This window comes from Stutzerimonas stutzeri (assembly GCF_019090095.1).
GTDB lineage: Bacteria > Pseudomonadota > Gammaproteobacteria > Pseudomonadales > Pseudomonadaceae > Stutzerimonas > Stutzerimonas stutzeri_AN.
Map to the genome: position 1 here is coordinate 1 of NZ_JAGQFP010000002.1, position 57,209 is coordinate 57,209.

Consider the following 57,209-nt stretch of genomic DNA (forward strand, 5'->3'; position numbering starts at 1 on the left):
GTTGCGGTCGCAAGCAGAGCTTGCTCCTACATGTCGAGGGTGACTTCAGCCCGCTCGCTGAGCCGCCACCTGTAGGAGCACGCTCTGCGTGCGACAGGGCCCTAAGGAAGGGCGTGGCATTTGGTCCTGCCGATGCAGGGTCTTTTCAGGAGCCCTCTGACCGCGATCGGGGATTGTGCGTGGTTGCGGTCGCAAGCAGAGCTTGCTCCTACATGTCGAGGGTGACTTCAGCCCGCTCGCTGAGCCGCCACCTGTAGGAGCACGCTCTGCGTGCGACAGGGCCCTAAGGAAGGGCGTGGCATTTGGTCCGGGCGATCAGCCCAGCAATTCGACGAACGCCTCGGCCGGTACGGGGCGGCTGATCAGGTAGCCCTGCATCTCGTCGCAGCCGTGCGCCTTGAGGAAATCCGCCTGCGCCTGGGTCTCGACGCCTTCGGCCACGACCTTGAGCTCCAGGCTGTGGACCATGGCGATGATCGCGCGGACGATGGCCGAGTCTTCGCCGACCTGATCCAGCTCCGAAATGAACGAGCGATCGATCTTCACGTAGTCCACCGGGAAGCGCTTGAGGTAGCTCAGCGAGGAATAGCCGGTACCGAAATCATCGATGGCCAGCTTCACGCCGAACACGCGCAGCTGCCGGCTGATGTCGATCGCGTTGTCGATGTCATCCAGCAACTGGCTTTCGGTGAGTTCCAGTTCGAGCCGGTCGGCCGGCAGGCCGGTTTCATCCAGTACTTGCCTCACGAGGCTGACGAAGTTGCCCTGGCGCAGCTGCTTGACCGACAGGTTGACCGACACGCGGATTTCCGCCAGCCCGTCGAGCTGCCACTGACGCGCCTGGCGACAGGCCTGGCGCAGCACGAACTCGCCCAATGGGATGATCAGCCCGGTTTCCTCGGCCAACGGGATGAAGAACCCCGGGGCGATCAGCCCTTTCTGCGGATGACGCCAGCGTACCAGCGCCTCGGCTGCATCGAGACGGTCCTCCGCCACGTTCAGCCGCGGCTGGTAGAAGACCTCCAGCTGGCCTTCGTCCAGTGCGCGACGCAGCTGGTTTTCCAGCTTGAGGTTTTCCAGGCTCGACGCCTGCAAGCGCTCGGTAAAGAACTGCAGCGTGTTACCGCCCAGGTGCTTGGCGTGCTGCATGGCCATGTTCGCCTGCAGCAGCAGCGAACCCGCGTCCCGTGAGTTGTCCGGCATCAGGCTGGCGCCGATGGAGGCGCTGACCACCAAATCCTGATCGCCGATATGCATCGGCTTGCTGATGCGCGAGAGCAGTCGGCTGGCGATGTGCGCCAGGCTTGCAAGGCTGCCGTACCCGTCGAGTACCGCGACGAATTCGTCGCCGGACAGGCGTGCAATGGTGTCGGCATCCGAGAGCGTATGCGACAGACGCCGGGACACCTCGTGCAGCAGCTGGTCCGCGGCCTCGTGCCCCAGGCTTTCGTTGAGAACCTTGAAGCGATCCAGATCGATATAGAGCACCGCGAGCCCGCGGTTGCTGCTGCGACAGCGCTCGCAGGCACTGTGCAGGCGCTCCTTGAGCAGGGTCCGATTGGCCAGCCCGGTGAGCTCATCGAAATAGGTGAGGTAGCGCAGCCGCTCCTCGACCTGTCGCCTGACGCTGAGGTCGGAGATGAAGGCGACCACATTGCTGATGTTGCCGTGGGCATCGCGTACCACTTGCATCTGCGCCCATTGCGGGTAGACCTCGCCGTTCTTGCGGGTCTCGATCAGCTCGCCTTCCCAGCTGCCGTCCTGCACCAGGCTTTCGCGAATCGTCGCGTATTGCTGGCGGCTGTCTTCCGAGCTGGCCAGCAGCGCGACGCTCCGTCCGATCAGTTCTTCACGGGTGTATCCGGACAGTTTGCAGCAGGCCTGGTTGACGGCCAGCAAACGGAACTCGGGATCCATGATGGCCATGCCTTCGCTCGCGGCTTCGAACACGGTTGCGGCCAGCCGCAGCTGTTCGGCCTGGCGCTGGCTCTCGCTGATGTCCCGACGGGTGCCGATCATGCGCAAGGCCCGTCCGTTGGCGTCGCGCTCGGTGACCCGGCCGCGATCTTCGATCCAGATCGACGTACCGTCAGTCAGCATGGCCCGATACTGCACCGAATAGCTGTCGGTCTTGCCCTTGAGGTGGTCGATCATGTCCTGCCGGACCCGCTCACCGTCATCGGGATGCACATCGGGACGCTGCTGTTCGGCGAGCCGCAGCCGGTCGCTGCGGCCGACGCCGAAAATGATGTCCATCCGCGAGTGATGGACTTCATCATTGGCCAGGTCCCAATCCCACATCCCCAGCTCACTGGCCTCCATTGCCAGCGTCAGGCGTGCCTCGCTTTCGCGCAGCTCGCTGGTGCGCTCGGTCACGCGCCGCTCGAGCCCGTCGAACGCCTCACGCAGTTGACGCTCGGCATCACGGCGTTGCTCGACCTCGCGTGCCAGGTCGCCGTTCAGCGCGATGGCCTCGCTGCGCATACTCTCCAGGCGCCGGATCAACCGTTGGTTGTGCATACGCTGCTGCAGGCTGTTGCTCACCAGCCGATTCATCTGCAAGGCGATCATGCTCAGCGTGAGCAGCACGATCGCGCCGAGCACTCCCCAGCCCTGCAGCTGCGCCTCGCCACTGCCCAGCAGCAGTGCCACCGCCGGCAGCAAGCAGGGGATCACGAAGGTCCCGAAGGCCCGTAGCGAGACGCCGCAGGCCACCCCCCCGGCAACGATGACCGAGGCCAGCGAACCCAGCAGCAGCGTCTGTTGCAGGAAGGTCCCAACGACGGCCAGTTCCACGAGGGCATAGCAGAGCGTGACGGCGCTGACGGTGCTGGCCAGCAGGAACGATCGCAGCCAGCGGGTCTGCTGCTGCGCTTCGGCGCTGGCCTTGGCGAAGGCGTGGGTCTGGTACAGGCGGAACAACGCGAGCAGGAACGTCCAGACCGACCAGGCCACCAGCTTCGGCGCGGGTCCGGTGTCCCAGAGCACGAACAGGAACACCAGGCTCGACAGGGCCATCAGCAGCAACGCGAGCCGCGAGCCTTCATAGAGCAGGCGGGTGCGTTCGGCCTGATCGATGTCGGCACGGTTATACGCAGCGGCGTCGCGCAGATTAATGGCCGGAGACGGGTTGGCGTGTGCTGAATCGGTCATCGCGTGTTCTTATCATTAGTTCTAGGGCAGCATCCTCGACACTGCAGCACCCTCGGATAATGGCACGTCGCTAGCGTGCGGTCATAGTCCGGCCCGACCAAAGACGCGCCGTGGTTATCCTCAGGTATAAATCGTGACCATTAGCTGGCCGGCAAACCTCATGCTAGACCCTACGCGTCGTGATCGACTACGCCTAGCCCCAGGTGTGCGACGTTGGCGTCCGTCCAATGCACGAGCGGCTCGGCCAGGTTTCCGGCTAGAATGGCGCCATGCATGACGATCTCTCCCTCCTCCTGAATTCCCTTAACGATGCCCAGCGCCAGGCAGTGGCCGCGCCGCTGGGTCGTCACCTGGTCCTCGCCGGCGCCGGCTCGGGCAAGACCCGCGTGCTGGTGCACCGTATCGCCTGGCTGCATCAGGTCGAACGCGCCTCGCTGCACTCAATCCTGTCGGTGACCTTCACCAACAAGGCGGCCGCCGAGATGCGCCAGCGCATCGAGCAGCTGATGAAGGTCAACCCGCAGGGCATGTGGGTCGGCACCTTCCACGGCCTGGCGCATCGCCTGCTGCGCGCGCACTGGCAGGAAGCCAAGTTGGCGCAGAACTTCCAGATCCTCGATTCCGACGATCAGCAGCGGCTGGTCAAGCGGGTGATCCGTGAGCTCGGCCTCGATGAGCAGCGCTGGCCGGCGCGCCAGGCCCAGTGGTGGATCAACGGGCAGAAGGACGAAGGCCTGCGGCCCAAGCACATCCAGCCCAGCGGCGACCTGTTCCTGGCCACCATGCTGAGCATCTACCAGGCCTACGAAGAGGCCTGCGCGCGCGCCGGGGTGATCGACTTCTCTGAGCTGCTGCTGCGCGCGCTGGACCTCTGGCGCGACAACCCGGGCCTGCTCGACCATTATCAGCGGCGCTTCCGCCATATCCTGGTGGACGAGTTCCAGGACACCAACGCCGTGCAATACGCCTGGCTGCGCCTGCTGGCCAAGGGCGGCGAGAGCCTGATGGTAGTGGGCGACGACGATCAGTCGATCTACGGCTGGCGCGGCGCGCGGGTCGAGAACCTGCACCAGTTCAGCGAAGACTTCCCGGATGCCGAAACCATCCGCCTGGAGCAGAACTACCGCTCCACCGCCTGCATTCTCAAGGCCGCCAACGCACTGATCGCCAACAACCAGGGCCGCCTGGGCAAGGAACTCTGGACCGAGGGCTGCGAAGGCGAGCCGATCAGCCTCTACGCCGCCTTCAACGAGCACGACGAAGCCCGCTACGTGGTCGAAAGCATCGAGAGCGCGATCCGCAAGGAAGGCCTGGCCCGTAGCGAGATCGCCATCCTCTACCGCTCCAACGCCCAGTCACGGGTATTGGAAGAAGCCCTGCTGCGCGAACGCATCCCCTACCGGATCTATGGCGGCCAGCGCTTCTTCGAGCGCGCCGAGATCAAGAACGCCATGGCCTATCTGCGCCTGATCCAGACCCGCGACAACGACGCGGCGCTGGAGCGGGTGATCAACGTGCCGGCGCGTGGCATCGGTGAGAAGACCGTCGAATCCCTCCGCCAACTGGCCCGCCAGCAAGGCAGCTCGATGTGGGCCGCGCTGCATCAGGCGGTCGGTACCAAGGTGGTCTCGGGTCGCGCCGCCAGCGCGTTGAACGGGTTCGTCGAGCTGATCGACACCCTGGCCCTGAAGGTCGAAGGCATGCAGCTGCACAACATGGCGCAGCTGGTCATCGAGCAATCGGGGCTGCTGGCCTATCACCGCGACGAGAAAGGCGAGAAGGCCCAGGCGCGGGTGGAGAACCTCGAGGAACTGGTCTCCGCCGCGCGCGCCTTCGACAACTACAGCGAAGACGAAGAGGACGAGCAGACGCCGCTGGCCGCCTTCCTCGACCATGCCTCGCTGGAAGCCGGCGAGCAGCAGGCCGGTGACCACGAAGACAGCGTGCAGCTGATGACGCTGCACAGCGCCAAGGGCCTGGAGTTTCCGCTGGTGTTCCTGGTCGGCATGGAAGAAGGACTATTCCCGCACAAGATGAGCCTGGAGGAACCCGGCCGCCTCGAAGAAGAGCGCCGCCTGGCCTACGTCGGCATCACCCGCGCCATGCAGCAGCTGATCATCACCTACGCCGAAACCCGCCGGCTATACGGCAGCGAGACCTACAACAAGGTCTCGCGCTTCGTCCGCGAGCTGCCGCCGGCGCTGGTCAGCGAAGTGCGCCTGAGCAATACCGTCAGCCGCAGCTTCAATACCCGAGGCATGAGTGGGGGCTCGCTGTTCGACGGTGCCAACGTGCCGGAAACGCCGTTCAACCTCGGACAACGCGTCCGTCATTCACTGTTTGGCGAGGGCACTATTCTCAATTTCGAAGGCGCTGGCGCCCAGGCCCGCGTGCAGGTCAACTTCGAGAGTGAAGGAAGCAAGTGGTTGATGCTCAGTTATGCCAAACTGGAAGCGCTATGACGTTTACGTCAACCTGTACCCATACTAATAAAATCGCCTAAGGAAATTGCCATTCATGAAACGCCGTCACTTGTTTGGTGTTGCCGCTGCCGTGCTCGCGTCGCTCAGCCTCCTTGGCTGTAAAGACGAAAAGAAGGTCGAAACCACCCCCGAGCCGAAGGCCGCAGCTGCCAGCGAAGCGCCGCAAACCTACAACTGGAAGATGGTCACCGCCTGGCCGAAGAATTACCCGGGCCTGGGCACCGCCGCGCAGCGGTTGGCCGATCGCGTCAATGCCATGAGCGATGGCCGGCTGACCATCAAGGTCTACGCCGCCGGCGAACTGGTACCGGCCCTCGAAGTGTTCGATGCCGTCTCGCGCGGCACCGCCGAACTCGGCCATGGCGCCGCCTATTACTGGAAAGGCAAGGTGCCGACGGCGCAGTTCTTCACCTCGGTTCCGTTCGGCCTGTCGACCAGCGAAATGAACGCCTGGCTGACCCGCGGTGGTGGCCAGGCCTTCTGGGACGAGGCCTACGCACCCTATGGCGTCAAACCCATGGTGGTCGGCAATACCGGCATGCAGATGGGCGGCTGGTTCAACAAGGAAATCAACTCGCTCGACGACCTCAAGGGCCTGAAGATCCGTACCCCGGGCCTCGGCGGTGAAGTGCTGAGCCGCCTCGGCGCGACCACCGTCAACATGCCGGGCGGCGAGGTGTTCACCGCGCTGCAGACGGGCGCCATCGACGCCACCGACTGGGTCAGCCCGTACAACGACCTCGCCTTCGGCCTGCACAAAGCCGCCAAGTACTACTACTACCCGGGCTGGCAGGAGCCGCAGGCCGTGCTCGAACTGCTGGTCAACCAGAAGGCCCTCGACAGCCTGCCCGAGGACCTGCGCGCCATTCTCACCGAAGCAGCGCTGGCCGCCAGCCGCGACATGATGGACGACTACGTCTACAACAATGCCCTGGCCCTCGAGCAGCTCAAGCAGCAAGGCACGCAGCTCAAGCGCTTCCCTGACGAGGTGCTGAATGCGATGCGCGAGCAGGCCGACGCCGTACTCGGCGACCTGGCCGCACAAAGCGAGCTGAACGGCCGCATCTGGGCATCGATGAAAGCCTTCCAGGCACAGGTCACGCCGATGCACGAGATCTCCGAGAAAGAGCTGTACAACTGGCGCTAACCCCGCAGACCGCTGCGTTTGCCATCCGACCCGGCAAACGCAGCGACGCAAAAGCCCGAAACACTCTGCAACTGGCGCGCCCCGACCGGGGCGTGCACCATCTGCTCCGAATCTCCATCCGACCAGGACTACCAAATGCAACGTGTGCTCAGCATTTTCATGGCGCTGTGTATCGGCCTGACCCTCAGCCTCGATGCCAACGCCAAGCGCTTTGGCGGCGGCAAGAGCTTCGGCTCGGCGCCCAGCCATCAAACTCGCCAGGCGCCCCAGCAGACCCAGGCCACCACCACGCAGGCAGGCCGCCAGACCCCGGCCGCGGCCAGCGGTGCCTCGCGCTGGCTCGGCCCATTGGCCGGCCTCGCCGCCGGTGGCCTGCTCGCCTCGATGTTCATGGGTGATGGCTTCGAGGGCATCCAGTTCATGGACATCCTGATCTTCGGCGGTATCGCCTTCCTGCTGTTCCGCCTCCTTGCCGCCCGCCGTCGCCAGCAGCAGCCGGCCATGGCCGGACACGGGCACGGGCACGCACCGATGCAACGTGAGATGCCAGCGCAACACTCGATCTTCGGTGGCAGCGCCGCTCCGGCCGCGCCCGTGATCAACGCGCCCGCCTGGTTCAACGAGCAGAACTTCGTCGCGGCGGCACGCGAGCACTTCCTGTCGCTGCAGCAGCATTGGGATGCCAATGAGATGGACAAGATCGCCGAGTTCGTCACGCCGCAGCTGCTCGACTTCCTCAAGCGCGAACGCGCCGAGATTGGCGACGCCTACCAGTCGACCTATATCGACGACCTGCAGATTCAGCTCGATGGCGTGGACGACCAGGCCGACAAGACCATCGCCACCCTGACCTTCGCCGGCGTCTCGAAGAACTCGCGCTTCGACCAGGGCGAGCCCTTCAGCGAAAGCTGGCGCATGGAACGTGCGCAGGGCGAGAACCAGCCATGGCTGGTCGCGGGTATCCGCCAGAACGCCTGACCCGCGCAGCGGTCACCCACAAACCCGGGCTAGCCCGGGTTTGTCATTTCTGCGATTCGCGATTTGCGATTCGCCGCCCGATCCGGCACAACGGCGAGCCCCACCAGACGGGCGCCCCACGGCCGAGCCCACGGACCCGCCCCTTCCCCGACCCACGCCTGCGGTGAGCCGCCTGCAGCCGGCAATCTTCATCGCCACACCCGCGCGCGATCGCCCTCGCCATGCCCGCGCACGCCTGTGAAGCACGTCGCCGATTTACCGACCAGCTGAGCTGAACCCTGTGAAGAATTAAGCGTCTATGCTGATCGCGAAGTAGAAAAAAGATTGGAGTCCTGCGTGCCAGGCAACCTCGCCACCGGGTTCAGCACCGTCAGCACGGCTCGCGCGCCCGCCGCCCCGTCCATGCCGTATCGCCATCCGGATCCTCAGCCATGAGCAGTGCTCGCCTGCCTTCGGTCGACCGCCTACTGCGTGCCCCCGCCTGCGAGCCGCTGCAGCAGCGCTATGGCCGCGAGGCGCTGCTCGGCACCCTGCGCGACCTCCTCGACGAACTGCGCGAACCGGCTCGTCAGGGCCAGCTCGCCGCACTGGAGCTGTCCGAAGCGGTACTCGCCGGCCGTGCCGGGGAACGCCTGGCCAACCAGCATCGCAGCCGCGTACGCCGCGTATTCAACCTGACCGGTACCGTGCTGCACACCAACCTCGGCCGCGCTCTGCTACCGGATGAAGCCATCGAGGCGATCACCCTGGCGGCGCGCTACCCGATGAACCTGGAGTTCGACCTGGCCAGCGGCAAGCGTGGCGACCGCGACGACTTGATCGAAGGCCTGATCCGCGAGCTGACCGGCGCCGAAGCCGTCACCGTGGTCAACAACAACGCCGCCGCCGTGCTGCTGGCATTGAACAGCCTCGGCGCGCGCAAGGAAGGCATCATTTCGCGCGGTGAGCTGATCGAGATCGGCGGCGCCTTCCGCATCCCCGACATCATGGCCCGTGCCGGCGTGAAGCTGCACGAGGTCGGCACCACCAACCGCACCCATGCGCGCGACTACGAGAACGCCATCGGCCCGCGCAGCGGCCTGCTGATGCGCGTGCACACCAGCAATTACAGCGTGCAGGGTTTTACCAGCAGCGTCGCCACCGCCGAACTGGCCGCTATCGCCCGCGCCCATGAGCTGCCGCTGCTCGAAGACCTGGGCAGCGGCAGCCTGGTCGACCTGTCCCGCTGGGGTCTGCCGAAAGAGCCGACCGTGCAGGAAGCCCTGCGGGACGGCGCCGACATCGTCACCTTCAGTGGCGACAAGCTGCTCGGTGGCCCACAGGCGGGCCTGATCGTCGGGCGTCGCGAGCTTATCCAGAAGATCAAGAAGAACCCGCTCAAGCGCGCGCTGCGTGTCGACAAACTGACCCTGGCGGCGCTCGAGGCGGTGCTCAATCTCTACCGCGACCCCGATCGCCTCGGCGAGCGCCTGACCAGTCTGCGCCTGTTGAGTCGCCCGCAGGCCGATATCCGCGTACAGGCCGAGCGGCTCGCGCCGGCACTGGCCGGCGCCCTAGGCGAGACCTGGCAGGTCACCGCGAGCGACGCACTGGGCATGATCGGCAGTGGCGCACAACCGGTGGCACGCCTGCCCAGCGCCGCGCTGTGCATTCGCGCGCTGCAACCCAGGCGCTTGCGCGGCCGCAGCCTGCGCCAGCTGGAAGAAGCGCTGCGCCGCCTGCCGATCCCGATCCTGGGCCGGATCGCCGACGACGCGCTCTGGCTCGACCTGCGGCAACTGGACGACGAGCCGGCGCTGCTGGAACAGCTGCCGCACCTGCAGCAGGAGCTGGCGTCATGATCATCGGCACCGCCGGCCATATCGACCATGGCAAGACCGCACTGCTCAAGGCCCTGACCGGGCAGGAAGGCGACCGCCGCCGCGAAGAGCGCCAGCGCGGCATCACCATCGACCTCGGCTACCTGTATGCCTCGCTGGGCGAATCCGACCTCACCGGCTTCATCGACGTGCCCGGCCACGAGCGCTTCGTGCACAACATGCTGGCCGGCGCCTGTGGCATCGACTGCGTCTTGCTGGTGGTCGCCGCCGACGACGGCGTGATGCCGCAGACCCGCGAACATCTGGCCATCGTCGAGCTGCTCGGCATTCGCCGCGCACTCGTGGCGCTGACCAAGATCGACCGCGTCGAAGCACCGCGTATCGCCGAGGTGCGCCAGCAGGTCGAGGCCCTGCTGCAAGCCGGCCCGCTGGCCGGAGCGCCGGTCTTCCCCGTCTCCAGCATCACCGGCGAGGGCATCGACGCGCTTCGTGCCGCGCTGATCGAACAGGCCGCGGGCGTGCGCGCGCGCAGCGAAGAGGGCCATTTCCGCCTCGCCATCGACCGAACCTTCAGCGTGACCGGCGCCGGCGTGGTGGTGACGGGTACGGCGTTCGCCGGCCGGGTGCATATCGGCGATGAACTGGCGCTGAGTCCTGCTGGCCGAACCGTTCGGGTACGCGGGCTGCACGCCCAGAACCAGGCCGCGGAGCAGGCCTGCGCCGGCCAGCGGGTCGCCCTCAACCTGGCCGGCGACCGCCTGGCCGTCGAGCAGATCAACCGCGGCGACTGGCTGCTGAAGCCCGAACTGCAGGCCGCCACCCGACGCATCGATATCGAATTCACCCTCTTGCCCAGCGAAGCCCGCGAGTTGCGGCACTGGACCCCGGTGCACATCCACCTCGGCGCGCAGGACGTCACCGGCCGGATTGCCCTGCTCGAAGGCGAATACCTGGCGCCCGGCGGCCACGTCCACGCGCAGCTGCTGCTCAACGCACCGGCCCACGCCGTGCATGGCGACCGCGTCGTGCTGCGCGACCAGTCCGCGCAGCGCACCCTCGGCGGCGGCCGGGTCCTCGACCCCTTCGCCCCGCCGCGCAACCGACACCGGCAGGCGCGCCTGGCCCAGCTGCGCGCACTCGGCGGCAAGACCCTCGAAGACATCCTGCCGGCGCTGCTGCCCAGCGCCATCAACGGCCTGGAGCCCGCCTTGCTGGAGCGCCAGTTCAACCGGCCGCGGCAGACCTGGCGCCTGCCGGAGGAGGCGCTGGAAATCAGCACGCGGGTCGGCCCACGGCTGTTCGACCGCGGTACCTGGGACTACCTCGAACAAAGCCTGGTCATGGCGCTGCAGCGTTTCCATGACGCCCAACCCGATGAGCTCGGCCCCGACCGCGACCGCCTGCGCCGCTACGCGCTGCCCCAGCTGGATCGTCCGGTCTACCTGGCCCTGCTGGAGCAAACCCTGGCAGCCGGCAAGATCGAAGCCAGCGGCCCCTGGTTGCACCTGCCGGGCCACCGGGTGCGCCTGAGCGAAGAAGAGGAATCCCTGAAAGCCCGGCTCTGGCCGCTGCTAGAATCCGCCCGCTTCAACCCGCCCTGGGTCCGCGACCTGGCCGGTGAACTGGACATCGAGGAAGAGCGGGTGCGCCACCTGCTGCGCAAACTGTCCCGCATCGGCGAGCTGCAACAAGTGGTCAAGGACCTGTTCTACCCCGACGCGACCATCCGCCAACTGGCCAACCAGATACTGGATATGGAACGCCAGGCCGGCGTGATCCGCGCCGCCGCCTTCCGCGACCAGATCCAGCTCGGCCGCAAACGCAGCATCCAGCTGCTCGAACACTTCGACCGCATCGGCCTGACCCGCCGCTTCGGCAACGAACGTAAAATCCGCCCCGACAGCGCCTTGGCCTCGGAGGTAGAGCTCAGGTAGGCTGCTGGCACACTGACCGGCGCCAAACGCCGGTCACGCCTCTTATGGAAGGCAATCGCACCCGGTGGTGCGGCCGGGCTTCAAATTCTGTGATGTACCTGAGTGGTGTTGGCCTATGCTGGCAAAGGTTGGTAATCACGGATTCTAAGCGTCGCTGTTCTGGTCAATGCGTGCCATTTTTGGTAGTAGCTTCGACACTTTTTCGACACCCCTCATCGCATCCTACCGGCTAATGTTGAGAAAAGATTAGTCGTTCGCTCACTTCTCTCTTCTCCGAGATTAACTATTGCGCACACCTGCAACCCTGCTTCTACCGGGTAAGTTGCACGTCATGGTTTTACTTGTTTGGCGCCGGTATTTTTTCGATTATCAGCTTCGCTAGCTCTTGAATATTTACTGGGTAGTTGTCAGTTATTGGTGACCCTTCCTGATTTCCAAATATTTTTGTAGCAATTTCCGCTTTTATTTTATTTTGTTCTTCAATAGTCATAGTTGCAATGTATGGGGTTATGGCCCTCAAGTCCAAAGAGACTTTCCTATTGCTGTGCTCTTGACTTCTATGTTTTGCTGATTCTCTAGCAAGATAGGCCGCCGGGACGGACAAAACTACTGCTGTGAGGAATTTAAATATTGCCTGCCCCCAATCCAGACCTAGATTTATAGACTCATATATTGCATAGCAGATTATTGCGCCAGTTACCCCCATACAGGCCAACGATAGATTTCTCATCAGGTCTGCGGCTTTTTTTTCGTTTTTTGCGGTCTCTGCATAATCCGAAAGTAGTACCTTGGATGCAGTGTGACCAAGTAGCTCGTCAATTTGCGAGTGTATTTTCTCGCTATATTCAGACGCCTCTTTTGTAATTAGAGCTGTCTTTTCCACCTCCGATGTCATTGTTTTATTAATATCAGCTACCTCTGAGCCAATACCTTCTATAATATTCTGCAGTTTCGATATTTCTTTCTTGGTATTTTGTAGCTCATTAGCGCCCTTTGACTTTAAGCGCTCAATTTCTTCAAGGCCTTGATTTATTCTTCTCTCGAAATTATCTATGTCTGCTCGTAATTTAGCCAACAGTTCTATTGTTTGTTTTTCTTGATCTGACACAGAAGTGCGTGTTATGCCCTCAAGTACTTGATCTTTATTTCTAGCCAACCTATAGGGTTGCGCAAACTCTTCGTCAGAATCTATTATTGTCTTAAATTTCTTCGCGACCTCAATTAGCTGTTCCGCAATATTTTTAACTTCGTCGCTGTATATATCTCTATTTTTGACTTTTAAGCCTATCGCTTGGGCATGCACCGCCACACCATTTGCGCTTTCGACAGCGGCCTCTGCGTCGGCAGAACCTTTCGAGGTTCGAGACTTAAAGTTCTTGTAATTTATTTCAAAATTGGTAATTTCTTGCCTGTCCGCTCTTGGTATTGGTCTGTCACCATGCGTGTTTACGATTAACTCTATTAGGTCATAAATATGGTCTACGTATTTTTTGCATATATTTATTCTTTCATCCATTTCTGACGCGCCTCTTAAGCTCTGGATTTCCGTTCTCACTATGAATTGCATGGCTCTCTTTTTCTGGCCCTGGCCAAACAATTCTATTTGTCTTAGCAATAGAAAAACCGGAATAGTGTGTATATTTTCGCCAATCGCTATTGCACGACCAAAAATATCAGCCAGCTCATGAACGAATGCGACTTTTCCAGCAAATCCGAAATCTTCCTTTAGGTTACTCCTTTATTCTTCGCTCCGACCTTTTTAGACTAGATACAATTAACGAAAGGTAGCACCTACACTTTTCGCTAAAGGTTTCGATATTCTTCCGGACATCATCAGCCATTGCAGCTGCGCCGAGAATGTAGTTTTCCAGATTTTTATTTTTGCTCTTGGAGATATTTGAAAATCATTGCTTTGAGCCCGGGTTAGGGACATAAGTCTAGTCTACACGGTGAATTATCGAATTTGTTCTCGTGATTAAGGGCATACCATTCGGTATCTTGATTGCTCTGCTACTAACAGAACACGCTGACGGAGCTGAAAGAAATACATTCCTTGGCTTTTTGAAGCGCTGCCGGAAACCCACAGGCTGCACAAGGCAACAACTAGAGCGTTATCGCGTGCCGATCAAACCAGGGATCAGTTTCGCTAGCCTGCAGCTTTTGCGAGGTTGCCTTGTAATGTATTCCGGGGCGTCGTGCCATTCAGCCTCATATCTCCCTCGTACTGCCCTTCGGCTTATCAGCGCCTAGTCACTACTGTTGTGATCGCTATCCCGCGCTCTGACTAGGCACATTTCGGATGGCCTCGCCGCAGAGCGTGCCGTTGTAGCTATGACCTAGCTTATAAGCGCAACCGCATGGCGGCTCCGAAGACTAATCCATTAGCCCACGCGTGCGCACTACCACTTTGGTGATCGGTTCGGATTGCGACGGGCCATAAGCTCACGAGCGGGTTGGCGGCTGCAAAATATCCATGTGAGTCGTCACTCGTCACGACAATGCGGTACGCTCGCCTCTCGCCTGATGGCCGCGAGGCGCATAAGCACTAACATTGCTTGAAAATTTCGACACTTCCTCTTCGGTCGCGTGTCAGAACACTCGCCGAGCTAGAAAATCCCTTATAGATCAATAAGGAAGGCAATCGCACCCGGTGGTGCGGCCGGGCTTCAAACCCGGTTGGGGGCGGCAGCCGTTCCTGGGTGGGTTCGACTCCCACTGCCTTCCGCCATTTCCTGCCCAGCGCCTCCCTCCCCTCAGCAAAACGCGCCAAATGGCAATTCAGCCTGCGCCATCCGTGCACAGCAACCCGTCCCCCGCGCTAAACCTTTCCAATCAAACCCATAAAGAAAAGCCATCTGCCGATCGAGCGCAGGCGTAAAGAACCTGGTCTAGGATTCCATACGGGACGATCAGGAGACCGAGTATGTTGGCCACAATACTTCCGACCTTGAAGGAACTGGAGCTTCCGTTGCGCCTCAAGCTGTGGGACGGCAAGGAGATCGACATTGGCCCCGCCCCCTCCGTAACGCTGGAGATCAAGGACCCCAGCCTGGTGCCGCAGCTCGCGCATCCGAGCCTCGATCTGCTCGGCGGTGCCTATGTAGAAGGTCAGATCGACCTCCACGGGCCGCTGGAGGAGATCATTCGCATCGGCGACGAGATCACCAGCGCACTGGGCGACGAGCATTCGGCGTTGCCAACTCGCGAAGCGCACGACAAGGCCACCGACGCCGAGGCCATTTCCTATCACTACGACCTGTCCAACGAGTTCTATCAGCTCTGGCTCGACCGCGACATGGTCTATTCCTGTGCCTATTTCGAGACCGGCACCGAAGACCTCGACCAGGCGCAGCAGGCCAAGCTGCGCCATCTGTGCCGCAAGCTGCGGCTCAAACCGGGTGACCGGCTGCTCGATGTCGGCTGCGGCTGGGGTGGGCTGGCACGTTTTGCGGCGCGCGAGTTCGGCGCCCAGGTGCTCGGTATCACGCTCAGTCGCGAGCAGCTCAAGCTGGGGCGCGAGCGCGTGGCCGCCGAGGGGCTGGAGGATCAGGTTCAGCTGGAGCTGATGGATTACCGCGACCTGCCCACGGAGGGCCAGTTCGACAAGGTGGTCAGTGTCGGCATGTTCGAGCACGTGGGGCACGCCAACATGCCGCTGTACTGCAAGCAGCTGTCGGAGGTGGTGCGCCCGGGCGGGTTGGTGATGAACCATGGCATCACCTCGCGCTACCTCGACGGCCGGCCGGTGGCGCACGGCGCGGGCGAATTCATCGACCACTACGTATTCCCCCACGGCGAGCTGCCGCACCTGACCGAGATCGGCGCCTGCATCAGCGCCTCGGGCCTGGAGATCGTCGACGTGGAGAGCCTGCGCCTGCATTACGCGCGCACGCTGCAGTTCTGGAGCGAACGCCTGGAGCAGCACCTGGCCGAAGCCCAGCGGATGGTACCGGAGCGGGCGCTGCGCATCTGGCGGGTCTACCTGGCGGGCTGCGCCTATGGCTTCCGCCGCAACTGGATCAACCTGCACCAGATCCTGGCGAGCAAGCCCTTGCCCGATGGCTCCCATGAACTGCCTTGGTCGCGGGCGGACCTGTATCGCTAGGCGACGCGAGCCATAGAGAGCGGGTGAGCCCCAAGCCCGTTCGGCGCGGGGTCGCGCCTCCCACAGCGATTCGCGTGGTGCTTGGAGGCGCTGTAGGAGCGCCCTCGGGGCGAAGCGGTTCCCGTGCGTATGCGACCGCCGCGGTTAGAACTGAGGCGGTCGGGGTAGCCCTATTCGCCGCGGGTCGCGCCTCCCACAAAAGCGATTCGTGCGGTGGCTTGGCGGCGCTGTAGGAGCCCCGACCTCGGGGCGAAGCGGTTCCCGTGCGGTATGCGACCGCTGCGGTTAGAACTGAGGCGGTCGGGGTAGCCCTATTCGCCGCGGGTCGCGCCTCCCACAGCGATTCGCGTGGTGCTTGGCGGTGCTGTAGGAGCCCCGACCCCGGGGCGAAGCGGTTCCCGTGCGGTATGCGACCGCTACGGTTAGAACTGAGGCGGTCGGGGTAGTCCTATTCGCCGCGGGTCGCGCCTCCCACAAAAGCGATTCGGGCGCTGGCTTGACGGCGCTGTAGGAGCGCCCTCGGGGCGAAGCGGTTTCCGTGCGGTCTGCGACCGCTGCGGTTAGACGTGACGACGGGGTAGCCCCAATTCGGCGCGGGTCGCGCCTCCCACAGGTTTCGCAAGCGGCGAAAAGCTGAAATGGGAGGCCCGCCCTCGGGGCGAAACTCTTGCTTTACCCGCGTTCTGGCTTCTCTCAGCGCAACAGCAACAGCGGCGTGGTGGTCGAGCGGATCATCTGGGTGGTGGTGCTGCCAACGAGGAACTGGCGAATCCGCGAGTGGCCGTAGGCGCCCATCACCAGCAGGCCGACCTGATGCTCGGCCTGGTAGGCGTGCAGGGCCGGCTCGACGTCTCCATTGCGGATCGCGATATGCACTTCGAACCCGGCTGCCACCAGGGCGTCGCGGGCCGCCTCGAGCAGCGCGCGGTGCTCGGTGGTGTCTTCGCCGACCATCACCAGATGGAGCGGAATGTCCTTGAACAACGGGCTGGCGGCGAGCATCTCGACGCCCTTGCGGGTGGTCGCGCTGCCGTCGAAGGCCAGCATCACGCTGGTAGGCGCGCTGAAGCTGGCCGGGGTGACCAGGATCGGCCGGTGCAGGGTGCGAATCACGCTTTCGAGCTGGCTGCCGATCAGTTGCAGGTCGGTGCCGCTGTCCTCGCCCTGCTTGCCGATCACCAGCAGCCGGGTGTCCGACTCGAGGTCGCGCAGGGTTTCGACCAGATCACCGTGGCGCTGACGCACCTCCGGTTGCGCTACGCCGGCGGTGATCACCCGCTGGCGGGCGGCGTCGAGCATCATCCGTCCTTCTTCGAGCGCCAGTTTGCTGCGCTTCTCGTCCAGCGCGGCCAGTTCCTCGAGCAGGTATTCACGGCTACCCAGGCCGATGATGCCGCTGAGGTTGCCGGTCGCCGGGTACTGCTGCTGGTCGAGCACGTGCAACAGCGTCAGCGGCGCGTCCAGCTGCTGGCTGGCCCAGGCCGCGCAATCGCAGACGGCCGCCGCCTGTGGTGAACCGTCGATGCAAGCCATTACCTGGTTCATGTCGTTCTCCCTGTCAGTGGCCCATGAGGCTGTCGATGGCGTCGGGTTTGTCGTGCACGCCGAAGCGGTCGACGATGGTCGCGCTGGCTTCGTTCAAGCCCAGCACCTGGACCTCGGTGCCCTCGCGGCGGAACTTGAGCACCACCTTGTCCAGCGCGGACACGGCGGTGATGTCCCAGAAGTGCGCCTGGCTGAGGTCGATGGTGACCCGCGCGAGGGCTTCCTTGAAGTCGAAGGCAGCGGTGAATTTGTCCGATGAACTGAAGAACACCTGCCCGACCACCCGATAGGTTCGACCATTGGCATCGCCGTCCAGCTCCGAGCGGATGTCGAGGTAGTGGCCGACCTTGTTGGCGAAGAACATCGCCGCCAGCAGCACACCGGCGAGCACGCCGTAGGCCAGGTTGTGGGTGAACACCACGACCACCACGGTGACCACCATGACGATGTTGGTCGACAGCGGGTAATGCTTGAGGTTGCGCAGCGAATCCCAGCTGAAGGTGCCGATGGAGACCATGATCATCACCGCCACCAGCGCGGCCATGGGGATCTGCCCGACCCAGTCACTGAGGAACACCACCATCAGCAGCAGCACGACGCCGGCGATCAGCGTCGACAGCCGGCTGCGGCCGCCGGATTTCACGTTGATCACCGACTGCCCGATCATCGCGCAGCCGGCCATGCCGCCGAACAGGCTGGAGACGATATTGGCGACGCCCTGGCCCTTGCACTCGCGGTTCTTGTCGCTGCCGGTGTCGGTCAGGTCATCGACGATGGTGGCGGTCATCAGCGATTCCAGCAGCCCGACCACGGCCAGCGCGGCGGAATACGGGAAGATGATCTGCAGGGTTTCGAAGGTCAGCGGTACTTCCGGCCAGAGGAAAACGGGCAGCGTATCGGGCAGATCGCCCATGTCGCCGACGGTACGGATGTCCAGCCCCAGGTACATGGCCACGGCGGTCAGCGTGAGGATGCACACCAGCGGCGAGGGGATGACCTGGCCGATCTTCGGCACATGGGGGAACAGGTAGATGATGCCCAGGCCCGCGGCGGTCATGGCGTAGACGTGCCAGGTGACGTTGGTCAGTTCCGGCAGCTGTGCCATGAAGATCAGGATCGCCAGCGCGTTGACGAAGCCGGTGACCACCGAGCGCGAGACGAAGCGCATCAGCGAGCCGAGCCGCAGGTAACCCGCGCCGATCTGCAACACGCCGCAGAGCAGGGACGCGGCCAGCAGGTATTGCAGGCCGTGCTCGCGCACCAGCGTTACCATCAATAGCGCCATGGCACCGGTGGCCGCGGAGATCATGCCGGGGCGACCGCCGACGAAGGCGATGACCACGGCGATGCAGAACGAGGCGTACAGACCGACCCGTGGATCGACCCCGGCGATGATCGAGAAGGCGATCGCTTCCGGGATCAGCGCAAGGGCGACGACGAGGCCGGCGAGCAGATCGCCGCGGATGTTGGAGAACCAGTTTTGCTTGATCGAATGGAGCATCGGAGTTTCCAGAGCAAAGGCATGACCGGCGGGCATGACAGCGGCACGCAGGCTGATGCAAGGCTAGTGTCTTTTGGCTGAGGTGCCAGCAGGCACACAGCACTGGACCGCGCACGTTGGCGGTCGGGGACAGGCGAGGGGGCGTTGCGCTATGGCGGACTGGGCTGCCAGGTCATGGTAACGGACACGCTCGGTTGGGCTTCGAGGTATCGAAGCAGCAAAAACAGGCGGCGAATGATAGCGCACCCACCCCTTGCTGACGACCCGACGCGGCGAGCGGTCAGGCAATTGGCGCGCCCATCGAGGGCGCGCCAGCCGAGACACGCGACCTGCGCCGCTACTTCCAGAAGTCGTCCAGGTTGCTGAAACCCCATTGCGCCGGGTCTTCACGGCCGACGATGCGGTCGGTCACGCCGCGGCGCGAGAGGTCCAGGTCCAGCTGCTGGATCGGTGTCTTGGCCTTCGCCGAGAAGAACACCCGCACCAGCGGTTCGGTGAGCCTTTCCGGGTGCTGGTCGATCACCACGCCCAGCCGGCCGGACTCCAGCCGCACCAGCGAGCCGAGCGGATAGATGCCCACCGAGCGGATAAAGGCGTGGAATACGCGGGTGTCGAAATGGCCGCTCCACTGCGCCATGCGCGCCAGCGATTCGGCGGGGTTCCAGGCCTGCTTGTAGGGCCGGTTGGAGGTGATCGCATCGTAGACATCGCAGACTGCCGCCATGCGCGCGAACAGGCTGATCGCCTCGCCCTGCAGGCGATGCGGATAACCGCTGCCGTCGAATTTCTCGTGGTGATGCAGGCAGACATCCAGCGCCGACTCCGGGATCGATCCGGCCGCGAAGAGCATCGCGTGACCGCGCTCGGGATGGCTGCGCATCACGGCGAACTCGTCATCGGTGAGGTGGCCAGGCTTGTTCAGCACCGCCTCGGGCATGGCCATCTTGCCGACGTCGTGCAGCAGCCCGGCCAGGCCGGCCGCGCGTGCGGTGTCCTCGTCGAGCCCGAGCTGACGGGACAACGAGATCATCAGCGCGCACACGGCGACCGAGTGCATATAGGTGTATTCGTCCTTGTGCTTGAGCCGGGCCAGGCCGATCAGCGCCGAACTGTTGCGCGCCAGCGAATCGCTGATATCGGCGACCAGCGGCAGGCAGCCGTCGACATCGATCGCCTTGCCCAGTCGCGCCTCGCCGAACAGCTCGGTGACCGCCTTCTTCGAGCGGCTGATGATGCGGGCGGCGCGTTGCAGTTCGTCGCGCGCGCTGCAACGCGTGACAGCGGTCGCTTTCGACGCTTCGGGAACTGCGGCGGCCGCAGGTGCTTCGGGCGCCGCACCCGACGCATCGGCCGAATCGGCCACATCGTCACCCTTGTCGGTATCGATCCAGACGCCACTGAGGCCGCTTTGACGCAGGCGCAGCAGGTCATCCGGTTCGGCGATGACGAATTTGTTTCGCCAGAACGGATGCGAGAGCCAGTTGCCCTCGAAGCCATGAATGAACATGCCGGACCGCACATCGTCGACGGTGATTTTCTTGAGCATGGGTCCCTCGAGACGACCTGTTACAAGACCAAACGGGCTTGCCCGTTTGTACTCAATGCGTCCCAGCTAACCGCCACTCACCCTGAAAACCCGCACAGATATCACAGTGCCATCACGACATATAACTGTACATTAGCCAAAAGATGTACAGGTTATGCGCGATAGGCAAGCCCTGCATTAACATGACGCCTCATCACGCGAGTCGAACATGCCTGTCCTGACCAGCCGCTACCGCGTCGCCTTCATCATCTCCCTGATCCTCGCCGGGCTGCTGCTCAGCATGTACGGCGCCGGTCGCATCGCCGAGCAGCGCGCCTGGGCCGAGCGCAGCCAGGAAGCGCGCGATCAGCTCGCGCTCTATGCCCAGGCGATCCATACCCAGGTCGAGCGCTTTCGCTCGGTGCCGGCGCTGCTGGCGCTGGACAGCGACATCCAGGCGCTGCTGAGCAACCCCGGCGACCAGGCCCTGCGCGACCTCTTGAACCAGCGTCTGGAGCAGCAGAACGAGGCGGCCGGCTCGTCGGTGCTGTATCTGCTCGACCGCCATGGCGAGACCCTCGCCGCGAGCAACTGGCGCGACTGGACCAGCTTCGTCGGCAACAATTACGCCTTCCGTCCGTACTTCCTCGATGCGCTTGCGAACGACTCGGGGCGCTACTTCGCCGTCGGCGTCACCACCGGCATTCCGGGCTATTTCCTTTCAAGTTCGGTGAAAAACAGCGCGGGCGAGGTGATCGGCGTGCTGGTCGTCAAACTCGAACTGGAGGAGATGCAACGCGAGTGGGTCGGGCAGTCGGGCATCCTGCTGATTGCCGATTCGCTGGATATCGTCATCCTCACCAACCGCCCCGCCTGGCGCTTCCGCTACCTGCGCCCGCTCAGCGATGAGGTGCGCGCCGAGCTGGTCGCCGCGCGCCGCTACGCCGAGCAGAACCTGCAACCTCTGCCGAACCACAGCCTGCAACGCATCGCCGCCGACAGCGAGCGGCGCCAGGTGGATGGCCCGGACGGGCGGCGCAACTACCTGTGGCAGCGGCTGCGGCTGCCCGAGGAGAAGTGGACGCTGCACCTGCTGCAGGAACCGCAGCTGATCGCCGCCAATGTGCGCAGCTATCGCCTGGCCGCCGCCGGCGTGTGGATGACCCTGGCGTTCCTGCTCCTCTACCTGGCCCAGCGGCGCAAGACCCGCCGCGTCGAACAGCGCAGCCGCAGCGAACTGGAGCACCTGGTCGAGGCGCGCACCCGCGAGTTGCGCACCGCCCAGGATGAGCTGGTGCATGCCGCCCGCATGGCTGCGCTGGGGCAGATGTCCGCCGCCCTCGCCCACGAGATCAACCAGCCGCTGACCGCCCTGCGCATGCAGCTGGCCAGCCAGCGGCTACTGCTCGACTGCGGCCGCACCGAGGCGGTGCGCGAAGGGATCGGCCAGGTCGAGAGCCTGCTCGAACGCATGGCCGCGCTGACCAGCCACCTGAAGACCTTCGCCCGCAAGAGCCCCGCCGGCCTGCGTCAACGCCTGAGCCTGAGCGAGGTGCTGGCGCAGGCGCTGGAGCTGCTCGGCCCGCGCATCCGCAGCGATGGGGTCGAGGTGGTGCATCAGGTGTCGGCCGACGTCTGGGTCAGCGGCGATGCGATCCGCCTGGAGCAGGTGCTGATCAACCTGCTGACCAACGCGCTCGACGCCATGCTGGGTTGTCCGGTGCGTCAGTTGCGCATCGACTGCCAGCGGCAGAGCAAGGGCTGGACGCTGAGCGTCGCCGACAGCGGCGGTGGCATCGCCAGCGAACACCTGGACCAGGTCTTCGAGCCCTTCTTCACCACCAAACCGGTCGGTCAGGGGCTGGGCCTGGGGCTGGCGGTGTCCTACGGCATCGTGCGCGACCTGGGCGGCAATCTGGAGGTGCACAACGATGCGCTCGGTGCGGTGTTCGTGCTGCATCTGCCGGCAGCCGAACAGGCCGCCGCCGAGTAGACTGGCGACACGCAAAAGGAGTGGGACATGAGCGGTCAGGTCATCTTCATCGACGACGAAGCGGCAATCCGTCAGGCCGTGCAGCAATGGCTGGAGCTGTCCGGCTTCAGCGTGCGCACCTGTGCCAGCGCGCAGCAGGCCCTGGGGCTGATCGATCGCGACTTCCAGGGCGTGCTGATCAGCGACGTGCGCATGCCCGATCTGGATGGCCTCGGGCTGCTGGAAAGGCTGGTGGCGCTGGATCCGGAGCTGCCAGTCATCATGGTCACCGGCCACGGCGACGTGCCCATGGCGGTGCAGGCGCTGCGCCAGGGTGCCTACGACTTCATCGAGAAGCCCTTCACCCCCGAGCGCCTGCTCGACAGCGTGCGCCGCGCCCAGGACAAGCGCCGGCTGGTCTGCGAGAACCGCCAGCTGCGCGAGCAGTTCACCCGCAAGGGCCGCATCGAATCCATGCTGCTCGGCGTCTCGCGCGGCATGGAACACCTCCGGCGGCAGGTGCTGGAGCTGGCCGGCACCAACGTCAACGTGCTGATCCGCGGCGATACCGGCAGCGGCAAGGAGCAGGTCGCGCGCTGCCTGCACGACTTCAGCCCGCGGGCGCGCCACCCCTTCGTGGCGCTGAACTGCGCGGCCATTCCGGAAACCATCTTCGAGAGCGAGCTGTTCGGCCATGAGAGCGGCGCCTTCACCGGCGCCCAGGGCAAGCGCATCGGCCGCATCGAGCACGCCCACGGCGGCACCCTGTTCCTGGACGAGATCGAAAGCATGCCGCTGGCCCAGCAGGTCAAGCTGCTGCGGGTGTTGCAGGAAAAGACTCTGGAGCGGCTCGGCTCGAACCGCAGCATCGAGGTCGACCTGCGGGTGATCAGTGCGGCCAAGCCGGACCTGCTCGACGAGGTGCGTGGTGGGCGCTTCCGCGAGGACCTGCTGTATCGCCTGAACGTCGCCGAACTGCACATCCCGCCGCTGCGCGAGCGCCGCGAGGATATCCCGCTGCTGTTCGAGCATTTCGCCAGCCAGGCCGCCCAGCGCCACGGCCGCGACCCGGTGCCGGCGAGCCCCGCCGAGCTGGCGCAGCTGCTCAGCCATGACTGGCCGGGCAACGTGCGCGAACTGATCAACGCCGCCGAGCGCCACGCGCTGGGCCTGACCCCGCCGCCGTCGGCCAGCGCCGGCATGCCGGCGCCGAGCCCGGCCACGTCGCTGGCCGAGCAGATGGAAGCCTTCGAAGCGCAATGCCTGCACAACGCCCTGCAACAGCACAAAGGCAACATCGCCGAAGTGATGAATCAGCTGCAGCTGCCGCGCCGCACCCTCAACGAAAAGATGCAGCGCCACGGCCTGAGCCGCAGCGACTACCTGCCCGCCGGTAGCGGCGAAAGCTGATCCCAGTCAGCACTGCCGCGACGCCATCACTGGCGATGATCAACCCGCACACTGCGGCTCGGAGATGACCCGCGGCGGGCAGTCAGCTCGAGACAACCCCCTTGCGACGGTCACGCGCGGCAAGACACCGAAATATCGCCCCGCCAGCTCTACCCCGGGATCTAGCGGACCTCGGCGGACTGTACGCCCTCGACCGTCGGTCGCCCGTCTTTCAGGAAGCGCTTGACGGCTGGGCGGCTTCTGGCGTTTCCTGAAACCGGTTTCAGAGCCAGACAATAAATTCAAAAAGCAGGTTTCAGCCCGTGAATTCTTTTTCCGCCGCCCAGCGCAGCCGCGTCACCATGCTCGATGTCGCCGAACGCGCCGGGGTCTCCAAGGCCAGCGTCTCACGCTTCATTGGCGAAGACCGCGCCCTGCTCTCCGATGCCATCGCCCAGCGCATCGAGCAGGCGATTGCCGAGCTGGGCTATCGCCCGAACCAGATGGCTCGTGGTCTCAAGCGCGGCCGCACTCGCCTGATCGGCATGCTGGTGGCCGATATCCGCAACCCCTATTCGATTGCCGTGATGCACGGCGTGGAAACCGCCTGCCGGCGCCACGGCTACAGCCTGGTGGTGTGCAACACCGATCGCGACGACGAGCAGGAACGCCAACACCTGGCGCTGCTGCGCGCCTACAACATCGAAGGCTTGATCGTGAACACTCTGGGCCACCACCGCGACGAGCTGCTGGAGCTGCGCCGGGAAATGCCCCTGGTCCTGGTCGATCGCAAAGTCGATCGGCTCGACAGCGATCTGGTCGGCCTGGACAACCCCGCCGCCGTCGACATGGCGCTCGATCATCTCCAGGCGCGCGGCTATCGCGACCTGCTGCTGGTCACCGAGCCGGTCGACGGCACCAGCTCGCGCATCGAGCGGGTCGAGCGTTTCCAGGCCGGCATCGAGCAGCGTCCGGCCCTGCGCGGCGCCGTGGCGGACACTCGCGAGGGCCTGGAAACTCGGATCGAAGCCTTCCTGGCCGGGCCGGACCATGGGCCCAAGGCGCTGTTCTGCGCCAACGGCGTTGCCGCGCTGGCGGCCACTCAGGTATTGCGCGAGCTGGGCTGCCAGCTGTTCGAGGACATCGGCCTGCTCGCCCTCGACGACCTTGACTGGTACCCGCTGGTGGGCAGCGGCATCAGCGCCCTGGCGCAACCCACCGCCGAGATCGGCGCCAGCGCGTTCGACTGCCTGCTCAAGCGGCTGCGCGGCGACAGCGGCCCGGCACGCACCCTGGATTTCTCGCCGCGATTGATCGAGCGCGGCTCCACCCGTGGCGCTGGACGCTAAGCCGCAAGGGCCTCGCGAATGAGGCCCTGAGCAAGGCGAAATTTTTTTACGCGAAACTGAAACCGGTTTCAGAGGAGCACAACAATGCATAAACCACCCGTCTCCATCAGCCTCTCCAGCTACGGCGCCGACCTGGTACGCGCGCGCGGCCAGGGCAGCTTCGTCGATCTGCTGGCCGCAGCCGGCGCGTCGCGAATCGAGTGGCGCGAAGAACTGCTGACCACCGAGCAGGCCGACGAACTGGCCGCAGGCGCGCGTGCCAAAGGGCTGTGCAGCATCTATTCGTCGCCGCTGGAGCTGTGGCTCGCCGATCGGCCGGCGCCCAATCCCGCCCTGCTGACTGCGCTGCGGCGCGCCGAGGCCTTCGGCTCGACCTGGCTGAAGGTGTCCCTCGGCCATTTCAGCGAGACCCGCGACATGTTGGCCCTCGCCGCTACGCTCGCTGGCAGCCCGGTGCAGTTGCTGGTGGAGAACGACCAGACCCCGCAAGGCGGGCGGATCGAGCCCTTGCAGCGCTTCTTCGCGGCGGTCGAACAACAGGGCCTGCCCATCGGCATGACCTTCGACATCGGCAACTGGCAGTGGCAGGAGCAGTCGGTACACCTCGCCGCGCGCCAGCTCGGTCGCTACGTGACCTATGTTCATTGCAAGGCGGTGACGCGCCGTGCCGATGGCAAGCTGGTCGCCATCCCACCCGCCATGGCCGACCTGCCGCTGTGGGAGTTGCTGCTCGAGCAGATGCCGGCCGGCGTGATGCGCGCCGCCGAGTACCCGCTGCAAGGCGATGACCTGCTGCAATTGACCACCGACCACGTCGCCGTCCTGTCCCGTCTTGGCCAGCCGCACCGGGAGGCCGCCCATGTCTGAGTTCGATGTCCTCTCCTTCGGCGAAACCATGGCGATGCTGGTGGCCGAACAGACCGGTGACCTGGCCAGCGTCGAGCGCTTTCACAAGCGCATCGCCGGCGCCGACAGCAACGTCGCCATCGGCCTGTCGCGGCTGGGCTTCAAGGTGGCCTGGCTGAGCCGGGTCGGTGCCGATTCCCTCGGCCGCTTCGTGGTGCAGACACTGGAGCGCGAAGGCCTGGATTGCCGTCACGTGGCGGTCGACCCGGCGCACCCAACCGGCTTCCAGTTCAAGTCGCGCAGCGACGATGGCAGCGACCCGCAGGTCGAGTATTTCCGCCGCGGCTCGGCGGCCAGCCACCTGTCGATCGACTCCATTGCGTCGGCGCTGCTCGAGGCCCGCCACCTGCATGCCACCGGCATCGTCCCGGCGCTGTCGCTGACGGCCCGCGAGATGGCCTTCGAGCTGATGACGCGCATGCGCGGGGCCGGTCGCAGCCTGTCCTTCGACCCCAACCTGCGGCCCAGCCTATGGGACAGCGAGTCGACCATGGTCCGCGAGATCAACCGCCTCGCCGCCCTCGCCCATTGGGTCCTGCCCGGGCTCGCCGAGGGCCGTGTGCTGACCGGCTTCGACGATCCAGCCGACATCGCCGCGTTTTACCTGGATCGGGGCGTCGAGGCGGTGGTCATCAAGCTCGGCGCAGAGGGCGCCTACTACCGCACGGCCGAGGCGCAGGGCTTCGTCGCCGCGGTGCCGAATGTTCAGGTGGTGGACACCGTCGGCGCCGGCGATGGCTTCGCTGTCGGCCTGATCAGCGCCCTATTGGAAGGCCACGGCCTCGACGACGCGGTGCAGCGCGCCAACTGGATCGGCAGCCGCGCGGTACAGAGCCGCGGCGACATGGAGGGCCTGCCGACCCGTGCCGAACTCTCGGCCGCCTTCGACGGCCTCGTTCGGGAACAGGCCCAGGTCCCGCTTGCTGCCGGCGCATCCGGCATCAGCCGCGCCATCGGGGCCTGACCGACATAACCACCCACCCACACACCTGTTGCACACAAAAACAACACGCTCAGGAGTCACGCCATGCAAACGCGAAATCTCGCCACCCGCCGCTGGTGGTACATCATGCCCATCGTCTTCATCACCTACAGCCTGGCCTACCTGGACAGGGCCAACTACGGCTTCGCCGCGGCCTCGGGCATGGCCGAAGACCTGATGATCACCCCCGGAATGTCGTCGCTGCTGGGCGCGCTGTTCTTTCTCGGCTACTTCTTCTTCCAGGTGCCGGGGGCGATCTACGCGCAGAAGCGCAGCGTGAAGAAACTCATTTTCGTCAGCCTGATCCTCTGGGGCTCGCTGGCGACCCTGACCGGCATGGTCTCCAGCGCCTACTGGCTGATCGTGATTCGCTTCATGCTCGGGGTGGTCGAGGCCGCCGTGATGCCGGCCATGCTGGTGTACCTCTGCCACTGGTTCACCCGCGCCGAACGCTCGCGCGCCAACACCTTCCTGATCCTCGGCAACCCGGTGACCATGCTGTGGATGTCGGTGGTTTCCGGTTATCTGGTGGAGCAATTCGACTGGCGCTGGATGTTCATCATCGAAGGCCTGCCGGCGGTGCTCTGGGCCTTTATCTGGTGGCGCCTGGCCGATGACCGCCCAGCCCAGGCCAAGTGGCTCAATGACCAGGAAAAACAGGACCTTGAAAGCGCACTGGCCGCCGAGCAGGTCGGCATCAAGGCGGTGAAGAACTATGCCGAGGCGTTCCGCTCGCCGAAGGTGATCATCCTCGCCCTGCAGTTCTTCTGCTGGAGCGTCGGCGTCTACGGCTTCGTGCTGTGGCTGCCCTCGATCCTCAAGGCCGGCCAGCAGATGGACATGGTCGAGGCCGGCTGGCTGTCGGCGCTGCCCTACCTGGCGGCGGTGATCGCCATGCTGCTGGTGTCCTGGGCGTCGGACAAGACCCAGAAGCGCAAGCGCTTCGTCTGGCCGCCGCTGCTGATCGCCTCCGTTGCGTTCTACGCGTCCTATCTGCTGGGTGCCGAGCACTTCTGGTGGTCCTACAGCCTGCTGGTGCTTGCCGGGGCCTGCATGTACGCCCCCTACGGCCCGTTCTTCGCCATCGTCCCGGAAATCCTGCCAGCGAACGTTGCCGGCGGCGCCATGGCGCTGATCAATAGCATGGGCGCCCTGGGTTCGTTCGGCGGCTCGTACCTGGTCGGCTACCTGAACGGCTCCACCGGCTCGCCCGCCATGTCCTTCCTGCTGATGAGCGGTGCGCTGCTGCTGTCGGTAGTGCTGACCCTGGCCCTCAAGCCCGGCGCCAGCGACCGCACCGCGCAGGCTACCGCGACGCCCCTTTCGGCCACCGCTCGTCCCTGATTCGAGGCCCTCATGAAAAAGCACGTCGTACTCTACAAATCGCTGTCCGCGCCGCTGATGGCGCGCCTGCAGGCCCAGGCCGAGGTCACCCTGATCGAACGCCTCGATGCGCAAGGGCTGGCGCAATTGCGCGATGCCCTGCCCAGCGCCCATGGCCTGCTGGGCGCGAGCCTCAGGCTGGATGCCACCTTGCTGGACCTGGCGCCGGACCTGCAGGCCGTGGCAAGCGTCTCGGTGGGGGTCGATAACTACGACATCGACTACCTGACCGAACGCCGGATCCTGCTCAGCAACACTCCGGACGTCCTGACCGAAACCACCGCCGACACCGGCTTCGCGCTGATCCTGGCGACCGCCCGACGGGTCGTGGAGCTGGCCAACATGGTCCGCGCCGGCCAATGGCAGCAGAACATCGGCCCCCGCCATTTCGGCAGCGATGTGCATGGCAAGACCCTGGGCATCATCGGCATGGGGCGCATCGGCGAAGCCCTCGCCCAGCGCGGGCACTTCGGCTTCGGCATGCCGGTGATCTACCACAGCCACTCGCCCAAGCCGGCGGCCGAGCAGCGCTTCGGCGCGGGCTATCGCAGCCTCGAGGCGCTGCTGCAGGAGGCGGACTTCATCTGCCTGACCCTGCCGCTGACGGCACAGACCCATGGCCTGATCGGTGCGTCGGCCTTCGCCCAGATGCGCCCCGAGAGCATCTTCATCAACATTTCCCGCGGCAAGGTGGTCGACGAGGCGGCGCTGATCGAGGCGCTGCGCAACGGCCAGATCCGCAGTGCCGGGCTGGACGTCTTCGAGCAGGAACCACTGCGCGCGGATTCGCCGCTGTTGCAGCTGGATAACGTGGTGGCGACCCCGCACATGGGGTCGGCCACCCACGAGACGCGGGAAGCGATGGCGCGCTGCGCGGTGGACAACCTGCTGGCGGCGCTGGCCGGCGAGCGCCCGGCGAACCTGGTGAACCCGGCGGCCTGGCGGGGCTGAACGCCTCTTTGGGCTCGACACGGGTGGGCGGCAGCGGCGCCCAGATGCCCACGCGGCGGAACGCGACTATGACGCGTCCGTCTCGTCCAGTTCATCCAGGCGCTGCTGCAGGAAGCGCCGCTCCGGCTCCAGCTGCGCCAGTGCCAGCGCGGTGCGGTAGGCGTCCCGCGCCTCCTCCAGGCGACCGAGGCGCCGGCAGAAGTCGGCGCGGGCCGAATGCAGCAGGTGGTAGTCGCGTAACTCGCCACGGGCCAGCAGGTCGTCGATCAGCGCCAGGCCGGTGTCCGGTCCCTCGCGCATGGCCACCGCCACCGCGCGGTTCAGTTCGATCACCGGCGAAGGGCTGACGCGCAGCAGCACGTCGTAAAGCCCGACGATCTGCGCCCAATCGGTCTGGGCGGCGCTGGGCGCCTCGGCGTGAACGGCGACGATCGCGGCCTGCAAGGTGTAAGGGCCGAAACGCCGCGAGGCCAGTGCGCGCTGCACCAGCGCCGAGCCTTCTTCGATCTGCGCGCGGTTCCACAGGCTGCGGTCCTGGTCATCGAGACGCACCAGCTCGCCCGCCGCGTCGGTGCGAGCGGCGCGGCGCGAGTCGTGCAGCAGCATCAGCGCGAGCAGGCCCATCAGCTCCGGATCCGGCAACAGTTCGAGCAACAGCCGGCCCAGCCGGATCGCCTCGGCGCTCAGGCCGGCGCGGGTCAGCTCGGCGCCGCTGGAGGCCGAATAGCCCTCGTTGAACACCAGGTAGATCACCCGCAACACGTTATCCAGGCGCGCCGGCAGTTCCTCACGCGATGGCACGCGATAGGGAATCGCGGCGTCACGGATTTTCTGCTTGGCGCGGACGATGCGCTGGGCGATGGTGCTGGGCGAGGCGAGAAAGGCGCGGGCGATCTCCTCGGTCTTCAGGTCGCAGACTTCGCGCAGGGTCAGCGCCACCTGGGCATCGCTCGGCAGCGCCGGGTGGCAGCAGGTGAAGACCAGTCGCAGGCGATCGTCCTCGAGCCCGTCGAGGTCCCAATCCGGCTCTTCGGCCGTGTCCAGCTGGTCGGCCAACAGGCTCAGCGAGGCGTTGAAGCGCGCCCGCCGGCGCAGGCCGTCGATGGCCTTGAAACGCCCAGCCGAGACCAGCCAGGCACGCGGGTTGGCCGGAATGCCGTCGGCCGGCCACTGCTGCAGCGCGGCGAAGAAGGCGTCGTGCAAGGCCTCCTCGGCGAGGTCGAAGTCACCGAGCAGGCGGATCAGGGTCGCCAGCACGCGCCGCGACTCGCTGCGGTAGATGGCCTCGACCGCCCGCTGGCTGGCCGCGTCGCCACCCGATGTAGGCGTCACGCCGAGCCGCTCCAGCGGCTCAACGATCAGGCAGCTGGCGCAGCGGGCGGACTTCGATACTGCCCAGCGCGGCCGGCGGAATCTTCGCCGCCAATTGCACCGCTTCGTCGAAGTCCGCCGCCTCCAGCAGGTAGAAGCCAGCCAGTTGCTCGCGGGTTTCGGCGAAAGGCCCATCGACCACCGAGACGGCGCCTTCGCGGACCCGCACGGTCTTGGCGGTGCGTACCGACTGCAGCGGCTCGCCGGCGACGAAATGCCCGCTCTCACGCAGGCGCTCGCCGTTGGCGATGCACTGATCGACCAGCGCAGCCCACTGCTCGTCGGTCATGGCATCCACGCGTTGTTCGTCGTAATAGACGAGGCAAAGGTATTTCATGCTGCTCTCCATCAAGCCATGCCGAGCGACAACCTTAGCAGCTGGCACGCGGTGCTGCGCCGCGCCGGAACGCGCCGGCGCAGACGCGGCGCCACTCAGGGTTCGAGGCCGAACGATACCTGCCCGCTGGCCATGTCGAACGGCATCGAGAAGTGCTCGTGCACCACCTTCCAATCGCCGTCCTGCAAGCGCCAGCAGCGGGTGCCACGCATCCAGGCCGTCTGCATCTCGCCTTTCTCGTTGGAGCCGCCGCAGTGGTTCAGCGAATAGCTGAACGCGAGGTCGCCGCTGGCAATGACCTCGACGTCACCGATCTCGAAGAAGCCCTCGCCCTGGCAGAAATCGAAGCAGCGCTGCCAGTGGGCGCGATAGGCCTCGACGCCCTTGAACTGCAATTCGCCGACGGCATCGTAGGCCACCACGTCGGGCGCGTACTGGGTCATGATGCGGTCGAGGTCCTTGACCGCCACGGCCTGCTGGAATTCGGCCATCCGTTCACGGATGCGGGCTTCGCCATTCTGTGCGTTCGTCGTATTCATGTGCATCTCCTCATGGAGTCTGAAAGGGATCGAGCGGGTACCACCACGGCCGGGGCTCAGGGCGGCGCACGCGGGTGCAGCGGCCGCACTTCGGCGTAGCCCAGCCGCACCGGCGGAATCCCCGAGGCCAGCAGGATGGCGTCATTCAGATCGTTCGCCTCGAACAGGTAGAAGGCCGCGGGTTGTTCGCAGCCGGCTACGACCGGCCCGTCGCGCAGCAGCAATCGGTCGCCCTGCATACGCAGGGTGGTGGCACTGAGGGTCGACTGCAGCGCTTCGCCGACGATCAGCCGGCCGCTGCGCTGCAGCGCCTCGCGATAGTCGTGCGATTCGGCCTCCAGCGCGGCGCGGGCCGCCAGCGAAAGGCCCGCCAGGGCGGTTTCATCGAGGTAAACCAGGCACAGATAACGCATTGCGGTCCCCTTGCCAGCGTGGTTCGTTACCCCCTAGTCGTACCGGCAAGAGTGAAATCGACAGCCTGAGGCATTGGCCGGCAAATTTTTTTTGCATCAGGGGCTCCAAAGCGAACCAGGACCATCCAAGCAGTGACCAGGAGCGAGCCATGCGCGGATCAACGACCCTCTCTTCCTTCATCCGTCTCGGCGTCGCCGCGGCATTTCTGACCTTCAGCCTCACCGGAGCGGCGGCACCCATGTATCAGTTACTCGTCGGCAGCTATACCAGCGAAGGGGACAGCGAAGGCATCTACCGGATGCAGTTCGACGCCGAACGCGGCCAGATCGAACCGCAACCGTTGCAGGTGGTGCGCACCCACAATCCGTCCTGGCTATTGCTGGATCTCAACCGCAACCGGCTCTACGCCGCCAATGAGAACGGGCCGGGCCATCCGGACCCGGTGGGACGGGTGAGCGCCTTCACGCTGGCGCCGAACAGCGGCAAGCTGTCGCCGCTGGCCCAGCAACTGACCCTCGGCGACGAGCCCACGCACCTGAGCCAGAGCCGCGACGGCCGCTACCTGTTCGTCTCCAACTACGGCTCCAGTGCCAACCCCGGCGGTAGCCTGGCCGTGATGCCGACGGCCAACGACGGCACCCTGATGCCGGTCACCCAGATCGCCGCGCACAAGGCCAGCGAAGTGCACCCGCAGCGCCAGCAGTCGGCTCACGTGCACTCGGCGGTGATGTCGCCGGACGGCAAGACGCTGTTCGTCAGTGACCTGGGGGCCGACAAGATCTTCGTTTACCGCTACGACCCGGCCAATGCCGAGCGCCCGCTGTCACCCGCCGACCCGGCCTTCATCAGCCTGCCGGAGGGCAGCGGCCCACGCCATCTGGTGTTCAGCCCGGACGGCCTGCAGGCGTACGCGACCCTGGAGCTGAGCGCCCAGGTGGCGCGCTTCGATCATGTCGATGGCAGCCTGGTGCAGCGTCAATTGGTGGACATGGCCCCTGCGGGCGAGGCGGCGAAGCACTCGCCAGGCGCGATTCACGTATCGCCCGACGGCCGCTTCCTCTATGCCAGCGACCGCGCCGAGACGAACCGCATCATGGTTTACGCGATCGAGGAGAACGCCAATCTGCGGGAGATCCAGGCGCGTGACAGCGAAGGCCGCGAACCGCGGGAGTTCGCCATCGACCCGAGCGGACGCTTCATGGTGATCGCCAACCAGAAGAGCGATGCGTTGGTGGTCGTGCAACGCGACCCCGACAGTGGGCAGCTGGGCGACATTCTGCAGACGCTGCCGATGAGCCGGCCCTCTGACCTGAAGTTCATCGACCGCGACCGCGGAGTGCGCTGAGCGGCGCAGGTCAGGACAGCAGGCTGACCACCGCGAAGCGGCTGATGGTCGCCTGGGCGACGACCGTCTGGGTGACCGCGGCGTAGCTCGATGGGCTGCGCTGCATCAGGTTGAATACCGAGCGGGAGAAATCCATGGCCCACTGCTTCTCGTCGGCATGCGCCTGGCGCGCGAGGAATTCGCGGATTTCCTGCTGGCGGTTGCTCAGCTGTTCGCGCAGCGTGGTGACCTTGTCGAGCCCGGCCACCACCGAATCGAGCAGACGGCGCAGCTCACGGAAGGAATCGAGCTGCAGTTCTTCGGGGAAGCTCAGCAGCTGGTCGTCCTCGCTCTGCACGCGAACGTACCGGCCCTTGTCGAACAGCTTGCCTTCGCCCTGTACCGCCAGCTGGCCCTTGAGTTTCTGCCAGTCGCCTTCGCGGGCGGAAAATTTCAGCGCACCGTTCTGGTCCAGCTCGGCGCGAATCCCGGCCTGACCCAGGCTGCCGTTGAAGCAGCGCAGGATCTGCTCGTCGGTCATCTCGTCGTCGAGCACCACGGCCACCGGTTCGGCCAGCTGACGGCCACCGCTGAACAGCAGCGTCTCGCGGCCCGACTGGCGAATCTTTTCCAGCGACTCCAGGCCCTGCAGGCTGAAACGGCTGCGTACCGGTTCGGTCAGGCGCAGCTTGAGCGTGGCGTCCAGCGAGTTGCCCGAGCGCTGGCTGCGCTCCTTGAGCAATTCGCCCACCTGCTGCACGGCCTGGCGGATGTGCTCTTCGCCATTGGGCTGTGGCGAGCTGATCTGGCGACTGAGGCTGAGCTTGAGCTGCGACAGGCGCGTCTGCAAATCGCCAAGGTAGCTGTCGGCCGACTGCATCGAGGACAGCTGCTGATTGAGCTGCAGGCTGAAGCTGGTGCTCTTGTTCGAAGCCGTCTCGGGGTTAGGGACTTCGGACGGCACACCGGCCCGCAGCGGCGCAGGCGCATCGCGCAGCAACGCCTCGCGGCGCTCCTGCGGGTTGATTGCGGAAACAGCGGGGAGCTGCTTGCCAATCTTCATTCACGCTACCTCGGTCAGAGCATGCCGAACAGCGACAGCCCATTGATCTTCAAATAGGTTTTCTGCGTCGCCTGCAGCGACAGCTGATAGTTGTTCAGGTCGATGCTGGCCGAGGCGTAGTCGAGTTGCGACAACTCGCCCTCGATTTTCTTGTTCACCAGCGAGACGTCCTCGTTGCTGCTCGACAGCAACGTCAGGGTGTTCTGCCGGCCGCCCAGCTCCGACACCGCACCGAGCAGGTTGCCGTGCGTCTTGTCGAGGCTGTTGAGCGTGGCGGTGATCGACGCCTGCACCGCGGGGTCGTTGGCGTTCAGCGCCGGGTCGGCGAGCATTTTCACCAACGCATTGAGGTCGTTGAGCATGCCGACGCCACCGCCGAAGACCTGCGCGGCGGTGACATTCTCCTCGACCAGTACGCCATTGGCGACTGCCGCCTGGCGGTATTGATCGTTGCCGGTCAGCTGGTAGCTCTGGGTGGCGGCATCGAAGGTGATGGACGGCCGGTCGCTGAGGGTGCCGGAGAACAGGTAACGGCCTTCCTCGTCGCGCACGTTGGCGAAGCTGAGAATGGTCCGTTCCAGGTTGCCCATCTCGTTGGCGATGGCGGCCAGGTCTTCGCTGGTGTTGCTGCCATTGGCGGCCCACAGGAGCAGGTCGCGCACGTTGAGCATGGTGTCGGACGCCGCCTTGAGGTTGGCTTCCTGCTTGGACAGGTTGCCCGCCACGTTGGCGATATTGGTGCGGTACTGGGTCAGGGTGGCTTCCTCGCGCTCGATACGCAGCACGCGCACGGCGGAGATCGGGTCATCCGAGGGCATCAGCATGCGCTCGCCGGTGGCCATCTGCTGCATCAGCTTGCCGAGCTTCTCGGAGCTGGTGTTCATCGAGCCGTGCATCATGGCGGTGATCTGGGCGTTGGAGATGCGCATGGTGTCTTTCTCGTCAGTCGAGCCGGCGTGCGCCGGTTCAGAACATTGCCAGTACGGCGTTGAACAGGTCGTTGCTGGTGCTGATGACCTTCATGTTGGCCTGGTAGGCCTGCTCGTAGGCCATGAGGTTGACCGCTTCCTCGTCCAGGTTGACCGCGCTGACGCTGTCGCGCTGGGCCTGAGCCTGTTCGGCCACCGTGGTCGCGGCGCGCAGATCCGCCTGGTTCTGCCGGCTGGCGCTGGCCACGCGACCGACCAGGCCGGCGTAGGCATCGTTGAGCGGTACGCTGTTGCCAGCGACCGTGACACCCGCCGACTTCAGATCGAGCATGGCCAACAGAGTCTTGTTGTTGCCCACCTCGCCAGCGGTGCCGGAAAACGCCAGCTCCGAGGCGCCCAGCGCGCTGACCGCCAGCATGCCGCTGGTGCTGCCGGCGTTGTAGCTGAACAGCGGCTGACCGGGATTGCCGTTCAGGTCGAAGCCACCGGCCAGGGCATCGTTGATCATCGTCGCCACGGCCGAGGCCATGTCGTGCAGATCCTGCTGGGCCGGGCGCAGCGCGCCGTACTCCATGTCGTAGAGGCCGCCGAGCGATCCGCCGATGCCCTGCTGGTCGAGCGGGAAGGTGGTCTTGGCGAAAACCAGCGTCATCTCCTGTTCACCGGCGAGGTTGGCATTGACCTTCAGCTGGCCAGCCGTTGCCCCGGCGACCAGCGGCTGACCGTTGGCCAGCGAGACGTTGAGGGTGCCGTCGGCGGCGTCCTGCACGCGGATGCCGGCGTACTGGCTGAGATCCTTGACCAGGTTCTCGCGGTAATCGCGTAGGGTGGCGGTGTCGCGGCCCGAGGACTCCATTTCGCGAATCTGCGCGTTCAGCTCGGCGATGTTGCCGGATAGCCCGTTGATTTCGCTGACCATCGCCACACGCTGGCCCTGCAGGGCATTGAGCTGGGTGCCGATGTTGCTGTTCAGGCCATTGAAGCGCTGCGCCAACTGCTTGGCTTCGCCGATGATCTGCTGGCGCAGGGCGATGGACTCGGGGGTGGAGCTGGCTTCGCTGAGCGCGGCGAAGAAGTTGTCCAGGCCGACGCTGACGCTCGAGCCTTCGCTGTCGATCAGGCCTTCCAGCGCGGTCAGGTACTGCTGGCTGGTATTGAAGTAGTTCTGGTCGGTGCTGGCGCGCCAGAGTTGCTGATTCTGGAAGTCGTTGGACAGCCGCCGGATGCTGCCGACCTGAACCCCGCCACCGATGCTGACCGCCGTCTGCCCGCCCAGCGACTGCAGCTCTGGCCGCAGGCGGCTGAAGCCGGGCGTGTTGACGTTGGCGATGTTCTGCCCGGTCGCCGAAAGGGCGATCTGCGAGGCGCGAACGCCGCTGTAGCCGATTTGACCCAAAATACTCACGACACGACTTCCTTCGACTCGATCCGGATCGGTTGCGCGAACGCCACCGAGAGATGGGCACCGGCAACAACGCTGCGCCCTGAGGAAAGAGCGACCGGATCATTGGCGGAATTAAGCGGTGACGGCACAACCGCCGGAACGGCCTGCAGCTGCGCCCGTGGCTCGGCCTGCCGCGGTGCGGCGGCGCGCAGATCGTCGAGAATCTTGCGGGTGTAGTCGCGGGTCTCGGCGTAGGGGATCTTTTGCACCCAGGCGCCGGTGCCGATCTCGCCCTTGCGCGGATCGCCATGGCTCTTCAGCCATTCGTCCACCCGCCCGGGACCGGCGTTGTACGCGGCCAGCGCCAACGCCTCGTGACCGTCGTAACGGTCGAGCATCTTGTTCAGGTAGGCGCTGCCGAGACGCTTGTTGTAATCGGCATCGGTGGTCAGCCGCGCTTCGCTGAACGGCAAACCGAGTTCGGCGGCCATGTCCCGCGCGGTGCCCGGCATCAGTTGCATCAGGCCGCGTGCGCCTTTTGGCGAGACGGCGGCGATGTTGCCACTCGATTCATGCCTGATCACGCTGTCGACCAGCGACTTGAAACCGGCCTTGCCGCTTTCCCAGGCGCTGTCCAGCGCCTCGACACCGCGCTGCCAGGTGCCGCGCAGCGCATGCAGGCCACCGCTTTGCAAACCGCTGCCCACATGACCGGCCAGCGCCGTCGGCGCCGGCGCCGGCGCGCCAGCGGCTTCACCGCCGAGCTGCTGCACCAGCATGTCGGCGATCCCCGTCTGGCGCTTGCCGGCCAGGGTGTCGGCGAGCACCTCGTCGTAGAAGTCGCGCATGGTGTCCAGCTCGCGGCTGCGCATCGGATTGCCGGCACCCAGGACATCGCCGGCCTTGCGCATCTGCTTGAGGATCTGCTGCAGGAACATCGCCTCGAACTGCTCGGCGACGACTTCCAGCTGCTGGCGCCGCGCCGCGGTCGGACCATCGGCGCGATTGCGCAGGGAAGCGAGGTGTTGCGGGAGGGATACGATGCTCATGGTCGGCTTGAAACCTGTCTTCAATCGGCTGCGTGGCCGGCCTGCCCAACGGGCGGGCCGGATACGGCGGTCTTACATCACGATCAGTTCGGCGTTCAGCGCGCCGGCGCGCTCCAGCGCCTGGAGGATGCTCATGACGTCATCCGGCGTGGCGCCGAGGCTGTTGATGGTGCTGATGATGCTTTCCAGGCTGGCGCCCTCAGGCCACTTGAACATCGCCTTGCGGTCCTGCTCGATGGCGACGTCCGACTGCGGCGTGACCACGGTCTGGCCGCCAGACAAGGGGTTCGGCTGGCTGACCTGCGGGTTTTCGCTGATGGTCACGGTCAGGCTGCCATGCGCCACCGCGGCGGCCTTGACCCGCACGCCCTCGCCCACCACGACGGTGCCGGTGCGGCTGTTGAACACCACCTTCGGCCGGGTGCGTCCTTCTTGCACGTCCAGGCGTTCGAGCATGGCCATGAAGCTCATGCGCTGGGTGCTGGTGAGCGGTGCGCGAATCGACACCTTGGTGGCGTTGAGCGCGGTGGCGGTGCCCTTGCCGAAGTAGGCGTCCACCGCATCGACCACGCGGCTCACGGTCTGGAAGCTTGGCTGGCGCACATTGAGCATGACGTCCGGACGCTCGGTGAAGTCGCTGGGGATCATCCGCTCGACCGTCGCGCCATTGGGAATCAGCCCGCTGTTGGAGGTGTTGATGGCCACCTTGGAGCCGCTCGCACCTTCGGCGTTGACGCCGCCGACGATCACCGCGCCCTGGGCTAGGGCGTAGATTTCGCCGTCGACGCCTTGCAGCGGGGTCATCAACAGCTGGCCGCCACGCAGGCTCTTGGCGTCGCCCAGCGAGGAGACGGTGACGTCGACGGTCTGGCCAGCGCTGTAGGACGGCGGCACGGTGGCGGTGATGGTGACCGCGGCGACGTTCTTCAGCTTGGGGTCGACGTTCGGCGGCAGGTTCACGCCGAACTGCTTGATCATGTTCGCCACCGACTGGCTGGTGAACTTGACCTGGTTCTTGTCGCCAGTGCCGTCGAGGCCGACCACCAGGCCGTAGCCGATCAGCTGGTTGCCGCGGATGCCTTCGATGTCGACGAGGTCCATCAGCGGCACGGCCTGCGCCGGCAACTGCCAGAGCGCGGCGGCGGCGAGCAACAGCTTGAGGGATCGCAGCGGGCTAATCATTGCTAGGGCCATCACTTAAAGAGGGAACAGCGGCGAGGCGAAGAAACGCGTCAGCCAGCCAGCCGAGTTGCTGTCGTTGAGCACGCCACGGCCGGCATAGGAAATCTTGGCGTTGGCCACGCTCTGCGAGGACACCTGGTTGTAGCGGTTGATGTCGTCGATACGCACCAGGCCGGTCAGGCGGATGAATTCGTCGCCCTGGTTCAGGCGCAGGGCCTTTTCGCCCTTGATCTGCAGGGTGCCGTTGGGCAGCACGCGGTGCACGCTGACGGCGATGGAGCCGCGCAGGGTGTTCTGCTGCGAACTCTTGGCCGAGCCGCTGAACTCACGCTCGGCGCCGGCGTTGGTTTCGACGTTCGGATAGGCCTTGCCGAGAATGGTCGGCACGCCGATGCCAACGCTCGACTCCTTGCCGAAGCTGGTGCCGGCGCTCTTGCTCGACTGGGTGGATTCGTCCAGCACCACGGTGAGGATGTCGCCCACCCGCACGGCGCGCCGGTCGCTGATCAGCGAGCCGCTGTAGCCGGAGCGGAACAGGCCGCCGCCGGTGGTCGGCGGCAGGCTGTAGTCCAGCTCCAGCGGCTCGTACTCGGTCGAAGGCGCATCGGGGCGCAGTTCGTTGAAGCTGGCGCAACCGCCGAGCAGGGCCAGCGCGACGAACAGTAGAGGCGTACGCATCACGGGTCTCAGACGGTCTGGTTGAGGAACTGCTGCATGCCGCTGGCGGCATCGAGCACCTTGGCGTTGGCCTCGTAGGCGCGCTGGATGGCGATCATCGCCACCATGGCCTCGACCACCTGCACGTTGGAGCCCTCCAGCACGCCCTGCTTGAGCTGGCCGAGGCCTTCCTCGCCCGGCACGCCTTCGACGGCTTCGCCGCTGGCGACGCTCTCGCGATAGAGATTGCCACCCAGGGCTTCCAGGCCACCGGGGTTGGTGAAGTTGACCAGGGTGATCTGGCCCAGCTCGGACGGCAGGGTGTCGCCGGGCAGCACCGCGGTGACGATGCCGTCGGCGCCCACGGTGAAGCCGGTCGCGCCCTGCGGCACTTCGATGGCCGGGGTCAGCGGCAGGCCCTGGGCATTGACCATCACGCCTTCGGCGTTGAGCTGGAACTGACCGTTCTCGGTGTAGAGGATGTCGCCGTTGGGCGCCTCGACCTGGAAGAAGCCACGGCCGACGATCGCCAGGTCCATCGGCTGGCCGGTGGTCTGGATGCTGCCTTCGGTGAAGACCTTCTGGGTGCCGGCCACGCGCACACCGCTGCCCAGCTGGATGCCCGACGGCACGGTGTTGATCTCGTCGGCCTGAGCGCCCGGCTGTTTCTCGATGCTGTAGAACAGGTCCTCGAAGACCGCGCGGTCGCTCTTGAAGCCGTTGGTGTTGACGTTGGCCAGGTTGTTGGCGACGGTCGCCATCGCGGTGTCCTGGGCGGCCAGGCCGGTCTTGCTGACCCAAAGTGCGGAATTCATGCGTTATCTCCCGATCAGCTGCCGCGGATCATTCGGTTGCCGGCGTCGGAGAGGTCCTCGGCGGCTTTCATCATCTTTACCTGGGTCTCGAACAGGCGGTTGAGGCTCATGGTCGAGGCCAGCTCGTCGATCGCCGAGACGTTGCTCGACTCGAGGAAACCACTGGCCAGGCGCACGTTTTCGCTGGGCGCGGCGGGCTCGCCGTTGCGCGTGACCAGCAGCCCTGCTTCGTTCTTCATCAGATCGGCCGCGGCGACGTCGACCAGGCGGATGCGGTCGACTTCGGCCATCAGGTAGTCGCCGGGCGCCATGACCGAGACGGTGCCGTCGTTGCCGATCTCGACGCGGTCGTGCTCGGGCAGCTCGATCGGACCGCCCTCGCCCATCACGGCGCGGCCGTTGAGGGTCAGGCGACCCTCGGCGTCGATCTGCAGGCTGCCCTGGCGCGTGTAGGCCTCGCCTTCGCCGTCCTGCAGGACGATCAGGCCGGTGCCCTTGACCGCGAAATCCAGATCGCGGCCGGTGGCGACCATCGGACCGGCCGCCAGGCTGACGCCGTTGTTCTCGACCACCGCCATGTGCCGGCTGTCATAGCCGTAGCCTTCGACGGCAACGGCCTGGGCGCGCTCGAGATCGGCGCGAAAGCCCGGCGTGTTGGCATTGGCCAGGTTGTTGGAGCGCACCTGCAGCGACATCATCGTGCGGCTGGCGGCGGTCATCGCCGTGTATCCCAAACGATCCATGGATCAGCCTCAGAGCGCGCTAAACAGAACCTGGGTCAGTTCCTTGTTGGTGGAAATGACCTGGGTATTGGCTTGGTAGTTACGCTGGCCTTCCATCAGGCCCACCAGCTGCTGGGTGAGGTCGACGTTGGAGCTTTCCAGCGCGCCGCTGGCCAGGCTGCCGTACTGGCCGACGCCCGGCGCACCGAGCATGGCCGCGCCGGAGGCGGCGGTTTCGGTCCAGGCGGTGCCGCTGATGTTCTTCAGGCCCTCGGCGTTGACGAAGCTGGCCAGCACCACCTGGCCCTGGAGCAGGCGCTCGCCGTTGGAATAGCTGGCGTAGACCTTGCCGTCCTTCTCGACGCTCATGCCGGTCTGCTCGCCGGCCGAATAGCCGGTGGCGCGGTTGCTGGTCACGCTGAATTCGGAGCCGTACTGGCTGGTGCCGCTGTAGTCGAGCTGGATGGCCAGCGGATCGACGCCACCGGTCAACGTCGCGTTCAGCGCCACCTTGCCGATGGGCGCGGCCAGCGTGCCGGCGCCGTCGAAGGTCAGCGCCTGCGGGCCGGCGATGGCGGTACCGTCGACGTAGTAGTGGGCGTTCCAGCTGTTGTCGGCGGTCTTGGCGAAGTACTGGGTCAGGGTGTGTTCCTTGCCCTGGGAGTCGTACAGCTTGGTGGTGTAGGTGGAGTTGTAGCTGTCGGCCACCTGCGGATCGAAGGCCACGGCCGGCACGTTCTGGTTCGCGTCGAGGTTGGCGACGAAGCTCAGCGCATCGGTGGCCTTGGCCGGCAGTCCGCCGGACTTGAGCTGCAGGTCGCTGACGGTGCCGGTCTGCAGATTGCCGGTGGCGTCGGCCGGGTAGCCCTGCAGGCGCTGGCCGAGGCTGTTGGTCAGGTAGCTGTCCTTGTCGGTGCCGAACACGCCGGCGCGGGTATAGCTCACATCACCATTGCTGGCGCGGGTGACGAAGAAGCCGCCGCCGGAAATGGCCAAATCGAGGCTGCGGTTGGTCGTGGTCAGGGCGCCACCCTGGCTGATGCTCTGGCTGGTGCCGGTGACTTCCACACCCATCGCCTGGCTCTCGGCGTAGAGGCTGCCGAAGTTGGCGCGCGAGGACTTGAAGCCCACGGTGCCGGCGTTGGCGATGTTGTTGCCGATGGTGTTGAGTTGTTCGTTGACGGCGGACAGGCCGGTCAGGGCGATGTTGAAGCTCATGGGCTGATCTCGATACGTAAGTGGGAATGACTGGCGAGCCCTGGGGCTCAGCCGCCGAGCAGCCCGGCGTCGGCCTGGGCGAATTCGAGGATGTTGTAGAAGGGCACCGAACCGACGCCCTTGACCTGCAGCACCGGGCCTTCGGCGCTGACGCGCACGTTGGCTACCTGGCCGGCCACTTCCACCTGGGGAAATTCGCCGTTTTCCGACTCGATGCTGACGCTGTATTGGCCGTCGCGCAGGCCGTGCTTGGCCGGATCGATGACGAAAGGCACCTTGCCGGCGGACTGCGCGCCCAGCTCGATGCGGGTCTGGGTGCCGTTGGAATCGGTCAGGACGACGGCCGTACGGGCCGAGGCATGGCTGAGGTCGAAGCCGCCGCTGACGGCCTGACCGCTGAGCGCCAGCGACTCGACCGCGACACTGACCTGCTGGCCGACCAGGCCGGCGGCCGTCAGGGTCTGCAGGTTGTCGGTCAGCACCAGGTTGTTCTTCGCCACGGTGGCGAGGTTCTCCATGCTCTTGACCTGGGACATGGCCGAGAACTGGTTGAGAAATTCGGTGCTGTCGACCGGCTTGGTCGGGTCCTGGTACTTGATCTGCGCGACCATCAGGCTGATGAAGTTGTTTTCCATCTGCGTGGCATCGCTGATGTTCACCGCCTGCTTGGGCAAGTCGCTGGCATGGCTGTTGGACAGGCCGCTGCCCTGCAGGTTATTGCTCACCGCCATCAGGATTCTCCCAGCCGCAACAGGCTCTGCTGCATGCTCTTGACGCGGTTGAGCACCTCGACGCCGGTCTCGAAGCTGCGGGTGGCCGACATCATGTCGGTCATCTCTTCGATCTCGTTGATGTCGGGGTAATAGACGTAGCCATCGCCATCGGCCAGCGGATTGCCCGGCTCGTAACGGCGCTTGGGCTCGGCACCGGAGGTGACCACATCGAGCACCTGCACATGGGCACCGCCGAGGCCGACGCCGCGGGTCAGCGAGTTGTTCTCGTAGACGGCGGCGAACATCGGCTTGCGCGCCTGGTAGACGTCGGCCGGGTTGTTGGCCGCCGAGTCGGTATTGGCCAGGTTGCTCGCCACGGTGTTCAGACGCACGGTCTGGGCGTTCATGGACGAACCGGCGATGCGGTAGATGGAATCGAATGACATGGCTTAACGGCCCTCGATGGCTTGCTTCAAGCCACGAAATTTCATCGTGATGAAGGTCAGGCTGGTCTGGAAATCCATGGAGTTGCGCGAGAACTGCGCCTGCTCGGTCGACAGCTCGACGGTGTTGCCGTCCTGCGAGGGCTGGTCCGGGACGCGGTACAGCAGACGCGGATCGGTACCGGCGAGGCTGGCGCGCGGCGAGGCGCTGCTGTCGAGCCGCTGCATTTCCTTGCTGAAATCGATGTCCCGCGCCTGGAAGCCCGGGGTGTCTTCGTTGGCCAGGTTTGCCGCGAGAATTTCGCTGCGCTGCATGCGCAAGCCGAGGGCGCGTTCGTGAACGCCCAGCGCTTCATCAATCCGTATACTCATTTGCCGATACCCTTTGCAGCCTGTGCAGGCTGAACCCAGCCCACCGCTTTCACGCTGTTTTGCAGAAAGCGTGCCGAACCTACAAATACGGGTAATCCATTGATTTACATAGCGAAAAACGCAGACAAGCGAGCGCACAGCACGCGCTTTTTTCCGCTTGGCTTATGCCGCGCAGGCGGAAGCGGAAAAGCGCCTTCCGCCTGGTCGATCGTCGCCCTTGCGCTGCTCGGCGTCGTGCCGCCGGCTCACGCGGACGCGACAGCGCAGGTCCAGCAGGCCGTGGAGAATCACCTGCGGCTGATGCTTGAACAGCAGGCCGCGCGTCAGGGCTGGCAAGGCATGCAACTGCGCTACGAAATCAATGTGCCGGCCAGCGCAGCCCAGCTGCCGCGCTGCGCCGAACCGCTCCAGGTGCGGGCGACAGGCGAGGCGCCATCCGCCATGGAGCGACAGACCCTGCAGATCCGCTGCGCCGATACCCCCGGCTGGTCAACCAACGCCACGGGCCAGGCACATGTCTTCCTGCCGGCGGTTCATGCCGAGGGCATCATCGACCGCGGCCAGACCCTGACGGCGGGCGCCCTCAAGCTGCAACGGATCAATGTCGCCAAGGCCCGGCGTGGCTACTACAACCGCATCGACGAGGTGGTCGGCCTCGCGGCCAAACGCCGCATTCGCGCCGGACAGACCATCACCCCGGCGCTGCTCGAACAAGCCATGGCGGTCAAACGCGGCCAGCCGGTAAAAATCGTCGCCAACCACGACGGCATCGAGGCCTCCACCTCCGGCGAAGCCCTGGCCGACGGCCAACCCGGCGACGTGATCCGCGTACGCAATACCGGTAGCGGCAAGGTGATCGATGCGAAGGTGATCGAAGGCGGCGTGGTGACCAGCACCTTCTGATCGGCGCCACGCCCAGGTCCCTCTGTAGGAGCAAGCTCCGCTTGCGACCCGCCGCCAAGCGGAAGTCCCCGGTCGCGGCCAGAGGCCACTCCTACAAGAGCAGCCCGCTCGATTGTGCCGAGAGGCGCAAAGCCGGCGCGGTGCCCCGTACACCCGCGCACGCCAAGCCTTCCCTGTAGGAGCAAGCTCTGCTTGCGACCCGCCGCCGCGCGGAAGCCCCCGGTCGCGGCCAGAGGCCACTCCTACAAGAGCAGCCCGCCGGACCGCACCCAACAGACTTGAAGCCAACAAGGTGCCGCGTCACGCCCAAGCCCCCTGTAGGAGCAAGCTCTGCTTGCGACCCGCCGCCGCGCGGAAGCCCCCGGTCGCGGCCAGAGGCCACTCCTACAAGAGCAGTTCGCTCGATCGCGCCGAGAGGCTCAACGCCGGCGCGGTGCCCGGACACGCCGAAGCCTCCTGTAGGAGCAAGCTCTGCTTGCGACCCGCCGCCGCGCGGAAGCCCCCGGTCGCGGCCAGAGGCCTCTCCTACAAAAGCAGTTCGCTCGACCGCGCCGAGAGGCCCAACGCCGGCGCGGTGCCCGGACACGCCGAAGCCCCCTGTAGGAGCAAGCTCTGCTTGCGACCCGCCGCCGCGCGGAAGCCCCCGGTCGCGGCCAGAGGCCACTCCTACAAGAGCAGTTCGCTCGATCGCGCCGAGAGGCTCAACGCCGGCGCGGTGCCCCGTACACCCGCGCACGCCAAGCCTTCCCTGTAGGAGCAAGCTCTGCTTGCGACCCGCCGCCGCGCGGAAGCCCCGATCGCGGCCAGAGGCCACTCCTACAAGAGCAGTTCGCTCGATCGCGCCGAGAGGCTCAACGCCGGCGCGGTGCCCCGTACACCCGCGCACGCCAAGCCTTCCCTGTAGGAGCAAGCTCTGCTTGCGACTCGCCGCCGCGCGGAGGTTTCGTTCGCAAGCAGAGCTTGCTCCTACAAAAGCGGCCGCGGTGCAGCCATCTGCGGGATCAGAAAACAGCCACCTGAACCACGCGAACAACGTCGAGCAAACGAATTAAGCCGTCCAGGCAACTCGGCTAAAAAAAATTGGCGTCAGGATTTAATCCCCCGTGCGGTACTGTCGCCTTACCTTTTCAGCAGGCAGTCAAGCCAGCTCCTAACAGCCCAATGCACGAAGGATGATCACCATGGCCCTGTCCATTCACACTAACTACTCTGCCCTGACCACCAATACCGCGCTGAACAAGTCGAACAACGCCCTGGCGACCAACCAGCAGCGTCTGGGCACTGGCCTGCGCATCAACTCCGCCGCCGACGACGCCGCCGGTCTGCAGATCGCCACCCGCTTGAACGCTCAGAGCCGTGGTATGGGCGTTGCCATGCGCAACACTGGCGATGCCACCTCCATGCTGCAAACCGCCGAGGGTGCGTTCAGCGAACTGACCGATATCGTTCAGCGCATGAAGGACCTGTCGACCCAAGCCGCGAACGACACCAACAGCGCTGACGACCGCAAGTCGCTGTCCGCCGAATTCAACGAGCTGGGCAAAGAGCTGACCAACATCGTGAGCAACACCAAATATGCAGGCGAAGCCCTGTTCGGTGTAGATGGCGCGTCGGGTAAGTTCGGTACCGCGGGCGGTATCAAGTTCCAGATCGGCTCCAGTGCCGCTGAGACCATGACACTGGACGCGACGACCCAGCTGAAAGCCGTCACCGACGCGCTTGGCGCCCTGAGTGCCCAGTTCAACGCTACGCCTGCCGCCGACACCAAGCTGGAAACACAGGCCACCGCAAACGGCGCGATCACGCTCGCGAGCACTGCGCTGGACAAGATCGGCAGCATGCGCGCCACGCTCGGCTCGAACATCAACCGTCTGAACCACGTCAACAACAACCTGGCGAACATGAAGGACAACACCGAGATGGCCAAGGGCCGGATCATGGACGCCGACTTCGCCGTCGAAAGCGCCAACATGAGCAAGAACTCGATGCTCATGCAGTCGGGCATCTCCATGCTCAAGCAAGCCGGCCAGATGCCAGGCATGGTCATGGGTCTGCTGGGCTGATCGCCCAACCCAAGCCAAACGAAACCCCGGCCTAGCCGGGGTTTTTTATTTCCGATCAACGGACATTGGTATTAATTCGCACATCGCTAGACTATCGCGCGGCGAACTGGCCCGTTCGCTACCTTTTCGCGACTGATGACAGCCTCTGCCGCCCGCACCATCCTGCCTCCGTTCAGCAGATTCTTGCGCTGGACCGCTTGCCATAACAAATAACTGACGCCAAGATGCCGCCACTTTGTTTTGCCAAGGTAATCACACCGGCGAAACCTTTTTTGCGGAAATCACGAACTCTGGCGCTCATGACCTCATCTCTGCCCCTCACGGACACCGATGCCCTCGTTTGCCCTCTGTTGAAAACCGGCCGGGACGAATGTTCGGCCCGCTTCGACCGTGCCCTCTATCAACTCGTACTGACCAACGAGGAAGGCGAAGACACGCTCGACCTCGGCTTTTCCGGCAGCCGGGTACTGGAGCGTCTGTTGCAGGTGCCCGGTGAGGTGGTTTCCCGTGAGGATCTGATGAGCTACGCCTGGGAAGGCCGCGTGGTCGGCCAGGGCAGTCTCAATCAGCAGATCTACACACTGCGCCAGGCCCTGTTCGACGGGCGCAGCCAGATCATCCAGACGCTGCCGCGGCGGGGCTATCTGTTCAATCCGCAGTATCTGATTGCAGAACCGGGCACCGCGCCGCTGCAGCAAGCGCCTGCCATCGCCGTGCAGGCCGAGGAAGCACCGATGCCGGCGGCTGGCGTGCTGCCGCTACCCGAGGCCGTGACCCTTCCAACCGCGCGCGGGCCGGCCCCACGGACCCGCTCCTGGCAGGGCGCGGCACTTGCCGGTACCGGCCTGATGCTGCTGATGGGGCTGGCAACGCTGGGCTTTCGTTTGGCCAGCACGGGGACGCCTTCCTTCACCCAGAAACTCACCGTTGGCGGGCTCGAAGTGCTCTATGTCGAGCGCAGCCAGCATTTGCTCGATTCGCTGGTCAAGGAAACCCAGCAGCTGGTCGATACGATGAGCAGCATGAACGCCGGCACAGGGCGACTCATCGTCAACATGTCCCCTGGTTTCTATGAAGTCCGCTGCCTGCAGCAAGACGGACGGGTCAACTGGCTGAAGATCCACAAGAGCCAGGTCCAGACGACGCCCAGCGACCCACTACAAGGATGCTTGCGATGAACAACCAGAATGAAACCGGCGCGGCAGGCAAGCGCCTGCTGCGCATCATGGCCCCGGCAGCGCTGTTGCTGTGGGCGTTCGTGGCGATGGGCACCAGCGGCAATGCATCGTCCAGCTTCGACGGCCACTACAGCTCCAGCGGCTATGTCCTGCTGCGCGACGGCACGACCCAGCAGGTCAGCCAGAGCCTGGTGTTCAACAAGGGCCGGTTCTACTCACTGACCCGCAACGCCCCGGCCATCGTCGAGGCCTCCGGTCGCCTGGAGACGGACCTGCTTGGCCGGGCCACGCTCGTCGTCGAAGAGGGCCAGGTGCATGGCCTGGCCCCCCAGGATTCGCTGGATGACGAGCTGATGTTCAATCTGTTCTACGGCGCCCACAAGGGTGCCCGTATCTCCCTCGAGCAGGTCGGTGCCTGCCTGTATAGCGTCGAGACCCGTCAGGTCTATTGCGCGGACGATCACCCCAACCGCGGCTGAAGCGACGCCTGCTCCAGGTGTATCGGCACGATGGTGCATCGCATGCCCTTAGCCAGCTTTTCCTTGGATCAACAGAACGACGGTCCGCACTCCGTAGGATGGGTGCAACCCATCGCCCATCCGGCAATGGGACGCTGCTCCGTCTGACGAGCATCGCCGGTCGGTACGGGACCGGACAAGCACATCCCGGGCAACTGGAGAAGGGAGAGCAGCTGGCGCAGGACGGGGATTGGCTTTCGCGGACACGGCCCACCGCCAATTGCGATAGGTTGCACCCATCCTACGACTCTACGAGCCCACCAGGCGCCCAAATCGCTCTGGAGCAGGTCGGCGCCGTTTCCGGGCATATCGGCAGGCGCTGGTGCATCGTATGCCCTTAGCCAGCTTGCTCCTTGTATCAACGGAACGACGCTCCGCACCCCGTAGGATGGGTGCAACCCATCGCCCATCCGGAAATGGACCGGTCAGTTGGCGGTCGCTTCGCTATAGCGTGCCCCGCTCGGCGAGAACTGCACCTTGCCGTAGCTGTCGCCGAACAACTCCTTGTACAGCGCCTCGGCCGAGGCGGTCAGCAGGAGGATTTCGACCCGGCGGTTGGCACCGTCCAGGGGCGCGTCCGGACGCAACGGCATGACGTCGGCTTGCGCCGTCACCTGCAATACCGCGCGCTCACCGAGCCCGGCGTCGACCAGCGCATGGCGGGCGCGCAGGGCGCGATCGCCGGACAGGTTCCAGTTGTTGTAGCCGTTGCGCTGCCGATACGGTGTGGCGTCGGTATGACCGCTGATGATCAGCTTGTTGTCCACCTTCGCCAGCACGCCGGCGAGCACACCCAGCAGCTTCTCGAAATGCGGGTTGAGCGTCGCGCTGCCACGCTGGAACATGAAGCGCTGCTGGTCGTCCTTGATGAGGATGCGCAGCCCCTGCGGGACGACGTCCACTTCCAGATTGGCCAGGGCGTCGACTTCGCTGGCAACCTCGCGCATCAGCTCAGCGAGCTTTTTCAGCTCTGCGGTCGAGCCGTAATTGTGGCTACCGTCCTGATCCTTTTTCTCATCCTTGCGGTCGGTTTCGTCGGCTTGCGGCGGGCGTACCGGTACACCGTCGAGTTCCAGGGGCGAGGTGCTGGTGCCGTCGAAGATGCCCGCTCCGCCATCGACCAGAGGATTGCTTTCCATTTCGCCATAGGACGGATTGGAGAGTTCCATCTGCGGCTGGATGATCCAGAGCACCATGAACAGCGCCATCATCGCCAGGGTGAAGTCGGCAAAGGCCACCTTCCAGGCACCGCCATGCTCGTCACCGTGCCCTTTCTTGCCACGGCGCTTGATGATGATCTCGTGCTCGCCGTCGCCAGCTCCCCTGCCCTTGCCCCGGCTTCTCATGCGGCGTCCCTTTCTTCCTCGTACTGGGTCACCCAGTTCTCCAGCTGGCGGAAGGCCGGCTTGACGTCCTGCTCGATCAGCTTGCGCCCGGCATCGACCGCCAGCAGTGTGGGCTTACCGGCCACATGGGCAACCAGCGTGGTGCGCACGCATTCGAGGGCGGAGAGCTCGGTCTTGATTCGCTGGCTCATGGCATTGGACAGCGGGTCCATCAGGCAGTAGCAGAAGAAGATGCCGAGGAAAGTACCGACCAGCGCCGCGGCCACGTGCGCGCCGATTTCCGCGACGCTGCCACCGATGCTGCCCATGGTGATGATGATGCCCATGATCGCCGCGAGAATGCCGAAGCCCGGCATGGCCTCACCGATCTTGTGCAGCGAGCGCGCCGGCTGCAGCAGGGCGTGTTCCATGGCTTCGAGTTCCTGCTCGAGAAAGCCTTCGAGCTCGTGCGCGGTGATCTTGCCCATGGCCATCAGGCGGAAGTTGTCGGCGATGAAGGCCATCAGGTTCTTTTCCTGGAGAATCAGCGGGTAGCGCACGAACAGATCGCTCTGCTCCGGCTCCTCGATGTGCGAATCGAGCACCTTGAGGCCGCCGACGTCGACCATCTCCAGCAGTTCATAGAGCAGCATCAGCAACTGGCGCTGAAACTCCTCGCCACGGCGCTGGTAAGCGAACACGCCCTTGATCTGGTGCAGCATCTCCACCAGCACTTCCTTGGGGTTGCCGACCACCAGGCTGCCGAGCGCGGCGCCGAGAATGATGACCACCTCGGCCGGCTGCCAGAGCATGCGCATGTTGCCGTGAGCCATGGCGTAGCCGCCCAGCACGCAGCCGATGATGATGAAGGCGCCTAATACTTTCTGCATGACTACTGACTTCTCTCTGATAGGTAACGACTGGCCTTGCCGATCGCCTGCTTGCTCAACTGACAGACCCGGGCATCGCTGACCTCCAGCACCAGGGCGATTTCCTTCAGGCTCAGCTCGTGCTGGTAGTACAGCGTCAGCACCAGCCGCTCGCGCTCGTCCAGCCGGGCCAGCGCCTGGGCCAGCACCCGCTCCTTGATCAGGCGTTCCTCGAACAGCTCGGCGGTATCGGGGAAATGCTCATGTCCGCTCTGCAACAGCTCGTCGAGGCTTTCGATCGCCTCCGATGAATCGGCGCAGAGGAACGCCTGGTATTCCTTTTCATCGAGGCCGGTGTGGGCCTTGATCTCTTCATCGCTGGGTTCATGGCCCAGTTGGCGCGACAGCTCGCGGATCGCATCGCGGACCTTGTGTGCCTGCTGGCGGACCTGGCGCGGACGCCAGTCCTGGCGGCGCAGCTCGTCGAGGATGGCGCCGCGAATCCGCAGCGAGGCGAACTTGCCGAAGCCTTCGTCCGGCTCGCCGTAGCGGCGCAGGCCTTCGAGCAGCCCCATCATGCCGATCTGTTCCATGTCCTCACGGTCGAGCACCTGGTTGGCCTGCAGTGACAGCTGGCGAACGATGCGCTTGACCAGCGGCAGGTACTGCATCAGCCAGCGCTGTTCGACCGCCGGTGCGAACACCGAGGGGGCGGCCGGCGTAGCGCCGTAGTAATCGATGGGGCAAGTGGCACTCATGGCGTGGCCTTCACTGCACGATCAGCTTGTTGACCAGCACGTGCTTGAAGGGCACCGCTGCGTTCTTGCTGGCAAAGTCGGCGAACAGCGTGGTTTCCAGACGCGTCTGCAGCTCAGCGATCTTCAGCCCGCGCAACTCGTCGAACGGCAGCGACGACAGGTAACCCACCACCGAATTGCGCACGATGGGCTCGGCCTGCTCGAACTTCGGCGGCTCGTCCGTTGCGTCCGCTTGCAGCGCCAGGTCCAGCACGAAGTAGTGCTCACGGCCATCGCCACGCACGCTGACGATGACCTTCTCCACCGGGAAGAACAGGTACTCCGACGGCTCGACCGGTTCGGCCTCCGCCACCTCCTCCGGGCTGGAGCCTTCCAGGCCGGGTTTGAGCAGCCAGTAGCTGGCGCCAACGCCACCGGCAACGGTCAGGACGTTAAACAACAGCATCAGCAGGACAATACGGGGCGTCGACATAACACACTCACCAATAGCTAATTAGGTTGAATCGGCTCAGACCGTGACCAGGACGTCACGGGCACGCAGGCTTTCCCGCTCCGGCGCCTGCTCCTGCGGGCGGGCCGCCAGCGGTGCCTCGTCCCCGGCCAGCAGCGGGCGTTGACGCGGCTGGCCCTGCTGGCCGCCGCTGTCGGCGCCGACCTGCACGTTGACCTGGACGAAATGCTGGCCCACCAGGTCCTGGCGCAGGCGGTCGCTGGTCTGTTGCAGCAGGCGCGCCACATCGGCGTTCGCGGCGGACAGGTGAACATTCAGCCGGCCCGACTCGTGGCTGAGCAATATTTCCATGCTGCCCAGTTCGGGCGGATCGAGACGAATGGTGGCGCTCTGGATCTTCTGCTGGATCTGCAGATCGACGTTTTCGCGCAGGGCGTGAAGCATCTGTTCACCCCACTTGGCTTCCGGTGCCTGCAATTTCAGCGCTCGGTCTGCCGCCTGCAGCGGCGTGGCTTGTCCGCGCTCGGCCGCGGCGGCCAGTGGGTCGCCGGCATCCAGCGGCTCGGCGGCTTCCAGTAGCGGCTCCAGTGCAGCGGTCGACGCCGCCTCGAGCGGCGCGGTCGCGGCACCGGCGGCTTGCCCGACGCCCATCTCGGCAGCGCTGGTGGGCAGCGACGCGGCCAAGGGGTTGAGCTCGACCGTCCGGCGCTGCGCCCCGCTGCCCGGCATCAAACTGCTCAGCGGATCGGCCGGAGCGGACGCCGACAACCCCTGGGCGAACGGATCCTGCTCCGGCGAACCGGCGACCGGTGCATCCGCGCCGACCGTGACGGTGTCCGGCAACGCCGGCGGCAGCAAGCCGGGCACCGCGTCGGCCTGGGCGGCGTCACGCGCCTGGATCTCGGCCAGTTGCTGGTCGATCATGCTCAGCAGCCACTGTTCGGGGGTCAGCTCCTGGGGTTGCTCACTGCCCTGGCTGGCCGTGCCGCCAGCCTGCATGACCTGGCCCTGCTCGGCCGCCACCATCGGCCGCACGCCTTGCCACGACGCCGCCGGCAACTCCGAGGAGAGGTCCCGGTCGGCGGTCGAAGCCTGCCGCATACGCTCGCCGAAACCGCGCAGCGGGTCAGCTGCCAGCGCCCGGCCGGTGGTGGCCTGGCCACCCTGGCCGGCTCGCGCCGCCAGCGGCCGGAGGGCTTCGCCATTGGCAGCAGTGGCAAGCGTGGCGGATATCGACTGGATCATCATCCCCTGTCTCCGGCTTGGAACATGTCAATGCGCTGATAGGCAGCACGCCCTTCGGCATACTCGAGGTGGTTCAGCAGCAGCTGGCGCAGCCGCTCGCACTCCTCGGCACAGGCCTGCAGGCCTTGGCCGTGGAGTTGCTTGAGGCGGTGCTTGGCGGCATGGGTCGGCTCGTCCAGTTCAAGCCGTCCGGCCAGCGTCTCCAGGCACTGACGGATCGCCGCATCGACCGCGGCCACCGCGGTCCAGTCGTTGCGCTCCAGCGCTGCCTGCAACTGGCCGTGCAGCGCCATCAGGCGCTCGCTGTCACTTACGGGCGGCACTGACGCCCTCCCAGCCCTCACGGAGAATGCCGAGCAGGTTGGTCACTTCGTCCAGCCCTTCCAGTGACAGCGACACGCTGACGTCCGAGAGCCGGTAGATGCAGTACTCGTAGAGACGCGACAGCCCCTGAACCACCTCACCGCCACCTTCTTCATCGAGGGCACCGTTGAGGCCGTTGAGGATGTTCATGCACTTTTCCAGCGATATGCCCTTCTGCTGGTAGCGCTTGTGTTCGATGTGGCCGCGTGCACGGGCCAGCTCGTCCAGCAGGCCGTCCATCAGCACCAGCACCAGCTCATAGGGCGACGCGGCAGCCGCGCGGGCTTCGAGGTCTACCGAGCGGTAGCTGTCATAACTGTCGTTGGGGTGATAGCTGTTCATGAGAACAATCCGTTAGCTTGCGATGAGGTGGGCATCGAGAACATGCCACTGGTCTGCTCCATGCTCTGCATGGTCTGCATCATGGTGGTGAACTGCCGCAGGTAGCGGCTGTAATGGGTGTCGTACTGCTGCTGGAGCGCCTCGAACTGCTCGTCGATGCGACGCAGGCTCATGTCCAGGGTGTCCATGCGGTTCTTCAGCAGGCCATTGGTGCTGCTGGTGTAACTGGCGACGGTCTTGTCCATGCTGTCGAGCAGCTTGTCGGTGCCGGTGAACAGCTCCTCGAAGCCCGCGGGATCGCTGGCGACCGCGGCCTCGAAACGCTTGGCATCGATCGTCAGCTTGCCGTTACGGTCGGCGCTGATGCCGAACTCGATCAGGCTCTTGCCGCCGAAGTCGGCACGCAACAGACCGTTCAGGCGGCTCTCGATGGCGCGCACGCTGGAGTCGCCGGCCAGCGCGCCGCGCTTGGCACTGTCGCCACCGCTGGCGGTCAACGAATCGAAGCTGGTCATCAGGGCGTTGAACGCGTCGATGAAGGTCTGCGCCTTGGCCTGGGTGCCGGCCTTGTCCTGGCCGACCGTGACGGTCAGCGGCGTGTCGCCTGCCGCGTGGGTCTTGCTCACGGTCAGGCTGACGCCATCGATGACGTCGGTGAAGGTGTTGCTGGCGCTGGTCAACTCGATGCCGCCTGCGCCGTAGCTACCGCCCAGACGAACCATCGCATCCTGGGCGCTGGACAGTTGCGTCGTGGTGGCCGCCGCATTGCCGGTCATGCCGAGCGTGAAGGCATTGGCGGCGCCGGTTTGCTCGCTGCTGACCACCAGGCTGACCGCGCCATTGCTGCGCACCAGGGTCGCTTGCACGCCGAGCCCGGCGTCATTGATCGCCGTGGCGGCATCGCCCAGCGTGGCGTACTGGCTCAGGTCGAAGGCCTGGGCATTCAGCGTCAGGGTGCCGCTCAGGCTGCCATCGACCAGGCCCTGTACCGCCACCTGCTGCTTGCTGGCCAGGCGCTCGACGAAGAAGTCATAGGTGCCGGCCTTGGCCGTGGTACCCACGCTCGCCGTGGCGTAACCCTCCTGGCTGAAGGTCGCGCTGTTGGTCAGCATGCTCGAGGTGCTGCTGTTGAGCTTGGTGATGGCCGACTTGAAGGTCGTCATCGACGTGCGCAGCGAACTCAGCGCATCACGCTGGGCCTTGTAGCGGGCTTCGTTGCGGTTAAGCCGATCCAGCGAAGACTGAACCTCGTAGGTCGCCAACTGCGTCGACATCTGCTGTACGTAATCGGAATTTATAGCCATCACCATCCCCTCTTGATGTTTGTAGAGCAGTTTGCATGCCAGGTGCCAAGGGCCCGTACTACGGGGCTTGGAGCAAGCCGCATGCAGAAAAAAGGCTTCCGCAACGCGACACGACGAGGAAACGGGGAAGCGCCGTTTCCGCCTCGAGCGATGGCGGAACATCTGTCTGTAAAGGCGACATCAGCGGCGGGTGAGTTAAAGCGGGCAGCTCAAAGGATTAATGCTTGCCAGGCGCGTGCGGTCATTGCCAGGCACGCGAGGCCCGGGGCAATACGCGCCGGCGGCGCGCTACGCCAGACAACGGCGTGAGTCACCACTGCCGGGCGGTGTGCGAAGTCGAGGCGGGGAAAGACGGTGGCGACACCGCGGCAGCCTGGGCTCGCGGGACGCGTAGGGGGTAGCGCCTGGCCTCAGTAGGCCTGCGGCGAGTAGAGCCGAGCGTCCTGCCCGCCGGCGAGCAGCTGCTGCAGGATGTCGTGGTGCATGGCGAGCAGCTTGCCGTTGTGCTCGTTGAACTGCTGGCATTGCACGGCAAGGTCACCGAGCTGGCGCCAGTGCTGCTGCAAGGACTCGCCGCGCTCACCCGTGCAGCTGGCCAGCAAACGGCGCATGCCCACGCCTGAGGTTTCCAGGCGGAACGCCGCCAACACCTTGCTGCGACGCTGGGCGCGGGCGGCAATGGCTTCGACGCGAACGGTGATCTGCAGATTGATCCGGTCGATTTCCGCGACATCGCGCTCGAGCAGACGGCCGTACAGTTCCTGCATCAGCTCGCGCAGCGCAAGGTAATCCCCGCAGTCCTGCTGGAGATCGTCATCGACGACGGCCAGCAGCCTGTCGCGCTGGCTCACGCATCGTTCCCGCGGTGGAAGCTGAGCATGCTGCTGGCCAGCTCGCCGACGTCGGTGGAGATCTCGCCGCGCTGCAGCGCTTGCTTGATGGCCGCCACGCGATCCAGATCGATCTCGGGCATGGCACGCAACGCATCGTGCATCTGCTCCAGCGGCAGGCTGGCGGCCGGGCGGGCAGCAGGCTGGGCGGTAGGACGCGCGCTGGCCGGCCGCGCCGTGGCGGTCTCGGTGGGCATTGCGATGGCGGGCTTGAATTGCCGGCTGATTTCCATGATTTCGTTCCAACTCGGTGGTTACTGCCAAACAAGCGACCGCTCAGGCGCAAACCTTAAATATTTTTTTGCCGGAGCTGACAGGCGGGCCGTATTTGGCCGGTCCTGCGGTGGCACGCTCAAGTCCGCCCCCTCACCCCAACCCTCTCCCCGCAAGCGGGGCGAGGGGGCTGGCCGTGCGGGTTTGGGGCATGGGTGGGGCGCCTGTGGTGCTCTTTTTCCAACGTCGCCGCCTTCAAGCTCACCCCTCATCCCGGCCCTCTCCCCGCAAGCGGGGCGAGGGAGCTGACCGTGCGGGTTGGGGGCATCGGCGGGGCGTCCGTGGTGTCTTCTTCATCGTCGCCGCTTTCAAGCACGCCCCTCACCCCAACCCTCTCCCCGCAAGCGGGGCGAGGGAGCTGGCCGTGCGGGGTTGGGGTATTGGCGGGGCGTCTGTGGCGTCTTTTTCCAACATCGCAGCCTTCAAGCACGCCCCTCACCCCGGCCCTCTCCCCGCAAGCGGGGCGAGGGGGCCGGCCGTGCGGGGTTGGGGTATTGGCGGGGCGTCTGTGGTGTTTTTTTTCATCGTCGCCGGTTTCAAGCTCGCCACCTCACCCCAACCCTCTCCCCGCAAGCGGGGCGAGGGGGCTGGCCGCGCGGGTTTGGGGTATTGGCGGGGCGTCTGTGGTGCTCTTTTTCCAACGTCGCCGCTTTCAAGCACGCCCCTCACCCCGGCCCTCTCCCCGCAAGCGGGGTGAGGGCGCCGGCCGTGCGGGGTTGGGGTATTGGCGGGGCGTCTGTGGTGTCTTTTTTCAACGTCGCCGCTTTCAAGGCGATTTCGGCTGCTTTTGCCCGACCTTCGCCGGGCCTCGGCAGCCGGCTCTCACTCCGCCGTCACGCCGGACAGGCCCCCTCGCCCCTCTGGGGAGAGGGCTGGGGTGAGGGGGCGGAGCCAAGCGAACACCCGACACAACCCCTCACGCCGTCTGATTCCGCCACCAGCTCTGTGCGGCCAGGCCGTCCTGGATCTTCTGTTCCTGCGCCGTCAGCAGTTGCTGCCATTGCTGCATCTTCGCCTCGATCACGTGTTCGACCACCTTCTCGCTGCGCATGGCCTGCAGCAGCTCCTGCTG

Annotated in this window: 50 protein-coding genes and 1 tRNA gene (1 of these 51 running past the window's edge); 19 read left to right on the top strand and 32 right to left on the bottom strand. The window is 65.0% G+C overall.

The window, feature by feature from the left end; all coding sequences use genetic code 11:
- Positions 1-315: 315 nt before the first annotated feature.
- Positions 316-3,153 (bottom strand): putative bifunctional diguanylate cyclase/phosphodiesterase, encoded by a 2,838-nt coding sequence (locus KVO92_RS09710; protein WP_217475460.1) that lies wholly within the window; start codon positions 3,151-3,153, stop codon positions 316-318.
- A 269-nt stretch (positions 3,154-3,422) separates the two neighbouring features.
- Here KVO92_RS09710 and uvrD point away from each other — a divergent pair, with 269 nt between their 5' ends.
- The 5 genes from uvrD to selB all read left to right on the top strand — a co-directional run bounded on the left by uvrD (position 3,423) and on the right by selB (position 11,515).
- Positions 3,423-5,615 carry a DNA helicase II gene (gene uvrD, locus KVO92_RS09715; RefSeq protein ID WP_217475461.1) on the top strand — a complete coding sequence of 731 codons (2,193 nt, stop codon included), beginning with the start codon at positions 3,423-3,425 and terminating at the stop codon, positions 5,613-5,615.
- Positions 5,616-5,670: 55 nt separating this feature from the next.
- Complete coding sequence (locus KVO92_RS09720; RefSeq protein ID WP_217475462.1) at positions 5,671-6,783, top strand: TRAP transporter substrate-binding protein; 1,113 nt, start codon at positions 5,671-5,673, stop codon at positions 6,781-6,783.
- 135 nt (positions 6,784-6,918) lie between these two features.
- Positions 6,919-7,761 (top strand): Tim44 domain-containing protein, encoded by an 843-nt coding sequence (locus KVO92_RS09725; RefSeq protein WP_217475463.1) that lies wholly within the window; start codon positions 6,919-6,921, stop codon positions 7,759-7,761.
- A 431-nt stretch (positions 7,762-8,192) separates the two neighbouring features.
- On the top strand, positions 8,193-9,602 hold the full coding sequence (gene selA, locus KVO92_RS09730) for an L-seryl-tRNA(Sec) selenium transferase (protein WP_217475464.1): 1,410 nt from the start codon (positions 8,193-8,195) through the stop codon (positions 9,600-9,602).
- Positions 9,599-11,515, top strand: a complete 1,917-nt coding sequence (gene selB, locus KVO92_RS09735; protein WP_217475465.1) for a selenocysteine-specific translation elongation factor — start codon at positions 9,599-9,601, stop codon at positions 11,513-11,515. Before selA ends, selB begins: the two co-directional genes overlap by 4 nt.
- 337 nt (positions 11,516-11,852) lie before the next feature.
- On the opposite strand, the gene KVO92_RS09740 is transcribed toward selB, so the two are convergent.
- Positions 11,853-13,082, bottom strand: a complete 1,230-nt coding sequence (locus KVO92_RS09740) for a hypothetical protein (protein ID WP_217475466.1) — start codon at positions 13,080-13,082, stop codon at positions 11,853-11,855.
- A gap of 1,065 nt (positions 13,083-14,147) precedes the next feature.
- Between KVO92_RS09740 and KVO92_RS09745 the strand changes: the two genes are divergently transcribed.
- Both KVO92_RS09745 and cfaB read left to right on the top strand, forming a co-directional pair.
- Positions 14,148-14,243: transfer RNA gene (locus KVO92_RS09745), tRNA-Sec, on the top strand.
- Between the two features lie 195 nt (positions 14,244-14,438).
- Positions 14,439-15,620, top strand: a complete 1,182-nt coding sequence (gene cfaB, locus KVO92_RS09750) for a C17 cyclopropane fatty acid synthase CfaB (RefSeq protein ID WP_217475467.1) — start codon at positions 14,439-14,441, stop codon at positions 15,618-15,620.
- Between the two features lie 693 nt (positions 15,621-16,313).
- On the opposite strand, the gene KVO92_RS09755 is transcribed toward cfaB, so the two are convergent.
- The 3 genes from KVO92_RS09755 to KVO92_RS09765 all read right to left on the bottom strand — a co-directional run bounded on the left by KVO92_RS09755 (position 16,314) and on the right by KVO92_RS09765 (position 20,212).
- On the bottom strand, positions 16,314-17,165 hold the full coding sequence (locus tag KVO92_RS09755) for a universal stress protein (protein ID WP_217475468.1): 852 nt from the start codon (positions 17,163-17,165) through the stop codon (positions 16,314-16,316).
- A gap of 13 nt (positions 17,166-17,178) precedes the next feature.
- Positions 17,179-18,666 carry a SulP family inorganic anion transporter gene (locus KVO92_RS09760; RefSeq protein WP_217475469.1) on the bottom strand — a complete coding sequence of 496 codons (1,488 nt, stop codon included), beginning with the start codon at positions 18,664-18,666 and terminating at the stop codon, positions 17,179-17,181.
- Between the two features lie 337 nt (positions 18,667-19,003).
- The gene (locus KVO92_RS09765; protein ID WP_217475470.1) at positions 19,004-20,212 is read right to left on the bottom strand and encodes an HD-GYP domain-containing protein; all 1,209 of its coding nucleotides are present in this window, start codon (positions 20,210-20,212) and stop codon (positions 19,004-19,006) included.
- 208 nt (positions 20,213-20,420) lie between these two features.
- On the opposite strand from KVO92_RS09765, the gene KVO92_RS09770 reads away from it, so the two are divergent.
- From KVO92_RS09770 to KVO92_RS09800, 7 genes are all read left to right on the top strand, one after another.
- A complete protein-coding gene (locus KVO92_RS09770) occupies positions 20,421-22,184 on the top strand; it encodes a sensor histidine kinase (protein ID WP_217475471.1) in 1,764 nt (587 codons plus the stop codon).
- A 27-nt stretch (positions 22,185-22,211) separates the two neighbouring features.
- A complete protein-coding gene (locus KVO92_RS09775) occupies positions 22,212-23,573 on the top strand; it encodes a sigma-54-dependent transcriptional regulator (protein ID WP_217475472.1) in 1,362 nt (453 codons plus the stop codon).
- 302 nt (positions 23,574-23,875) lie between these two features.
- The gene (locus KVO92_RS09780) at positions 23,876-24,901 is read left to right on the top strand and encodes a LacI family DNA-binding transcriptional regulator (protein WP_336512623.1); all 1,026 of its coding nucleotides are present in this window, start codon (positions 23,876-23,878) and stop codon (positions 24,899-24,901) included.
- 84 nt (positions 24,902-24,985) lie between these two features.
- Entirely contained in the window at positions 24,986-25,768 is a 783-nt protein-coding gene (locus tag KVO92_RS09785; RefSeq protein ID WP_217475473.1) for a sugar phosphate isomerase/epimerase family protein, read from the top strand.
- Positions 25,761-26,771, top strand: coding sequence for a sugar kinase (locus tag KVO92_RS09790; protein ID WP_217475474.1), 1,011 nt, complete (start codon positions 25,761-25,763; stop codon positions 26,769-26,771). Before KVO92_RS09785 ends, KVO92_RS09790 begins: the two co-directional genes overlap by 8 nt.
- A gap of 63 nt (positions 26,772-26,834) precedes the next feature.
- Entirely contained in the window at positions 26,835-28,133 is a 1,299-nt protein-coding gene (locus tag KVO92_RS09795; protein WP_217475475.1) for an MFS transporter, read from the top strand.
- Between the two features lie 12 nt (positions 28,134-28,145).
- A complete protein-coding gene (locus KVO92_RS09800; RefSeq protein ID WP_217475476.1) occupies positions 28,146-29,123 on the top strand; it encodes a 2-hydroxyacid dehydrogenase in 978 nt (325 codons plus the stop codon).
- A 66-nt stretch (positions 29,124-29,189) separates the two neighbouring features.
- On the opposite strand, the gene KVO92_RS09805 is transcribed toward KVO92_RS09800, so the two are convergent.
- The 4 genes from KVO92_RS09805 to KVO92_RS09820 form a co-directional block, all read right to left on the bottom strand.
- Positions 29,190-30,455 carry an RNA polymerase sigma factor gene (locus KVO92_RS09805; protein ID WP_217475477.1) on the bottom strand — a complete coding sequence of 422 codons (1,266 nt, stop codon included), beginning with the start codon at positions 30,453-30,455 and terminating at the stop codon, positions 29,190-29,192.
- A 19-nt stretch (positions 30,456-30,474) separates the two neighbouring features.
- Positions 30,475-30,831 (bottom strand): YciI family protein, encoded by a 357-nt coding sequence (locus tag KVO92_RS09810; protein ID WP_217475478.1) that lies wholly within the window; start codon positions 30,829-30,831, stop codon positions 30,475-30,477.
- A gap of 95 nt (positions 30,832-30,926) precedes the next feature.
- Complete coding sequence (locus tag KVO92_RS09815; RefSeq protein ID WP_217475479.1) at positions 30,927-31,370, bottom strand: YybH family protein; 444 nt, start codon at positions 31,368-31,370, stop codon at positions 30,927-30,929.
- Positions 31,371-31,426: 56 nt separating this feature from the next.
- Positions 31,427-31,783: a YciI family protein gene (locus KVO92_RS09820; RefSeq protein WP_217475480.1), complete on the bottom strand. Its 357-nt coding sequence runs from the start codon at positions 31,781-31,783 to the stop codon at positions 31,427-31,429.
- Between the two features lie 149 nt (positions 31,784-31,932).
- On the opposite strand from KVO92_RS09820, the gene KVO92_RS09825 reads away from it, so the two are divergent.
- On the top strand, positions 31,933-33,129 hold the full coding sequence (locus tag KVO92_RS09825; RefSeq protein ID WP_217475481.1) for a lactonase family protein: 1,197 nt from the start codon (positions 31,933-31,935) through the stop codon (positions 33,127-33,129).
- A gap of 10 nt (positions 33,130-33,139) precedes the next feature.
- Here KVO92_RS09825 and KVO92_RS09830 read toward each other — a convergent pair whose 3' ends face one another.
- From KVO92_RS09830 to flgB, 12 genes are all read right to left on the bottom strand, one after another.
- Positions 33,140-34,171, bottom strand: coding sequence for a hypothetical protein (locus KVO92_RS09830; protein ID WP_217475482.1), 1,032 nt, complete (start codon positions 34,169-34,171; stop codon positions 33,140-33,142).
- A gap of 14 nt (positions 34,172-34,185) precedes the next feature.
- A complete protein-coding gene (gene flgL, locus KVO92_RS09835) occupies positions 34,186-35,100 on the bottom strand; it encodes a flagellar hook-associated protein FlgL (RefSeq protein ID WP_217475483.1) in 915 nt (304 codons plus the stop codon).
- Positions 35,101-35,137: 37 nt separating this feature from the next.
- Positions 35,138-36,505 (bottom strand): flagellar hook-associated protein FlgK, encoded by a 1,368-nt coding sequence (gene flgK / locus KVO92_RS09840; protein ID WP_217475484.1) that lies wholly within the window; start codon positions 36,503-36,505, stop codon positions 35,138-35,140.
- Positions 36,502-37,533 (bottom strand): transglycosylase SLT domain-containing protein, encoded by a 1,032-nt coding sequence (locus tag KVO92_RS09845; RefSeq protein WP_217475485.1) that lies wholly within the window; start codon positions 37,531-37,533, stop codon positions 36,502-36,504. Before KVO92_RS09845 ends, flgK begins: the two co-directional genes overlap by 4 nt.
- A gap of 72 nt (positions 37,534-37,605) precedes the next feature.
- Positions 37,606-38,715: a flagellar basal body P-ring protein FlgI gene (locus tag KVO92_RS09850; protein ID WP_217475486.1), complete on the bottom strand. Its 1,110-nt coding sequence runs from the start codon at positions 38,713-38,715 to the stop codon at positions 37,606-37,608.
- A gap of 15 nt (positions 38,716-38,730) precedes the next feature.
- Positions 38,731-39,393 carry a flagellar basal body L-ring protein FlgH gene (gene flgH, locus KVO92_RS09855; RefSeq protein ID WP_217475487.1) on the bottom strand — a complete coding sequence of 221 codons (663 nt, stop codon included), beginning with the start codon at positions 39,391-39,393 and terminating at the stop codon, positions 38,731-38,733.
- Between the two features lie 8 nt (positions 39,394-39,401).
- Positions 39,402-40,187, bottom strand: a complete 786-nt coding sequence (gene flgG / locus KVO92_RS09860) for a flagellar basal-body rod protein FlgG (protein ID WP_217475488.1) — start codon at positions 40,185-40,187, stop codon at positions 39,402-39,404.
- Between the two features lie 14 nt (positions 40,188-40,201).
- Positions 40,202-40,930: a flagellar basal-body rod protein FlgF gene (gene flgF, locus KVO92_RS09865; protein WP_217475489.1), complete on the bottom strand. Its 729-nt coding sequence runs from the start codon at positions 40,928-40,930 to the stop codon at positions 40,202-40,204.
- 9 nt (positions 40,931-40,939) lie between these two features.
- Positions 40,940-42,127 (bottom strand): flagellar hook protein FlgE, encoded by a 1,188-nt coding sequence (gene flgE, locus KVO92_RS09870; protein WP_217475490.1) that lies wholly within the window; start codon positions 42,125-42,127, stop codon positions 40,940-40,942.
- Positions 42,128-42,174: 47 nt separating this feature from the next.
- Positions 42,175-42,858: a flagellar hook capping FlgD N-terminal domain-containing protein gene (locus KVO92_RS09875; RefSeq protein WP_254621403.1), complete on the bottom strand. Its 684-nt coding sequence runs from the start codon at positions 42,856-42,858 to the stop codon at positions 42,175-42,177.
- Entirely contained in the window at positions 42,858-43,286 is a 429-nt protein-coding gene (gene flgC / locus KVO92_RS09880) for a flagellar basal body rod protein FlgC (protein WP_217475491.1), read from the bottom strand. Before flgC ends, KVO92_RS09875 begins: the two co-directional genes overlap by 1 nt.
- Before the next feature lie 3 nt (positions 43,287-43,289).
- Positions 43,290-43,655, bottom strand: a complete 366-nt coding sequence (gene flgB / locus KVO92_RS09885) for a flagellar basal body rod protein FlgB (RefSeq protein WP_217475492.1) — start codon at positions 43,653-43,655, stop codon at positions 43,290-43,292.
- A 279-nt stretch (positions 43,656-43,934) separates the two neighbouring features.
- Between flgB and flgA the strand changes: the two genes are divergently transcribed.
- From flgA to KVO92_RS09905, 4 genes are all read left to right on the top strand, one after another.
- Complete coding sequence (gene flgA / locus KVO92_RS09890; RefSeq protein WP_336512624.1) at positions 43,935-44,558, top strand: flagellar basal body P-ring formation chaperone FlgA; 624 nt, start codon at positions 43,935-43,937, stop codon at positions 44,556-44,558.
- Between the two features lie 1,181 nt (positions 44,559-45,739).
- Positions 45,740-46,621, top strand: coding sequence for a lateral flagellin LafA (gene lafA / locus KVO92_RS09895; protein WP_217475493.1), 882 nt, complete (start codon positions 45,740-45,742; stop codon positions 46,619-46,621).
- Between the two features lie 299 nt (positions 46,622-46,920).
- A complete protein-coding gene (locus KVO92_RS09900) occupies positions 46,921-47,799 on the top strand; it encodes a transcriptional regulator (protein WP_217475494.1) in 879 nt (292 codons plus the stop codon).
- Positions 47,796-48,278, top strand: coding sequence for a hypothetical protein (locus KVO92_RS09905; RefSeq protein WP_217475495.1), 483 nt, complete (start codon positions 47,796-47,798; stop codon positions 48,276-48,278). Before KVO92_RS09900 ends, KVO92_RS09905 begins: the two co-directional genes overlap by 4 nt.
- A gap of 464 nt (positions 48,279-48,742) precedes the next feature.
- On the opposite strand, the gene KVO92_RS09910 is transcribed toward KVO92_RS09905, so the two are convergent.
- The 11 genes from KVO92_RS09910 to KVO92_RS09960 all read right to left on the bottom strand — a co-directional run.
- Positions 48,743-49,663: an OmpA family protein gene (locus KVO92_RS09910; RefSeq protein ID WP_217475496.1), complete on the bottom strand. Its 921-nt coding sequence runs from the start codon at positions 49,661-49,663 to the stop codon at positions 48,743-48,745.
- Positions 49,660-50,532 (bottom strand): flagellar motor stator protein MotA, encoded by an 873-nt coding sequence (motA, locus tag KVO92_RS09915; RefSeq protein WP_217475497.1) that lies wholly within the window; start codon positions 50,530-50,532, stop codon positions 49,660-49,662. Before motA ends, KVO92_RS09910 begins: the two co-directional genes overlap by 4 nt.
- A gap of 2 nt (positions 50,533-50,534) precedes the next feature.
- Complete coding sequence (locus KVO92_RS09920) at positions 50,535-51,269, bottom strand: FliA/WhiG family RNA polymerase sigma factor (protein ID WP_217475498.1); 735 nt, start codon at positions 51,267-51,269, stop codon at positions 50,535-50,537.
- Between the two features lie 10 nt (positions 51,270-51,279).
- A complete protein-coding gene (locus KVO92_RS09925) occupies positions 51,280-51,741 on the bottom strand; it encodes a flagellar basal body-associated FliL family protein (RefSeq protein WP_217475499.1) in 462 nt (153 codons plus the stop codon).
- Positions 51,742-51,777: 36 nt separating this feature from the next.
- Complete coding sequence (locus KVO92_RS09930; protein ID WP_217475500.1) at positions 51,778-52,968, bottom strand: flagellar hook-length control protein FliK; 1,191 nt, start codon at positions 52,966-52,968, stop codon at positions 51,778-51,780.
- Positions 52,965-53,288: a hypothetical protein gene (locus KVO92_RS09935; protein ID WP_217475501.1), complete on the bottom strand. Its 324-nt coding sequence runs from the start codon at positions 53,286-53,288 to the stop codon at positions 52,965-52,967. The genes KVO92_RS09930 and KVO92_RS09935 overlap by 4 nt, the downstream gene beginning before the upstream one ends.
- Positions 53,272-53,670: a flagellar export chaperone FliS gene (gene fliS / locus KVO92_RS09940; protein WP_217475502.1), complete on the bottom strand. Its 399-nt coding sequence runs from the start codon at positions 53,668-53,670 to the stop codon at positions 53,272-53,274. The genes KVO92_RS09935 and fliS overlap by 17 nt, the downstream gene beginning before the upstream one ends.
- Positions 53,667-54,974: a flagellar filament capping protein FliD gene (gene fliD / locus KVO92_RS09945; protein WP_217475503.1), complete on the bottom strand. Its 1,308-nt coding sequence runs from the start codon at positions 54,972-54,974 to the stop codon at positions 53,667-53,669. The genes fliS and fliD overlap by 4 nt, the downstream gene beginning before the upstream one ends.
- 410 nt (positions 54,975-55,384) lie before the next feature.
- On the bottom strand, positions 55,385-55,825 hold the full coding sequence (flgN, locus tag KVO92_RS09950; protein ID WP_217475504.1) for a flagellar export chaperone FlgN: 441 nt from the start codon (positions 55,823-55,825) through the stop codon (positions 55,385-55,387).
- On the bottom strand, positions 55,822-56,097 hold the full coding sequence (gene flgM / locus KVO92_RS09955) for a flagellar biosynthesis anti-sigma factor FlgM (RefSeq protein WP_217475505.1): 276 nt from the start codon (positions 56,095-56,097) through the stop codon (positions 55,822-55,824). The genes flgN and flgM overlap by 4 nt, the downstream gene beginning before the upstream one ends.
- 956 nt (positions 56,098-57,053) lie before the next feature.
- On the bottom strand, positions 57,054-57,209 hold the final stretch of the coding sequence (locus KVO92_RS09960; RefSeq protein WP_217475506.1) for a flagellar FliJ family protein. 270 nt of this gene lie beyond the right edge of the window; the window shows 156 of its 426 coding nt (coding positions 271-426); its start codon lies off the right edge, out of view; its stop codon occupies positions 57,054-57,056.

Coding starts and splice junctions, on each gene's coding strand:
- KVO92_RS09710 (WP_217475460.1), bottom strand. CDS start 3,153: ATGACCGATTCAGCACACGCCAACCCGTCTCCGGCCATTAATCTGCGC.
- uvrD (WP_217475461.1), top strand. CDS start 3,423: ATGCATGACGATCTCTCCCTCCTCCTGAATTCCCTTAACGATGCCCAG.
- KVO92_RS09720 (WP_217475462.1), top strand. CDS start 5,671: ATGAAACGCCGTCACTTGTTTGGTGTTGCCGCTGCCGTGCTCGCGTCG.
- KVO92_RS09725 (WP_217475463.1), top strand. CDS start 6,919: ATGCAACGTGTGCTCAGCATTTTCATGGCGCTGTGTATCGGCCTGACC.
- selA (WP_217475464.1), top strand. CDS start 8,193: ATGAGCAGTGCTCGCCTGCCTTCGGTCGACCGCCTACTGCGTGCCCCC.
- selB (WP_217475465.1), top strand. CDS start 9,599: ATGATCATCGGCACCGCCGGCCATATCGACCATGGCAAGACCGCACTG.
- KVO92_RS09740 (WP_217475466.1), bottom strand. CDS start 13,082: ATGCAATTCATAGTGAGAACGGAAATCCAGAGCTTAAGAGGCGCGTCA.
- cfaB (WP_217475467.1), top strand. CDS start 14,439: ATGTTGGCCACAATACTTCCGACCTTGAAGGAACTGGAGCTTCCGTTG.
- KVO92_RS09755 (WP_217475468.1), bottom strand. CDS start 17,165: ATGAACCAGGTAATGGCTTGCATCGACGGTTCACCACAGGCGGCGGCC.
- KVO92_RS09760 (WP_217475469.1), bottom strand. CDS start 18,666: ATGCTCCATTCGATCAAGCAAAACTGGTTCTCCAACATCCGCGGCGAT.
- KVO92_RS09765 (WP_217475470.1), bottom strand. CDS start 20,212: ATGCTCAAGAAAATCACCGTCGACGATGTGCGGTCCGGCATGTTCATT.
- KVO92_RS09770 (WP_217475471.1), top strand. CDS start 20,421: ATGCCTGTCCTGACCAGCCGCTACCGCGTCGCCTTCATCATCTCCCTG.
- KVO92_RS09775 (WP_217475472.1), top strand. CDS start 22,212: ATGAGCGGTCAGGTCATCTTCATCGACGACGAAGCGGCAATCCGTCAG.
- KVO92_RS09785 (WP_217475473.1), top strand. CDS start 24,986: ATGCATAAACCACCCGTCTCCATCAGCCTCTCCAGCTACGGCGCCGAC.
- KVO92_RS09790 (WP_217475474.1), top strand. CDS start 25,761: ATGTCTGAGTTCGATGTCCTCTCCTTCGGCGAAACCATGGCGATGCTG.
- KVO92_RS09795 (WP_217475475.1), top strand. CDS start 26,835: ATGCAAACGCGAAATCTCGCCACCCGCCGCTGGTGGTACATCATGCCC.
- KVO92_RS09800 (WP_217475476.1), top strand. CDS start 28,146: ATGAAAAAGCACGTCGTACTCTACAAATCGCTGTCCGCGCCGCTGATG.
- KVO92_RS09810 (WP_217475478.1), bottom strand. CDS start 30,831: ATGAAATACCTTTGCCTCGTCTATTACGACGAACAACGCGTGGATGCC.
- KVO92_RS09815 (WP_217475479.1), bottom strand. CDS start 31,370: ATGAATACGACGAACGCACAGAATGGCGAAGCCCGCATCCGTGAACGG.
- KVO92_RS09820 (WP_217475480.1), bottom strand. CDS start 31,783: ATGCGTTATCTGTGCCTGGTTTACCTCGATGAAACCGCCCTGGCGGGC.
- KVO92_RS09825 (WP_217475481.1), top strand. CDS start 31,933: ATGCGCGGATCAACGACCCTCTCTTCCTTCATCCGTCTCGGCGTCGCC.
- KVO92_RS09830 (WP_217475482.1), bottom strand. CDS start 34,171: ATGAAGATTGGCAAGCAGCTCCCCGCTGTTTCCGCAATCAACCCGCAG.
- flgL (WP_217475483.1), bottom strand. CDS start 35,100: ATGCGCATCTCCAACGCCCAGATCACCGCCATGATGCACGGCTCGATG.
- KVO92_RS09845 (WP_217475485.1), bottom strand. CDS start 37,533: ATGAGCATCGTATCCCTCCCGCAACACCTCGCTTCCCTGCGCAATCGC.
- KVO92_RS09850 (WP_217475486.1), bottom strand. CDS start 38,715: ATGATTAGCCCGCTGCGATCCCTCAAGCTGTTGCTCGCCGCCGCCGCG.
- flgH (WP_217475487.1), bottom strand. CDS start 39,393: ATGCGTACGCCTCTACTGTTCGTCGCGCTGGCCCTGCTCGGCGGTTGC.
- flgG (WP_217475488.1), bottom strand. CDS start 40,187: ATGAATTCCGCACTTTGGGTCAGCAAGACCGGCCTGGCCGCCCAGGAC.
- flgF (WP_217475489.1), bottom strand. CDS start 40,930: ATGGATCGTTTGGGATACACGGCGATGACCGCCGCCAGCCGCACGATG.
- flgE (WP_217475490.1), bottom strand. CDS start 42,127: ATGAGCTTCAACATCGCCCTGACCGGCCTGTCCGCCGTCAACGAACAA.
- KVO92_RS09875 (WP_254621403.1), bottom strand. CDS start 42,858: ATGGCGGTGAGCAATAACCTGCAGGGCAGCGGCCTGTCCAACAGCCAT.
- flgC (WP_217475491.1), bottom strand. CDS start 43,286: ATGTCATTCGATTCCATCTACCGCATCGCCGGTTCGTCCATGAACGCC.
- flgB (WP_217475492.1), bottom strand. CDS start 43,655: ATGAGTATACGGATTGATGAAGCGCTGGGCGTTCACGAACGCGCCCTC.
- lafA (WP_217475493.1), top strand. CDS start 45,740: ATGGCCCTGTCCATTCACACTAACTACTCTGCCCTGACCACCAATACC.
- KVO92_RS09900 (WP_217475494.1), top strand. CDS start 46,921: ATGACCTCATCTCTGCCCCTCACGGACACCGATGCCCTCGTTTGCCCT.
- KVO92_RS09905 (WP_217475495.1), top strand. CDS start 47,796: ATGAACAACCAGAATGAAACCGGCGCGGCAGGCAAGCGCCTGCTGCGC.
- KVO92_RS09910 (WP_217475496.1), bottom strand. CDS start 49,663: ATGAGAAGCCGGGGCAAGGGCAGGGGAGCTGGCGACGGCGAGCACGAG.
- motA (WP_217475497.1), bottom strand. CDS start 50,532: ATGCAGAAAGTATTAGGCGCCTTCATCATCATCGGCTGCGTGCTGGGC.
- KVO92_RS09920 (WP_217475498.1), bottom strand. CDS start 51,269: ATGAGTGCCACTTGCCCCATCGATTACTACGGCGCTACGCCGGCCGCC.
- KVO92_RS09925 (WP_217475499.1), bottom strand. CDS start 51,741: ATGTCGACGCCCCGTATTGTCCTGCTGATGCTGTTGTTTAACGTCCTG.
- KVO92_RS09930 (WP_217475500.1), bottom strand. CDS start 52,968: ATGATGATCCAGTCGATATCCGCCACGCTTGCCACTGCTGCCAATGGC.
- fliS (WP_217475502.1), bottom strand. CDS start 53,670: ATGAACAGCTATCACCCCAACGACAGTTATGACAGCTACCGCTCGGTA.
- fliD (WP_217475503.1), bottom strand. CDS start 54,974: ATGGCTATAAATTCCGATTACGTACAGCAGATGTCGACGCAGTTGGCG.
- flgM (WP_217475505.1), bottom strand. CDS start 56,097: ATGGAAATCAGCCGGCAATTCAAGCCCGCCATCGCAATGCCCACCGAG.